Origin of the sequence: Nonomuraea sp. NPDC049750, from assembly GCF_040659625.1 — a bacterium.
Lineage (GTDB): Bacteria > Actinomycetota > Actinomycetes > Streptosporangiales > Streptosporangiaceae > Nonomuraea.
Map to the genome: position 1 here is coordinate 56,225 of NZ_JBFANB010000037.1, position 48,430 is coordinate 104,654.

General features: G+C 70.7%; 39 protein-coding genes (1 of these 39 only partly in view). 23 read left to right on the plus strand and 16 right to left on the minus strand.

Going from position 1 to position 48,430, the window contains the following annotated elements; all coding sequences use genetic code 11:
- From AB0J16_RS51035 to AB0J16_RS51060, 6 genes are all read left to right on the plus strand, one after another.
- Positions 1 to 630, plus strand: partial view of an ABC transporter ATP-binding protein gene (locus AB0J16_RS51035; protein WP_357943021.1) — the 3' portion only. It extends 438 nt beyond the left edge of the window; 630 of the gene's 1,068 nt are visible here — the last part of the coding sequence; the start codon falls outside the window, past its left edge; its stop codon occupies positions 628 to 630.
- 39 nt (positions 631 to 669) lie between these two features.
- Positions 670 to 1,863: a spermidine/putrescine ABC transporter substrate-binding protein gene (locus AB0J16_RS51040; protein ID WP_358553804.1), complete on the plus strand. Its 1,194-nt coding sequence runs from the start codon at positions 670 to 672 to the stop codon at positions 1,861 to 1,863.
- A 3-nt stretch (positions 1,864 to 1,866) separates the two neighbouring features.
- A complete protein-coding gene (locus AB0J16_RS51045) occupies positions 1,867 to 2,718 on the plus strand; it encodes an ABC transporter permease (RefSeq protein ID WP_358553806.1) in 852 nt (283 codons plus the stop codon).
- Positions 2,715 to 3,500, plus strand: a complete 786-nt coding sequence (locus tag AB0J16_RS51050; RefSeq protein WP_358553808.1) for an ABC transporter permease — start codon at positions 2,715 to 2,717, stop codon at positions 3,498 to 3,500. Before AB0J16_RS51045 ends, AB0J16_RS51050 begins: the two co-directional genes overlap by 4 nt.
- Positions 3,501 to 3,565: 65 nt before the next feature.
- A complete protein-coding gene (locus AB0J16_RS51055) occupies positions 3,566 to 4,960 on the plus strand; it encodes an FAD-dependent oxidoreductase (RefSeq protein ID WP_358553810.1) in 1,395 nt (464 codons plus the stop codon).
- A 28-nt stretch (positions 4,961 to 4,988) separates the two neighbouring features.
- Positions 4,989 to 5,861, plus strand: a complete 873-nt coding sequence (locus tag AB0J16_RS51060; protein WP_358553812.1) for an alpha/beta hydrolase — start codon at positions 4,989 to 4,991, stop codon at positions 5,859 to 5,861.
- Positions 5,862 to 5,864: 3 nt separating this feature from the next.
- Here AB0J16_RS51060 and AB0J16_RS51065 read toward each other — a convergent pair whose 3' ends face one another.
- The 8 genes from AB0J16_RS51065 to AB0J16_RS51100 form a co-directional block, all read right to left on the minus strand.
- Positions 5,865 to 7,385, minus strand: a complete 1,521-nt coding sequence (locus tag AB0J16_RS51065) for an MFS transporter (protein ID WP_358553814.1) — start codon at positions 7,383 to 7,385, stop codon at positions 5,865 to 5,867.
- A 35-nt stretch (positions 7,386 to 7,420) separates the two neighbouring features.
- On the minus strand, positions 7,421 to 10,228 hold the full coding sequence (locus AB0J16_RS51070; RefSeq protein ID WP_358553816.1) for a BTAD domain-containing putative transcriptional regulator: 2,808 nt from the start codon (positions 10,226 to 10,228) through the stop codon (positions 7,421 to 7,423).
- Positions 10,229 to 10,280: 52 nt separating this feature from the next.
- Positions 10,281 to 11,033: an isocitrate lyase/phosphoenolpyruvate mutase family protein gene (locus AB0J16_RS51075; RefSeq protein ID WP_358553818.1), complete on the minus strand. Its 753-nt coding sequence runs from the start codon at positions 11,031 to 11,033 to the stop codon at positions 10,281 to 10,283.
- Positions 11,030 to 11,815, minus strand: a complete 786-nt coding sequence (locus AB0J16_RS51080; RefSeq protein WP_358553820.1) for a cytochrome P450 — start codon at positions 11,813 to 11,815, stop codon at positions 11,030 to 11,032. The genes AB0J16_RS51075 and AB0J16_RS51080 overlap by 4 nt, the downstream gene beginning before the upstream one ends.
- A gap of 118 nt (positions 11,816 to 11,933) precedes the next feature.
- Positions 11,934 to 12,644: a DUF998 domain-containing protein gene (locus AB0J16_RS51085; RefSeq protein WP_358553822.1), complete on the minus strand. Its 711-nt coding sequence runs from the start codon at positions 12,642 to 12,644 to the stop codon at positions 11,934 to 11,936.
- Complete coding sequence (locus AB0J16_RS51090; RefSeq protein WP_358553905.1) at positions 12,641 to 13,849, minus strand: glycosyltransferase; 1,209 nt, start codon at positions 13,847 to 13,849, stop codon at positions 12,641 to 12,643. The genes AB0J16_RS51085 and AB0J16_RS51090 overlap by 4 nt, the downstream gene beginning before the upstream one ends.
- Before the next feature lie 99 nt (positions 13,850 to 13,948).
- Entirely contained in the window at positions 13,949 to 14,752 is an 804-nt protein-coding gene (locus AB0J16_RS51095) for a DMT family transporter (RefSeq protein ID WP_357943044.1), read from the minus strand.
- A gap of 36 nt (positions 14,753 to 14,788) precedes the next feature.
- Positions 14,789 to 15,406, minus strand: a complete 618-nt coding sequence (locus AB0J16_RS51100) for a DedA family protein (RefSeq protein ID WP_358553824.1) — start codon at positions 15,404 to 15,406, stop codon at positions 14,789 to 14,791.
- 435 nt (positions 15,407 to 15,841) lie between these two features.
- On the opposite strand from AB0J16_RS51100, the gene AB0J16_RS51105 reads away from it, so the two are divergent.
- A complete protein-coding gene (locus AB0J16_RS51105) occupies positions 15,842 to 16,819 on the plus strand; it encodes a hypothetical protein (protein ID WP_358553826.1) in 978 nt (325 codons plus the stop codon).
- Here AB0J16_RS51105 and AB0J16_RS51110 read toward each other — a convergent pair.
- The 4 genes from AB0J16_RS51110 to AB0J16_RS51125 all read right to left on the minus strand — a co-directional run bounded on the left by AB0J16_RS51110 (position 16,727) and on the right by AB0J16_RS51125 (position 19,849).
- Complete coding sequence (locus AB0J16_RS51110) at positions 16,727 to 17,356, minus strand: VC0807 family protein (protein ID WP_358553828.1); 630 nt, start codon at positions 17,354 to 17,356, stop codon at positions 16,727 to 16,729. The two genes, AB0J16_RS51105 and AB0J16_RS51110, sit on opposite strands and share 93 nt — an antisense overlap.
- A gap of 261 nt (positions 17,357 to 17,617) precedes the next feature.
- Positions 17,618 to 18,298, minus strand: coding sequence for a leucine efflux protein LeuE (gene leuE, locus AB0J16_RS51115; RefSeq protein ID WP_358553830.1), 681 nt, complete (start codon positions 18,296 to 18,298; stop codon positions 17,618 to 17,620).
- 47 nt (positions 18,299 to 18,345) lie between these two features.
- Positions 18,346 to 19,551, minus strand: a complete 1,206-nt coding sequence (locus AB0J16_RS51120) for a serine hydrolase domain-containing protein (RefSeq protein ID WP_358553832.1) — start codon at positions 19,549 to 19,551, stop codon at positions 18,346 to 18,348.
- A 70-nt stretch (positions 19,552 to 19,621) separates the two neighbouring features.
- Positions 19,622 to 19,849 carry a hypothetical protein gene (locus AB0J16_RS51125; protein WP_358553835.1) on the minus strand — a complete coding sequence of 76 codons (228 nt, stop codon included), beginning with the start codon at positions 19,847 to 19,849 and terminating at the stop codon, positions 19,622 to 19,624.
- 291 nt (positions 19,850 to 20,140) lie between these two features.
- Here AB0J16_RS51125 and AB0J16_RS51130 point away from each other — a divergent pair, with 291 nt between their 5' ends.
- Positions 20,141 to 23,545, plus strand: a complete 3,405-nt coding sequence (locus AB0J16_RS51130) for a BTAD domain-containing putative transcriptional regulator (protein WP_358553838.1) — start codon at positions 20,141 to 20,143, stop codon at positions 23,543 to 23,545.
- Here AB0J16_RS51130 and AB0J16_RS51135 read toward each other — a convergent pair.
- The gene (locus AB0J16_RS51135) at positions 23,518 to 25,101 is read right to left on the minus strand and encodes a CocE/NonD family hydrolase (protein ID WP_358553841.1); all 1,584 of its coding nucleotides are present in this window, start codon (positions 25,099 to 25,101) and stop codon (positions 23,518 to 23,520) included. The two genes, AB0J16_RS51130 and AB0J16_RS51135, sit on opposite strands and share 28 nt — an antisense overlap.
- A 231-nt stretch (positions 25,102 to 25,332) precedes the next feature.
- On the opposite strand from AB0J16_RS51135, the gene AB0J16_RS51140 reads away from it, so the two are divergent.
- The 3 genes from AB0J16_RS51140 to AB0J16_RS51150 all read left to right on the plus strand — a co-directional run bounded on the left by AB0J16_RS51140 (position 25,333) and on the right by AB0J16_RS51150 (position 31,264).
- Positions 25,333 to 27,165: a M14 family zinc carboxypeptidase gene (locus AB0J16_RS51140; protein ID WP_358553844.1), complete on the plus strand. Its 1,833-nt coding sequence runs from the start codon at positions 25,333 to 25,335 to the stop codon at positions 27,163 to 27,165.
- A gap of 404 nt (positions 27,166 to 27,569) precedes the next feature.
- The gene (locus AB0J16_RS51145) at positions 27,570 to 29,258 is read left to right on the plus strand and encodes a carbohydrate-binding protein (protein ID WP_358553847.1); all 1,689 of its coding nucleotides are present in this window, start codon (positions 27,570 to 27,572) and stop codon (positions 29,256 to 29,258) included.
- A gap of 350 nt (positions 29,259 to 29,608) precedes the next feature.
- Positions 29,609 to 31,264: a carbohydrate binding domain-containing protein gene (locus tag AB0J16_RS51150; protein WP_358553850.1), complete on the plus strand. Its 1,656-nt coding sequence runs from the start codon at positions 29,609 to 29,611 to the stop codon at positions 31,262 to 31,264.
- A 129-nt stretch (positions 31,265 to 31,393) separates the two neighbouring features.
- Here AB0J16_RS51150 and AB0J16_RS51155 read toward each other — a convergent pair whose 3' ends face one another.
- Positions 31,394 to 32,977 carry a molybdopterin-dependent oxidoreductase gene (locus tag AB0J16_RS51155; protein WP_358553853.1) on the minus strand — a complete coding sequence of 528 codons (1,584 nt, stop codon included), beginning with the start codon at positions 32,975 to 32,977 and terminating at the stop codon, positions 31,394 to 31,396.
- Positions 32,978 to 33,094: 117 nt separating this feature from the next.
- Here AB0J16_RS51155 and AB0J16_RS51160 point away from each other — a divergent pair, with 117 nt between their 5' ends.
- Positions 33,095 to 34,486, plus strand: coding sequence for a hypothetical protein (locus tag AB0J16_RS51160; RefSeq protein WP_358553856.1), 1,392 nt, complete (start codon positions 33,095 to 33,097; stop codon positions 34,484 to 34,486).
- On the opposite strand, the gene erm is transcribed toward AB0J16_RS51160, so the two are convergent.
- On the minus strand, positions 34,475 to 35,296 hold the full coding sequence (gene erm / locus AB0J16_RS51165; RefSeq protein WP_358553859.1) for an ErmE/ErmH/ErmO/ErmR family 23S rRNA (adenine(2058)-N(6))-methyltransferase: 822 nt from the start codon (positions 35,294 to 35,296) through the stop codon (positions 34,475 to 34,477). The genes AB0J16_RS51160 and erm overlap by 12 nt on opposite strands.
- A 226-nt stretch (positions 35,297 to 35,522) precedes the next feature.
- Between erm and AB0J16_RS51170 the strand changes: the two genes are divergently transcribed.
- The 11 genes from AB0J16_RS51170 (at position 35,523) to AB0J16_RS51220 (ending at position 47,171) form a co-directional block, all read left to right on the plus strand.
- The gene (locus AB0J16_RS51170) at positions 35,523 to 36,584 is read left to right on the plus strand and encodes a MoxR family ATPase (RefSeq protein ID WP_358553862.1); all 1,062 of its coding nucleotides are present in this window, start codon (positions 35,523 to 35,525) and stop codon (positions 36,582 to 36,584) included.
- Positions 36,581 to 38,359 carry a hypothetical protein gene (locus tag AB0J16_RS51175; RefSeq protein WP_358553865.1) on the plus strand — a complete coding sequence of 593 codons (1,779 nt, stop codon included), beginning with the start codon at positions 36,581 to 36,583 and terminating at the stop codon, positions 38,357 to 38,359. The genes AB0J16_RS51170 and AB0J16_RS51175 overlap by 4 nt, the downstream gene beginning before the upstream one ends.
- A 126-nt stretch (positions 38,360 to 38,485) precedes the next feature.
- Positions 38,486 to 39,715: a transposase gene (locus AB0J16_RS51180; protein ID WP_358553868.1), complete on the plus strand. Its 1,230-nt coding sequence runs from the start codon at positions 38,486 to 38,488 to the stop codon at positions 39,713 to 39,715.
- A gap of 50 nt (positions 39,716 to 39,765) precedes the next feature.
- Positions 39,766 to 40,446: a response regulator transcription factor gene (locus AB0J16_RS51185; RefSeq protein ID WP_358553871.1), complete on the plus strand. Its 681-nt coding sequence runs from the start codon at positions 39,766 to 39,768 to the stop codon at positions 40,444 to 40,446.
- A complete protein-coding gene (locus AB0J16_RS51190) occupies positions 40,443 to 41,831 on the plus strand; it encodes an ATP-binding protein (RefSeq protein ID WP_358553874.1) in 1,389 nt (462 codons plus the stop codon). The genes AB0J16_RS51185 and AB0J16_RS51190 overlap by 4 nt, the downstream gene beginning before the upstream one ends.
- A gap of 44 nt (positions 41,832 to 41,875) precedes the next feature.
- Positions 41,876 to 42,403 carry a hypothetical protein gene (locus AB0J16_RS51195; protein ID WP_358553877.1) on the plus strand — a complete coding sequence of 176 codons (528 nt, stop codon included), beginning with the start codon at positions 41,876 to 41,878 and terminating at the stop codon, positions 42,401 to 42,403.
- A gap of 34 nt (positions 42,404 to 42,437) precedes the next feature.
- Positions 42,438 to 43,532 carry a peptidoglycan-binding domain-containing protein gene (locus AB0J16_RS51200; protein ID WP_358553880.1) on the plus strand — a complete coding sequence of 365 codons (1,095 nt, stop codon included), beginning with the start codon at positions 42,438 to 42,440 and terminating at the stop codon, positions 43,530 to 43,532.
- Positions 43,532 to 44,251 (plus strand): ABC transporter ATP-binding protein, encoded by a 720-nt coding sequence (locus tag AB0J16_RS51205; RefSeq protein WP_358553908.1) that lies wholly within the window; start codon positions 43,532 to 43,534, stop codon positions 44,249 to 44,251. Before AB0J16_RS51200 ends, AB0J16_RS51205 begins: the two co-directional genes overlap by 1 nt.
- Positions 44,248 to 45,450 carry an ABC transporter permease gene (locus AB0J16_RS51210; RefSeq protein ID WP_358553883.1) on the plus strand — a complete coding sequence of 401 codons (1,203 nt, stop codon included), beginning with the start codon at positions 44,248 to 44,250 and terminating at the stop codon, positions 45,448 to 45,450. Before AB0J16_RS51205 ends, AB0J16_RS51210 begins: the two co-directional genes overlap by 4 nt.
- Before the next feature lie 99 nt (positions 45,451 to 45,549).
- On the plus strand, positions 45,550 to 46,410 hold the full coding sequence (locus AB0J16_RS51215; RefSeq protein WP_358553886.1) for a hypothetical protein: 861 nt from the start codon (positions 45,550 to 45,552) through the stop codon (positions 46,408 to 46,410).
- Between the two features lie 59 nt (positions 46,411 to 46,469).
- Positions 46,470 to 47,171, plus strand: coding sequence for a DUF6597 domain-containing transcriptional factor (locus AB0J16_RS51220; RefSeq protein WP_358553889.1), 702 nt, complete (start codon positions 46,470 to 46,472; stop codon positions 47,169 to 47,171).
- Here AB0J16_RS51220 and AB0J16_RS51225 read toward each other — a convergent pair.
- Positions 47,128 to 48,168 (minus strand): AI-2E family transporter, encoded by a 1,041-nt coding sequence (locus tag AB0J16_RS51225; RefSeq protein WP_358553892.1) that lies wholly within the window; start codon positions 48,166 to 48,168, stop codon positions 47,128 to 47,130. The two genes, AB0J16_RS51220 and AB0J16_RS51225, sit on opposite strands and share 44 nt — an antisense overlap.
- Positions 48,169 to 48,430 lie beyond the last annotated feature (262 nt).

Here is a 48,430-nt window from a genome sequence, read left to right on the forward strand (position 1 = left end):
CAGCGGGTGGCGCTGGCCCGCGCCCTGGTCAACAAGCCGCGGGCGCTCCTGCTCGACGAGCCGCTCGGCGCGCTCGACCTCAAGCTCCGCCAGGCCATGCAGATCGAGCTCAAGCGCATCCAGCGCGAGGTCGGCATCACGTTCGTGTACGTGACGCACGACCAGGGCGAGGCGCTCACCATGAGCGACCGGATCGCGGTCATGAACGACGGCCTGGTCGAGCAGCTGGCCGGGCCGCGCGAGATCTACGAGCGGCCCGCGACGGCGTTCGTGGCCGGATTCATCGGCACCTCCAACCTGCTGGCGGGCACCGCGGCCGGCGGCGTGCTGACCGTCGGCGGCGGCCGGGTGCTGGTGCCCGAGCGGAACGGCCAGGTCACCGTGACCGTCCGGCCGGAGAAGATCACCATCTCGACGGAGCAGCCCGACGGCGATGTCAGCGCCGTGCCCGGCACCGTGGCCGAGGTGGTCTACCTGGGGACCTACAACAGTTACGCCGTGAGCCTCGCGGACGGGGCCGAGATCACGGTGTTCCAGCAGAACGCGCTCGACTCGACGACCACTGCGGAGCGGGGCGATCCCGTCTGGCTGTCGTGGAGGGCGCAGCACTCTTATGCGATCGGAAGTTGATTCATGGACCCCTCGCTCAACCCAGCCCTCCTGAGGGGCATGACCCAAGCCCGTACCCGTCGAGACGCCTTCAGGATCGCCGGTCTGTCCGCCGCCGGGCTCGCCCTGGCCGCCTGCGGCGTGCAGGGCAAGAAGGCGGCGCCGCCCAAGGCCGACGCGGTCAAGGAGTTCTGGGCCAAGCAGACCAAGCACGGCCGCGTGGTCTTCGCCAACTGGCCCGAGTACATGCCTGAGAACCAGGCGCCGCTGAAGAAGTTCCAGCAGGCCACCGGCATCTCCTACGAGTACAAGGAGGTCATCCAGGAGAACGCCGAGTTCTTCGGCAAGGCCGACCCCGTACTCAGGGCGGGCCAGTCGCTCGGCTTCGACATCGTCGTGATGACCAACGGCGTCCAGCTCCAGCACATGATCGACCTGGGCTACGTGACGGCGCTCGACCACTCGCAGATGCCGAACTTCCTGGCCAACGTCGGCGACAAGTACAAGGATCGCGCCTACGACCCGGGCAACGTCTACACGATGCCGTACACCTCGGGCGTGACGGGGATCGCCTACAACACCAAGTACGTCAAGGACGAGCCCAAGAGCATCGAGGCGCTCTTCGATCCGAAGTACAAGGGCCGGGTCGGCATGATGAGCGACGCGCAGGAGATCGCCAACTTCGGCATGTTCGCCCTGGGCCTGGACCCGGAGAAGTCGACCGAGGCCGACTGGCAGAAGGCCGGGGCGAAGCTCAAGGCCCAACGCGACGCCGGAATTGTCCGGAAATATTACGACCAGAGCTATATCGATGCCGTGTCCAAGGGCGACGTCTGGATCAGCATGGCCTGGTCGGGCGACGTCTTCCAGCGGCAGCTGGCCGGTGAGCCGGTCAAGTTCGTCGTGCCCGAGGAGGGCGGCACGATCTGGACCGACAACATGCTCATCCCCAAGAACGCCGCCAACCCGCTCGACGCGCTCATCCTCATGGACTACCTCTACCAGCCGGCCGTCGCCGCCGAGCTGGATGAGTTCATCCAGTACGTCACGCCGGTGCCGGCCGTACAGGATCTGCTGCGCGAGAAGGCCGGGAAGGCGACGGGCGAGGCGAAGAAGTCGCTGGAGGAGATGGTCGACAGCCCGCTGATGTTCCCGTCGGAGGCCGACTACGCCAAGCTGCGCACCTACACCAAGTTGAGCACCAAGCAGGAACAGGTGTTCAACCCGATCTTCCAGTCGATCACGCAGGCGTAGCCGATGAGGCGGCTCACCCCCTACCTGCTGGCGCTGCCGAGCTGGATGTGGCTGGGAATCTTTCTGGTCGTGCCGATGGCCGCCATGGCGTCGGTGTCGTTGCAGACGGGCAACGCGATCGACGGCTTCGCCATGACGTTCAGCTTCTCCAACTACACCAACGCGCTCAGCCGCTACAGCCCGCAACTCCTGCGCTCCCTCTTGTACGGCGGGCTGGCCGCGGTGGCGATGCTGGTCATCGGCTACCCCGTGGCGTACTGGATCGCCTTCAAGGGCGGCGCGCGCAAGTCGATGTACCTGTTCCTGCTGCTGCTGCCGTTCTTCGTGTCGTTCGTGCTGCGGACGATCTCGTGGGGCTTCCTGCTGGCCGACGACGGCGTCCTGTTCGGCCCGCTGAAGAGCTGGGGCGTGCTGCCCGCCGGTTTCCACGTGCTGGCCACGACGTTCGCGGTGGTGGGCGGGCTGACCTACAACTTCCTGCCGTTCATGATCCTGCCGATCTACGTGGCGCTGGAGCGGGTCGATCCGCGGGTCATCGAGGCGGCCTACGACCTGTACGCCTCGCGCACGGCGGCCTTCCGCCGGGTGGTGCTGCCGCTGTCGCTGCCGGGGGTGTTCGCCGGGGTGCTGATGACCTTCGTGCCCGCCACGGCGGACCCGGTCAACGCGCAGATCCTCGGCGGCACGTCCAACACGATGATCGGCAACATCATCCAGACCCAGTATCTGACGAACCTCGATTACCCGACGGCCTCGGCGCTGTCGTTCACGCTGATGGCCGTGCTGCTCGTGGGCATCTTCATCTACGCCAAGGCGCTCGGCACCGAGAACGTCCTCGAGGCGGCGGCTCGATGAGGGGCCGCGGGCTCGGGGACCGGCTGCTGCACGCCTACACCTGGCTGATCATCGTCTGGCTGTCGTCGCCGATCGCCGTGATGATCCTGTTCGGGTTCAACGACAAGAAGAGCAAGTCGAACACCACCTGGCAGGGCTTCACCCTCAAGTGGTACCACCAGCTCTTCGACATCTCCGATCTGACCGTCGCACTGCGCAACTCGCTGGTGATCGCGCTGGTCAGCACGCTCATCACGGTCGTGATCGGCACGATGCTGGGACTGGCCATCGGCCGCTACCGCTTCCGGGGCCAGGGGGTGACGAACTTCCTGGTGTTCGCCGCGATCTCGACGCCCGAGCTGGTCATGGGGGCGTCGCTGCTGTCGCTGTTCGTCTCGGGCAACGTGCCGCGCGACGCGAACACGATCATCGTCTCGCACGTGCTGTTCTCACTGTCCTTCGTCGTCGTCACCGTACGCGCCAGGGTGATCGTGCTGGATCCGGCGCTGGAGGAGGCGGCCAAGGATCTCGGGGCGACCAGCTGGGGGACCTTCCGGCAGGTGACGCTGCCGTCGATCCTGCCGGGCGTGCTGGCCGGGGCGATGCTGTCGTTCGCGCTGTCGATCGACGACTACGTGGTGACCAGCTTCGTCAACGGCTCCACCGTCACCTTCCCGCTGTGGATCGTCGGGTCCGTCAAGACCGGCATCCCGCCGCAGGTCAACGTCATGGGTACGCTGATCTTCGGAGTCGGGGTACTGATCGCCATCGCCACCTCGGTCACGGCTCGCCGTCGTGCCTGAAAGTCCTCGACTCTGAAGTCCTCGACTCTGAATCCTCGAACCGAATCTGTGGGGAAGTGGAATGTGTGGATCCGCTGAAGGCGCTTGCTGACGCGGAGCGCAAGCCGTACTGGCTGGACAGTCCGGCCAGACCGGAGCCGCGACCGCGGCTCCTCGGAGACACCAGCGCCGACCTCGTCGTGGTCGGCGGCGGCTTCACCGGGCTGTGGACCGCCCTGCTGGCCAAGGAACGCGACCCTGACCAGGACGTCGTCCTGCTCGAAGGCCGCAGGATCGGCTGGGCGGCCTCCGGCCGCAACGGCGGCTTCTGCATGGCGACCCTCACCCACGGCCTGCCCAACGGCCTCGAACGCTGGCCCGACGAGATCGACCGGCTCGAACGCCTCGGCGTGGCCAACCTCGACGAGATCGAGCGGACGCTGGAGCGCTACGGCATCGACTGCTCCTTCGAGCGCACCGGCGAGCTGAACGTCGCCACCGAGCCATGGCAGCTCGACGCGTTCGGCGAGCACCTCGATCTCGTCTCCGAGCTCGGCCTCGACTACGTGCCACTCGACCAGGACCAGGTGCGGGCCGAGGTGAACTCGCCCACCTACCTGGGCGGGTTCTGGGACCGCAGCGGCTGCGCCATGCTCGATCCCGCCCGGCTGGCCTGGGGGCTGCGCGAGGCCTGCGTGTCGCTCGGCGTCCGGGTCTATGAGCGCAGCCCGGTCCGCTCGCTGGTCGACGACGGCGTCACGATCAGCCTGCGCACCCCGCACGGTGTCGCCACCGGCCGCCGCGTCGCGCTCGGCACCGGCGTGTTCCCGCCGCTGCTGCGGCGGCTCAAGCACTTCGTGGTGCCGGTGTACGACTACGCGCTCATGACCGAGCCGCTGACCGAGGCGCAGCTCGCCGAGGTGGGCTGGCGCAACCGGCAGGGCGTCGGCGACGGGGCCAACCAGTTCCACTATTACCGGCTGACCGACGACAACCGCGTCCTGTGGGGCGGCTACGACGCCGTCTACTACAACGGCGGCCTGGTCAAGCCGGAGTACGACCAGCGCGACGAGACGTTCGTCAAACTCGCCGGGCACTTCGTCACCACGTTCCCACAGCTCGCCGACGTGCGCTTCACACATCGCTGGGGCGGTGTGATCGACACCTGCAGCCGGTTCAGCGCCTTCTACGGCCAGGCGCACGCCGGTCGGCTGGCCTACGCGGTCGGCTACACCGGCATGGGCGTCGGCGCCACCCGCTTTGGCGCGAACGTCATGCTCGACCTGCTCTCGGGCGAGCGCACCGAGCGGACAGACCTGCGGATGGTACGCGAGAAGCCGATCCCGTTCCCGCCGGAGCCGGTGCGGTCCGGGGTGATTCAGTTCACCCGGTGGTCGATCGCCCAGGCCGACCAGCACGAGGGCAGGCGCAACCTCTGGCTGCGCGCCCTCGACCGGATGGGCTTGGGCTTCGACTCATAACCCGGGCAAAAGGCGGGATCATCGACATATGAGGGTTGAGTTCACCGCTGACGGGATCGTGCTGGCCGGGGACCTGCGGATGCCCGAGGGAGTGGGTCCGTGGCCCGGTCTGGTGTTCACCGGGCCGTTCACCGGGGTGCGTGACCAGGTCACCGGGCTCTACGCGGAACGGCTGACCGCGCGGGGCTACGCGACGCTGGCCTTTGACCACCGCAACTGGGGCGAGTCCGGCGGCGAGCCGCGCCGCCATGAGGACCCGCAGGGCAAGCTGGGCGACCTGCGGGCCGCGGTGTCGCTGCTGCGGTCGCGACCCGAGGTGGACGCGGCGCGGATCGGCGCGGTCGGTATCTGCCTGGGCGGGGGATACGCGCTGCGGTTCGCCGCCTTCGATCCCCGGGTGAAGGTCTTCGCCGGGATCGCCGGGGCGTACAACAATCCCTACGCGATGCGCTCGGGCATGGACTACCAGGCGGCCCTGGCCTCCTTCACCGAGGTGCTGGAGCGTCAGGACCTCGGTGGGCCGGTGGAATACCTGCCCGCCGTGGCGCAGGAGGGCGAGGCGGCCATGCCCGGCGACGAGCCGTACGCCTACTACGGTGGCGCGCGTGCCGCGTCGGCGACCTGGGTGAACGAGGTCACCCGGGCCAGTGTGCGCGAGCTGATCACCATGGACAACGTGATGGGCGCCGACTTCCTGTCGCCCAAACCGGCGCTGATCGTGCACGGCGTGGTGGACCGGTTCTGCTCGCCGGAGGGCGCGGAGGAGGCGTTCCGGCGGCTCGACCAGCCCAAGAAGCTCGTCTGGGTCGATGCCAAGCAGCACATCGACCTCTACGACCAGGAGCCGTACGTCACACTGGCCGTCGACGCGACAGCGGACTTCCTGCGCGAGCACCTGTGAACGTCAGACCCTGGCCGCCTCGGACACGGTCTCGGGAATGACCTTGGGCACGCCGCGCAGCCCCACCAGCGCGAGCACCGCCACCACGGCCAGCATCGCCGCGGTGGCCAGCGCCGTGACCTGGACGGCCTCGACGTAGGCGACCCGGGCCGCCTCGATGAGCTGCCCGGCCTGTGCCGCGGGCAGGGTCTGGGCCGTGTGCAGCGCGCCCGCGATCGACTCCCTGGCGGCCTCGTCCGGCACTCCGGCGGGCACGCGCAGGCCGGCGCTGTAGGAGCTGTTCAGCAGGGTGCCCAGGATGGCGATGCCCAGCGCCCCGCCCAGCTCGAACGCCGTCTCCGACACCGCGGCCGCCGCCCCGGCCCGCTCCTTGGGCGCGGTGGCCAGCACGTTGTCGTGGTTGACGGTGAAGGCGAACCCGATCCCGATCCCGCTGAGGAACTGCGGAGCGAGGATGACGAGCAGGCTCGTGTCGAGCCCGAACGTGCTGTAGCAGAGGAACGCGCCCGCGGCCAGCGCCAGGCCGAGCGCCACGACGCCGTTCCTGCCCAGGCGCCCGATGGCCCGGCCCGCGAGCATGCCGCTGATCGCGCCACTGAGCCCGCCCGGCAGGCTCGCCAGCCCGGCCTGAAGCGGCGTCCAGCCGAGCACGAGCTGGAAGTACCAGGCGGACATCAGCGACATGGCGGTCATCGTGAAGATCGCCAGCAGGTTGGTGCCGATCGACGCGCTGAAGGCCCGGTTCCTGAACAGCCGCACGTCGATCAGCGGCTCCGCCAGCCTGGTCTGCCGCCACCCGAACAGCCCCAGGCACGCCACACCCAGCACGGCCGCCACCGGCACGCCGACGTTCCCGAACCCCTGGTGAGCCGCCTCCTTGATCGCGTAGATGGTCGTCACGATGCCGATGAAGGAGAGCGCCACGCTCGGCAGGTCGACGCGGCCGGCGTCGGGGTTGCGTGACTCCGGCAGTACGAGAACGCCCCCGACCAGCACCAGCGCCATGATCGGGACGTTGATCAGGAAGACCGAGCCCCACCAGAAATGGTCGAGCAGCAGCCCGCCGATGACCGGCCCCACGGCGAACCCGGCGGCGCTCATCCCGCTCCAGAGGCCGACGGCGGCGGTTCGCTCCCCGGGATCGGTGAAGACGTTGCGGAGGATCGACAGCGTCGACGGCATGATCGTCGCCCCGGCCACGCCGAGCAGCGCCCTGGCCGCGATGAGCAGCTCCGGATTGGGGGCGTAGGCGGTCACCGCCGAGGCCGCCCCGAACGCGGCGGCGCCGATGAGCAGCAGGCGCTTGCGGCCGATGCGGTCGCCGAGATTGCCCATGGTGACGAGCAGGCCCGCGAGCGCGAAGCCGTATATGTCGCCGATCCACAGGAGCTGCGTGGCGTTCGCGCCGAGGTCGCCGACCAGTCTGGGCAGGGCCAGGTGCAGGACCGTCATGTCGAGCGAGAGGAGGAGGCTGGCCAGGCACGCGACGGCCAGACAGGACCATTTGCTATTGATGGTGCGCATGCGGACCACCATGTTCGGAGGCGCTGACCGATCGCCTACCGCTCGCTGACGATCTCCCCGAGCTTGGTCAACCCGGCCTGGATGCGGGCGCGGACCTCTCCCGCGCTGTACCAGTCGCCGGGGCACTCGGCCAGGGCCTGCTCCATGAGCGCGCGGGCCTCGTCGTGGTCGCCGCGGAGCATCGCCAGCTCGCCCAGCCCCACGTGCGCCCTGGCCATCGTGTCACCCGAGCCGATCCGGCGGGCCATCTCGGCGGCCCGCAGATAGTCGGCCCGCGCCCCGTCGAGGTCGCCCAGACGGGCCACGGAGTCCGCGCGCAGGCACTGGCACTCGGCCATGTCCGCCTTCGCGCCCAGCTCCCTGGACGTCCGCAGTCCCTGGTCGGCCAGGTCGCGCGAGGCCGCGTAGTCACCCTGCTCATAAGCCAGCTCGCCGAGCCCGCTGAGCGCCAGCGTGGCCCCCCATCGCTCGCCGAGTGCCCGGAACGCGGCCAGCGCCCGCTCGAACTCGGCCCTGGCCTCGTCACCACGGCCGATGATCTGCAGCATGAACGCGAAGCCGCAGTGCATCAAGGCCCGCGACCAGGGCGACAGGCTGCCGGAATAGTGGGCCACCAGCTTCTGGACGCCCTCGTAGTCGTCGGGCGGACCGGTGAACATCGGCAGCATCATCGTCAGGGACTCCAGCCGCGTCGGCAGATAGGCGACCGGCATCAGGTGGCGGAGCTTGCCCAGGCGGGCACGCAGCTCGTCACCCGGCTGCCTGCCCCAGGCCGCGACCAGCACGCACATGGCGTACTCCTCTTCGAGGCCCTCGGGCGGGGTGCTGCCCATATCGGCGATCAGCCCGTCGGCCAGGCTCGCGCTGGTGCCCCGGTGGCCGCGCATCCACCAGTAGTAGGCGGAGTAGGCGAGGATCCGCAGGCCCAGCTCCTGCCGACCGGTCTCGGCCGCCCAGCGTACGGCGGCGGCCACGTTGTCGCTCTCCTCGTCCAGGCGCGCCAGCCACTCCAGCTGCTCGGCCTTGCGCATGTGGCCGTCCGCCTCGACGGCCAGCGCCAGGTAGCAGTCGGCGTGCGCCTCGCGCACCACCTCGGTCTCGCCCGACTCCGCGAGCTTCTCGGCGCAGAACGCCCGGATCGTCTCCATCATCCAGTAGCGGCCGTCCACGGCCTCGACCAGCGACTTCTCCGCCAGCGAGAACAGCACCTCCTCCGGCAGCCCGCACACCCGCTCCGCCGACTCGGGCGTGGCACCGCCCACGAAGACCGTCAGCCGCCTGGCCATCCGCTGCTCCCGCTCGTCGAGCAGGTCCCAGCTCCACGCCACGACCGCGCGGAGCGTCTGGTGCCTGGGCAGGGCCGTACGGCTGCCGCGGGCCAGCAACCGGAAGCGGTCGTCGAGCCGCGCCGCCACGTCGCCGACCGACATCGTGCGCAGCCGCGCGGCCGCCAGCTCGATCGCGAGCGGCAGCCCGTCGAGCGCCCGGCAGATGCCGGCCACCTGGGCCAGGTTCGTCTCGTCGACCGGCTGCCGGACCGCGGCCGCCCGGTCGGCGAACAGCCGGACGGCGGGGTAGTCGAGGGGGTTCGCGGCGTCGGGCGGCGGCAGCCGCAGCGGCGCCACGGGCAGCAGGGACTCGCCGGTGATGCCCAGGGCCTCGCGGCTGGTCGCCAGCACCCGCAGCGCGGGGCAGGAGGCCAGCAGCAGGTCGGTCAGCTCGGCCGCGGCCGCGACGAGGTGCTCGCAGTTGTCGAGCACCAGCAGCAGCGCGCGGTCGGCGAGCGCGGCGAGCAGGCGGGCCGTGGGATCGACTGCGGGCCGGTCGTGGCCGGACAGCCGGGTGTCGCGGATGTCGAGCGCCGCCAGCACCGCCTTCGGCACGTCGGCGGGGTCGGTGACGGGCGCGAGCTGCACGACGCAGACGTCACCGGTGGCCCGCTCGGCGGCCTCCATCGCGAGCCGGGTCTTGCCCGCCCCACCGGGCCCGATGAGCGTGACGAGCCTGGCCGCCTCCAGCTGGACGCCCACCTGGCGCAGCTCCTCGGCTCTTCCGACGAAGCTGGTGAGCTGGGCACGCAGGCCCTGCCTGCTCACGGCCGCCACCGTGGCCGCCAGCGACGGGTCGGCCCTGAGCACGGCTAAGTGCGCCGCGGCCAGCTCGGCTCCCGGCTCGACACCCAGCTCCTCGTCGAGAATCCGCCGGGCGTCGGCGTAGGCGGTCAACGCCTCGGCCTGCCTGCCACTGCCGTACAGGGCCCGCATGAGCTGGGCCCGCATCCGCTCGCGCAGCGGGTGGGCGGCCGTCAGCCGCCGCAGCTCGGCGACCAGCTCGCGATGGGCGCCCAGCTCCAGGTCGGCCTGGACGCGGTCCTCGACGGCGGCCAGGCGCAACTCCTCCAGCCCGGCGGCGGCCGCCTCCGCGTGCGGGGTGTCCGAGAGCGGCGCACCCCGCCACAGGGCCAGCGCCTCGCGCAGCAGCGACGCCGCGCGGCGCGGGTCGCCGGCGCCGAGGGCGAGCCTGCCGTCGCCGGCCAGCCGTTCGAACCGGTGCGCGTCGACGTCCTGCGGGTCGGCCGCCAGCCGGTAGCCCGCCGGATGGAACTCCACCCGGTCCTTGCCCAGCGCCCGGCGCAGCCTTGACACCTGCGCCTGCAGCGCGTTGGCCACGCCCTCGGGCGGCTGCGGGCCGTACAGGGCGGCGGTCAGCCGCTCGGCGCCGACGACCCGGCCCGCGTCGAGCGCCAGCAGCGTGAGCAGCCCCCGCACCCGGGGGCCGCCGAGCGCGACCGGCTCGCCGTCCTCACCCAGCGCCCGGGCCGGACCGAGGATTTCGAAGCGCATACCTCGATTATCGCGGCCCCGCGAAGATCGCGGCGATCTCCGCGTACGTCCGCTATCGCGGTTCCGGCAGCAGCGCGACGATCTCCGCGTACGTGGGCGCCGGTGGTGCCGTCTTCCCCTGTACGGCCAGCAGGCTAGTCAACGCCCCGTGCAGCGAGGCCCGATACAGCAGCGACCCGGTGCTCACCCTGGCGACGCCCACCGAGGCGAGCTGGGCCAGCGTGGGCCCGTCAGGCAGGAAGAGCACGTTGACCGGTAGCGGCGTGCTCGCCACCACCTCGGCGATCTCCCCAAGGTCGCGCAGGCCGGGGACGAAGACGCCGTCGGCGTGCCCGTAGGCGCTCACCCGCTCCCGCGTGTCGCCCGTCTTCAGCCAGTGGGTGTCGGTCCGGGCGTTGACGAACACGCCGTGGCCCTTGGCCGCCTCGATGATCCGCTGGTGCAGCCCGATCGGCCGCAGTGTGCCGTCGGGCCGGCCGTCCTCCAGGTTGACGCCCGCGACGCCCAGGGCCGCGAGCGCCGCGACCAGGTCGGACACCTGTGCCGGATCGTCGCTGAAGCCGCCCTCGATGTCGACGGTGATCAGGACGCCGAGGTCTTTGAGCAGCTCGGCCAGCTCGATCGTCTCCGCCTTGGTGGCGCCTGCGGCGTCCGGCTTGCCGTGTACGGCGGCCACGCCGAGGCTGGTGGTGCCGATCGCCGGGAAGCCCTGCGCGGCCAGCATGGCGGCGGACCCGTAGTCCCAGGCGTTGGGCAGCAACAGCGGGTCGCCCGGCCGGTGCAGGTCGCTGAAAGGGGTGCTCATCGGTTGTCCTCCGGTCGCAGGATCGCCGCCAGCACGCCGGCCGCGAGGGCGAGCGCGTGGGCGGAGGCGGGGCAGGGGCGCACGCCCGAGCCGAACGTCAGGTGGGGCGTCGGGCCGCGTGAGACGTCGAACCGCTCGGGCCGGTCGAAGACGTCCGGGTCGCGGTTGGCGGCCACCAGGTCAATCGTGATCTCCTCGCCCGTCTGCCGGTCGAGCCTGCGGCTGGCCTTGAGTGGCGGATCATGGCGGAGCGTCTCGTGCAGCAGGTCGTCGGTGTCGTCGCCGGGTTCGGCGTGGGTGAGCGCGTTCGCGATGAGGCCCGTTGTGGCGGCGTGGGCCTGCAGGAGGATGGTGATCGCGGGGATCGGGTCGCCCGCGCCGGACAGGAGCTCGACCAGTTCGGCCACCGCGGCGTCGGCCTCGGGCCCGGCCTCGCCCGACAGGTAGCCCGCGGCGGCGGCCGTCACCGCTCCCGTCAGCCGCTTCTCGTCGGTGATCCCGAGCGCGGCGCCGAGCACCGCCGTCGGGACGCCCGGCCAGTCGCCGCCCCGCTCCAGCGTCTTCGCCGTGGCGGCCTGTCTCAGCGCGGCCGGGTCGAGCGCGGCGAGTCGTTCGGTGACCAGGTGGCGTCGCTCGGCGTGGATCTCGCCGGTGCTGAACCGAGACACCTGGGAGCGGAGCCAGGCCAGCGTCCCGTAGGGCGCGTCCTGGCGCACCGGCGGCGGTACGTAACGGGTGTCGGCCAGCACCGAGACGGCTTCGGCATGGCGGGTGATGAGCATGGGACCCACGTTAGGCCGGAATCCCTTCGACGCCGGGCGAAGTGTCGGCGCGTCAGGCGCCAGGCGCCACCAGGGCGTTCAGGCCACCAGGCGTCCAGATGTTCAGGCCACCAGGCGTTCAGGCCGCTAGGCGTTCGGGATGTTCGGGCTGTTCGCTCGAACCGGGCTGTGCCGCCGGCCGGACCGTGGGGCGCCGATCCACGGTGCTCACGGCCATGCACATGACCAGCGCGATGTCGGCCAGCACCACGCCGCGCTCCAGCAGCCCGTAGTAGGAGCCGCCGCCGATCAGCGGCGAGGTGAAGGCGGCCGGGTGTGCGGCCAGGTAGGCGACCAGCGCCACCACCGAGGTCACGCTGAGCGCCCTGACCCGGTTCCACTTCGGCAGGGGCGCGCGGGCCCTGGCCAGGGTCCAGCCGGCCACGGGCAGGGTGGTGAAGATGACGGCCGAGGACCAGCGGTGGATCTCACCCGCCAGCGAGCCGACCGCCGCGTTGCCGGGGTCGGTGGGGAAGACCGCGCTCAGCATCAATCCGGCCGTGGCGGCCAGCAGCAGTACCCGGGCGGCCGCGCTGCGGGCGGGCTCGCGGGTCGCCAGCGCGTACGCGAGGGACAGGCAGGCCCCGGCCAGCGCGAGCATGCCGATCAGCACGGGCGCCATCCCGCCGGGGATCAGCGCGTAGTCGCTCAGCAGCGGCTGGCCGGGCAGCGCGAACTGCGCGTAGCCGAGCGCGGCGACGGCGGCCAGCGCGCCGGCCACGGCGCTCACCACGGGCACCGTCACCGAAACCGGCTCCACGCCGCGACCTGGGAGGTCCGTCCGGGTCATCGGGTCACCTCGTCATAGATCTTCTCGAAGCGGGCCAGGGAGTTCTGGTGGTCGTGCGTGAGGGCCAGGTCGCGGCTCGCCTTGCCGAGGCGGGCACGCAGGTCGTCGTCGGTGAGGATGGTGGTCATGTGGCGGGCCAGCGACATGACGTCCCGCGGCTCGAACAGGTAGCCGTTGTCCGCCACCAGGTGCGGCAGGGCCATGGCGTTCGCCGCGACCACGGGCAGCCCGCTGGCCATGGCCTCCAGGGTCGCGATGCTCTGCAGCTCGGCGACGCTCGGCATGGCGAACAGGTCGGCGGCGGCGAAGGCCTGCGGCATGTTCTCGTCGGGTACGTAGCCGAGGAAGAACACCCGCTCGCGGACCCCGATGCGCTCGGCCAGCCGCTCCAGCTCCGGCCGCTGGTTGCCCTGCCCGACGAGCGCGATCTGCGCGTCGGTCCCGTTGAGCACGTACGGCAGCGCGCGGACGAGCTCGTCAAGGCGCTTCTCCTCGTCCAGACGGCCGACGAACAGGGCGGTGGGACGGTCGGGCAGGTCGAACAGCTTGCGGGCCCACGCCTTCGGCTCGGCGTGCGGGTAGAAGCGGGCCAGGTCGATGCCGCAGGACACCGATTCCACCTCGCGGGCGAAGCCCTGGTCGGCCAGCAGCTTGGCGGCCAGCGGCGTGGGCGTGGTGATGTGGTCGGCGCGGTCGAAGATCCGGGCGAAGTCGCGCCAGGCCAGTTGACCGGCCTTCCGCCGGAGCCGGTCGGGGATGTGGCCGAACTGGAAGAGGTTGTCCGGCATGAAGTGGTTGGTGGCCACGATGGGCACCTGGCTGCGCCGGGCGGCGGCGATGGCGGCCCGGCCGACGACGAAGTGGCCCTGGGAGTGCAGGACATCGGGCTGGACGGCGTTCATCAGCCGGTCCAGCCGAGTGGGGACGGTGACCCGCATGGTGGGGTGGACCAGGAGGGGCGCGGAGCGCAGCCGGTGCACCACCACGCCGTCGACTACGTCGGCCGTGGCTGGGCCCTGGTCCGACTGGCAGACGACGTGCACCTCGTTGCCGCGCGCGGCCAGGCCACTGGCCAGGCGGTAGGTGAAGACGGCGGTGCCGTTGACATCGGGTGGATAGGTGTCGGTGGAGATCAGGATGCGCCGCGGGTGCGCGGGGGCGGGCGCGAGCTCTGGGCGCTGGGCGGTGGTGGTGCGCAGGGGCATGACCATGACAGGGGACTCCAGTCGAAAGGATGATCGCCGACCGGCTGGGGAAGGCCGGTGCGGGAGTAGGTGGTGGGGGGTAGGTGGTTCGGGGGCAGGTCAGTGGCGCGCCTCCAGCGGGGTGGTGCGAGCCAGCGCGAAGGTCCCCGCCGCGGTCAGCGCCGCCGCCGCGATCGGGGCCAGTCCGGAGGGCAGCGGCTCGCCCAGCAGCAGCGCGCCGAAGGCGACCGCCGTGAGCGGGTCGGCGATCTGCAGCGAGGCGAAGGAGACGCCGAAGTGGCCAACGGCGTAGGCCCGCTGGAGCATCATCAGCGCCAGCAGCGCGGGCACCGGCATCGCCAGCAGGTACCACCAGTTCCAGGAGCCGTCGACCAGCGCCCGCATGAGCGTGGCCGTGGCGCCGTACAGCACGCCCGAACTGGTGGCCAGCAGCGCCGCCCGGCCCGCCGGTGAGGCGATCTTCGAGCCCGCCCAGAGCAGCACCGACGCGATGCCGGCGACCGCCAGCAACGTCAGTACGCCGTTCGGGCTCAGGTACGTCGGGCCTTCGGCCGCGGGCACGAGCAGGACCAGGCCGATCAGCCCGGCCGCCACCACACCCGCGGCGCTCAGTTCCTTGCGGGAGGGCCGGCGGCCGTGCAGCGCGGCGGCGATCGGCAGCGCGAACAGCAGGCTCGCCACCCCCATCGGCTGCACGACGGTCAGCGGGCCCAGGCCCAGGGCGACGATGTGCAGGCCGCCGCCGGACAGGATCGACAGGCCGCCGAGCAGCCAGCGCGGCCTCCGCAACAGCATGAGCAGGGTGGGCTTGGTCGTACCGGCCGCTTCGAACTGCTGAAGCGCGGCGCCGAGCGCGAAGAACAGGGAACCGACCAGGGCGATAACGGCGGCCAGGACAGTCATGCCCACTCCTCTCAAACAGATGGTTACCGGGCGAGGTCAAACAGACGTGTCCACCGGAAGGCGCTCCGGGGAAGCCTGGGTGGCGCGTCGCTTCCGCGACCACCGGATGACCTCGACCAGGCCGGTGACGGACAGGGCGATGCCCAGGCCGAGCAGCAGTCCCTTGATCGGGTCGTTCTCGAAGGCCATCCCGCCGAAGAAGCCGATCAGGCCGGAGTACAGGCCCCACGAGGCGGCCGCGATCGCGTCGAAGAAGGTGAAGGAACGCAGCGGATGGCGTACGGCGCCCATGGTCAGCGTGGTCGCGGTGCGCCCGCCGGGGATGTAGCGAGCCGCCACGAGGATCATCCCGCCGCGCTCGGCCAGTGCGTTCCCGGCCCACACGAACGCCTTGCGGTGCCGCAGCCGCCCGCCCGACTTCTTGCCGATCAGGTAGGAGACATGGTCGCCCGCGAAGGCGCCCAGCGCGGACACCACGATCACCAACGCCAGGTTCGTCTGCCCGGAGGCGGCGAAGACGGCCGCGGTGATCACCGCGGTCTCCGCCGGCACGACCGGGAAGAACCCGTCGAGCAGCGCCAGCGCGAACAGCGCCACGTACAGCCAAGGTGACGACATCACCTGCTGGACCAGTTCCAGAATGGCGTGCGACATTGCGTGTACTCCGATCGTTGAGGCGCCCTCACAGCGTGTCTGCGTGAGGTGCCGTGGGACATCGGGGATCACCCCGGTCGAACGCGTGCCCCACCCCGATAGGGGTCAGGGCACGCACCTTTTGAAGCTAGAAACTCCGCAGGTCACGGCACATCAGTCGATCGGCACACATGACCCCCGACTTTCGTCAGGGGCGGTCATACGACCTCCGGGCGACACTCTTCGATCAAAGCGGGTCGCCGCTACCAGCACAGGAGTGTGGGTGGGCGGCTTTTGGGTGGGGTTAACACCACCGGGGATGGTTTATCCAGCACCACCCTGACTTTCGTCAGGGTAGTCCCCTACTCCGTCCGGACGCCGGTTCCCCCTCATGGGTGAGGCGGATCCCTCCGCTGCGGGAGGGATGGCCGGGGCGAGGAGGCGCACTGTTGGGACATGACTCCCCAGAAGGCCGGAATCGGCCGCATCACGGCGGCGGTCGTGGCAATGGCCGCCATGCTCCCGTACCTGACTTTGAAGATCTTCTGGCTGACCGGCCATCCGGTGGGCGTCTCCGACCCGGCGCTCATGAACGATCCGGCGATGGTCGGGCTGAACGTGATGACGTTCGGCATGGACGCGGTCGCGCTGCTCCTGGCGCTGGCGTTCACCACGCGGCAGGGCATGCGGCTGCCCGCCTGGCTGGTGCTGCTGCCCCTCTGGGTCGGCACCGGCCTGCTGTCGGTGGTGATCGTCACCGTGCCGGTCGGCGTCCTGGTCTCCGGCCCGTCGATCTTCGTGACGGACGGGCCCATCGCGCCCTGGGTGTACATGATGGTCTACGGCGGGTTCATCGGGCAGGGCGTGGGGCTGATCGTGGCGTTCGTCCTGTACGCCAGGGATCGGTGGCCCGTCGTCTTCTCCACAGCTCTCGGGTACGGCTACGCGAGCCCGACCAGGCCGTTCCAGACCGTCGTCGCCAGAGGGGCGCTACCGGTGTTGGCGGTGCTCGGCGCGACTCGCCTGTATTGGGCCGCCGGTGATCCCGCGCCGGAGCAGGTGCTGCAGGACGGCTTCAAGGGGCTGCTCACGCTCGGGGCGGGGATCGCGCTGGTCCTCCTAGTCGGAGGCCGGGGCCCCAGGGCGTTCTGGCCGCCGCTGGTGGTGGGCTGGCTCGGCACGGGCGTCATGTTCGCCTGGGGGCTGTACGCGATGATCCTCACGGTCACCGCCGGGCCGCTCGGGGCGAAGATGATCGGCGCGGAGGGTCTGGTGGAGCTGTTCGGCACGCTGACCGGGCTGGTGATGGCGATGTGCGGGGCGTTCCTGCTGGCCGAACGGTCAGGCGTGGGCCACGTGCAACCGGCGCAGGAGGCGCTTGAAGGCGAAGATCGAGAAGGCGATCGCGAGACCGCTGATCACGGCCACCGCTGAGGTGCGCAGCAGCATGAACGTGCTGAGCGACTCGTGCAGCGCGAGCCAGATGCTCACCGTCGAGTTGGCCATCAGCACGAACGCCCACAGCAGCGTGATCCTGGCGAAGAACCTGCGGACCCGCTCATGCTTGAGCACCGCCGACGGCAGGTGGATGTAGTCGAGCGTGAGCTTCTGCACGAGCGGCCTGTTGAGCCGCACCGAGGCCAGGAAGGCCATGCTGATGCAGAGCGTGCCCAGCTCCGGCTGGATGAAGTAGACCACCCAGCTGCCGGTCCAGAAGCCCACGGCGGCGCGCGCGGTGATCGCGATCGCGGCCAGGATCATCGTGGCGGGCACCCGGATGCCCCTGATCAACCGCCAGGCGACGCCGAGGTAGACCCAGGACACGGCCGCGACCAGCGCCCCGTTGAGTCCCAGCACGGCCAGGGCGGCGTAGAACACGGCGAGCGGCGCGACCACGCCTTCGAGCAGCCGAGGCACCGCCTGTCGCACAAGAGCGGTCAGACGCGGCAGGGTTACGGGAGGGTGATTCACGACTGCTCCGCAAATTGGCCGACGATCAGCGAACTACCCGAGCTTCGGGAGACCAGGCTTCCCGGACGGACCGGTGGAGATTACGAATTGGTTACTCCGGGTCTGCCGGTGGCTTACCGTACCCGACGAATCGGTATGCCACTGCCTCTTTTGCCACGTTCCATGAGTTTGTGGCTGTCCGACTCGGTGCGGCGCGGGTGGCGCGCCGCCGCCGATCGTCACTCAACCAGAGCTCGCTTGCGCCCCGCCGTAGAAGCGGTTTCAGCTCAGTGACGTGGTCGCCAACTTGGCCCCGAAACCGAGGAAAAGGGCGCCGACACCCGAGGTCAAGCCCGCGCTAAGTTTTCTGCGGGCGCGGAACTGGGTGGCCAGGAAGGTGCCCCCGAGGATGAGCGCGGTGAGGTAGAGCAGGCTGAAGACCTGGATGATCGCGCCCAGGATGAGGAACGACAGCACGGGGGCGGTGTAGCCCGGGTCCACGAACTGGATGAAGAAGGAGACGAAGAAGAGGATCGCCTTGGGGTTGAGCAGGCTGATCGTCAGCGCCTTGCGGAACGGGCGGAGACGGTTGCCCGGGATTTCCGCGTCAACGGTCTCGGCCGGGGCGGCGTCAGCGGTCTCGGCGATGCCGGGCCGGGAGCGCCAGGCGCGCCAGGCACTCCGCAGCATCTGGAAGCCGATCCACGCAAGATAGCCGGCGCCCGCGTACTTGACGATGCTGAACAGCACCGGGCTGGAGCGCAGCAGGGACGCCGCGCCCGCGGCCGTGAAGGCCATGAGAACCGTGTCACCGACGAAGACGCCCGCCGCGGCCCGGTAGCCGTGCCGCACCCCGTGCTGGGCGGCCGCGCTCAGGACGTACAGGGAGTTGGGGCCCGGCAGCAGGATGATGAGGAAGGCACCGAGGACGTAGGTCGAGAGATCCGTGATACCGAAGAACATGCCGCTCGCTCCTGGAATGCGTAATGACAAGCCAGGGTATCGCGCGATTAATCCCTCGGCGCGTACCAAATACCTCCGTGCGCTTGCTGGTAGCCGAGCGCCCGATAAGTGGCGTCCGCCAGAGCCTGGCCGCGCGGGTTGACGCCGAGTCCGATGCCCTGCTTGTTCATCGTGTAGCCGAAGGCCAGCCGGGCCGCCGGGTCGCAGAAGCCGAGCGAGCCGCCCATGCCCGCGTGCCCGAACGCGGTCGCCGACAGCAGCGCGCCCTCGCTGTCGGCGGGCGGCAGGTACCTGTTGTCGACCGCCTTCATGAACCCCGTCGAGAACCGGGTCGGCACGGCCAGCACCGCGTCGGTCCCGGCCGAGGCGGTCAGCCCCATGACGGCCAGCTGCTCCTCGGTCACGAGTTCGCCGCCTCTGAGGGACAGCGGCCGGTACATGCCCGCCAGACCCCTGGCATTCGTCACCGCGCCGACGGCGCCGTATTCGGCCGCGTGCGCCTCGCGGCTGTCCGACTCGCCGGGCGTGGTCATGTAGCCGCCCTCGTTGGCCAGCAGCAGCCCCGGAATCGAGGCGGGATCGGTGAACGCCTTGACGTAGAACTTGGGCGGGTCCGACGGCGGGTCGGCGGGGATCGTGGGCGCCACCCGGCCTTCCTGCTCCTCGGGCAGGCCCAGCCAGAAGTCCAGGCCGAGCGGCTCGGCCACCTCCTCGCGGAAGAACGTGCCGAGCGAGCGCCCGCTCACCCTCCGAACGACCTCGCCGACCAGGAACCCGAACGTCAGCGCGTGATAGCCGTGCCTGCTGCCCGGCTCCCAGAACGGCCGCTCGCCGGCCAGCCGGTCGACCATCAGCTTCCAGTCGTAGAACGCGCCGGGCACCAGCGGCTCGCGCAACACCGGAACCCCCGCCTGGTGCGAGAGCAGATGCCTGACCAGCGTCGCCTCTTTGCCGTGGGCGCCGTACTCGGGCCAGTAGCGGACGACAGGGGCGTCGAGATCCAGCTCACCGCGCGCGGCCAGCATGTGCGCGCAGAGCGCCGTGGCGCCCTTCGTACATGACCAGACATGGCCGATGGTGTCGTGCAGCCAGGGGACGCCGGGCGCGGCCTGGCCGCCCCAGAGATCGACGACCATCTCGCCGTCGAGCACTACGCACACCGACGCGCCGACCTCGCCGCGAAGCGCGAGGTTACGATCGAACTCCTCCGCGACCTGGGAGAACCTGGGGTCGCACGTCCCTTGTACGGTCATTGCCCGAATCCATCACGAAAGCCGACCGGTGTAAACCGACTGCCCCGATGGCCGCGGGTCTGAGGTTCTGTCAGGCGAAGAGCTCATCGGCGGTGGTGACGGTGAAGGCCCGGTCGGCCCATGATTCGAGGACGGCTATGTCGGTGCAGGTGCGGATGCGCTCGCGGGCCTCCTCGGAGAGGGTGATGCCTCGGCGGTCGAGGATCAGTAGCAGCATCTTGGCCTCGCCCTCTATATGGCCTTCTGCGCGGAGCTGCTGGGCGAATTCGGACTGGTATCGGTACGTCTTGGCCGACATCAGTGCTCTCCAGAGTTGTCGGGCGTCCGTGTCGCGGGCGTTCGGGCAGGCCGATCGTCTTCGGGCGCCGGGCCCAGCGGGCGGTGGTCCCGTCCAGGCACACCACCACCAGGATGACCGGGCAGTGGTGTTTGGCATGCAGGTAGCTCACGTAGTAAGCCCAGCGGCTGGCCGCGCTGCTGTTCGGCGGGTTCGCCGTTTGAGAGTGGGTACGCCTCGCGTGGCTAGGGGTGGTCGCGCGAGCCGTACCACTTGAGCGCCTATCCGGGGGAAAGCGGCAGGATGGGTGTCGTGCGGATATCCATCCTGGGGACACTGGAAGTGACCGGCGCGGAGCCGATCGCCGTCGGTGGGTTCCGGTTACGGGCGCTCCTGGCCATCCTCGCCCTCGAAGCCGGGCGGACCGTCACCTCGGAGCGGCTCATCGACATGCTGTGGCCGCAGGAGCCGCCGGGCAACGCCGCCAACGCGCTGCAGACGCTGGTCAGGCGGCTGCGCGTGGCGCTCAGGCCGTACGAGATCGTGGAGAGCCGGGCGGGTGGCTACGCGCTGGCCGTCGACGCCGACCAGGTCGACGCGCTGCGCTTTCGCCGCCTGACCGGTCTCGCCAAGCTCGATCTGAACGGCCTCGCCAAGCCCGATCTGAACGGCCTCGCGAAGCTCGATCTGACCGGTCTGGCGCAGCTCGACGAGGCGCTCGCGCTCTGGCGTGGGCCCGCGCTCGCCGGTCTCGGCGCCGTGCCGTACCTGGCCAACGTGGCCGCCGGGCTGGAGGAGGATCGGCTGGCCGCCGTCGAGACCCGTGCCGAGGCGCGGCTGGCGGCCGGGCTGTCGGCCGATCTGGCCGCGGAGGTGGCCGCGCACCCCCTCCGTGAGCGGCTGTGCGCGCTGGAGATGCGCGGGCTGGCCGCCGCCGGGCGGCAGGCCGACGCGCTGGCCCTGTTCGAGCGCACCCGCCGGACGCTCGCCGACGAGCTCGGCGTCGACCCGGGGCCCGAGCTGCGCGCCGCTCACCTGGCGGTCGTGTCGGGCGAGGTTCCCGTACGGCAGGACCCTCCCAAGGGCCTGCCCAAGGGCAACGTCCGGGTCCCCCTGACCACGTTCATCGGCCGCGAGGACGAGCTGGACCTGCTGACCACCGTCCTCGGTCACGCCCGGATGGTCACGATCGTCGGACCGGGCGGCGCGGGCAAGACCAGGCTGGCCGCCGAGGCGGCCCTGCGCATGGGCACGCGGTTCGACGGCGCCTGGATGGTCGAGCTGGCCTCCGTCACCGACCCCGCGGCTCTGCCCGGCGCGGTGCTCGACGCTCTCGGCCTGCGCGATGACCGGCCCGGCTACTCGCATCACTCGCCGGAGGCGACCGGCTATCCGCGCCAAGGGCCGGACACGCCGGACACGCCGGACACGCCGGGCGCGTGGGCGGACGGGCGACCGGGAGGGGACGGGCGACCGGGAGGGAAGGGGGGACTGGGAGGGGGCGGCCGGTTTGGCGGGGGCGGGCCGCTCCAGCAGGTGGTCGAGGCCCTGGGCGAGCGCCGGGTGCTGATCGTGCTGGACAACTGCGAGCACCTCGTCGACGCCGCCGCGCGCCTGGCCGATGACCTGCTGGCCGGCTGCCCCGGCCTGCACGTGCTGGCCACCAGCCGGGAGCCGCTCGGTGTGCCGGGGGAGCGGCTGGTGCCCATCCCGCCGCTGGAGCCGCCCCCGCCCGGCGTGGACGCGACCCGGGCGGCCGAATACCCGTCGGTACGCCTGCTGCTCGACCGCGCCACCGCGGCCCGGCCCGCGTTCGCCCTCGACGAGGGCAACGTCGCGGCCGTGGTGGCCCTGTGCCGCCGGCTGGACGGCATGCCGCTGGCCATCGAGCTGGCCGCGGCCCGGCTGCGGACGATGACGCCGCGGCAGCTCGCCGACCGCATCGACGATCGCTTCCGGCTGCTGACGGGCGGCAGCCGTACGGCGCTGCCCCGCCAGCAGACGCTCAGGGCGGTGGTGGAGTGGAGCTGGGACCTGCTCGACGAGCCCGAACGCGAGCTGGCCCGCGGGTTCGCGGTCTTCGCGGGCGGCGCCACGCTCGAATCCGTCGAGGCGGTGTGTGGTGGCACCGCCCACGTGCTGGGCGCGCTCGCCGACAAGTCGCTGGTGCAGGTGTCGCCGGAGGGCCGCTATTCGATGCTGGAGACGATCCGCGCGTACGCCGCCGACCGGCTGGCCGAGACCGGGGAGATGGCGGCCTACCGGCGGCGCCATGCCGTACACCTGCTCGATCTCGCCGAACGGGCGGTTCCCCAGCTGCGGACCGGCGCGCAGATCGAGTGGATCGAGCGGCTCTCGGCCGAGCGGGACGACTGCTCGGTGGCGCTGCGCTGGGCGCTCGACGAGCGCGACGTGGAGATCGCGCTGCGGCTCTGCGCGGCACTCAACTGGTATTGGTGGATGTGCGGCTACCGGCACGAGAGCGCGAACTGGGCGGCGCAGGTGCTCGACCTGGCAGGCGACACCCCGCCTCCGGGCCTGGTGAGGGCGTACGTGGGCTGTCTGTTCGCGGATGGGGTGGGTAAGTTCGCGTCGATCGTCAGTGATCGGGGGGCCATGCGGGTCCTGTCCGTGCGGATGAACGAGCTGATCACGGCGGCGGAGCGGGAAGGGCCCGTCCACCCGCTGCTGCTGATCAGCCGGGCCGTCATGGCGAGCGCGGCCGGGCAGGACGAGAAGGCCGCCGCGCTGCTCGATCACCTCGCCGAGAGCGACGACCTCTGGCTGGCCAGCTCGGCCAGGATGCTCGGCGGGCCGCACGCGTCCGAGGAGCGGCTTGAGCAGGCGGTGGCCGGGTTCAGGAAGCTGGGCGAACGGTGGGGGCTGAGCGAGGCGCTGCTGAATCTGGCCGCGCTGCGCGCCGCGCGCGGGGCGCCCACGGAAGATCTGATCGCCGAGACCCAGTCGCTCACCAGCGAATGGGTGAGCTCGGAGGAGACGATCTCGACGCTGACCCGGTTGGCGACGCTCCGCGCGCAGAGCGGCGACCTTGACGGCGCCGCCGCCGACCTGGCCAAGGCCCGACGCGGAGTGACGGCGGACCGGATCACCAGCCGGGCCGCCGACGCAACCACCGATCGGGCCTCTGACGCAATCGCCGATCGGGCCGGTGCCCGGGTCGCCGACCGGAGCGGTGCCCGGCTCGGCGTGGATGCGGAGATCTCGGCGTTCACCCTCATCCAGCTCGGCCTGGGGGAGGCCGCGCTGGCCTACCGGCTCGGCGATGTCGAGGACAGCCTGGCCACCTACCGCGACCTGTTCCCGCTGCTGGCCGAGGCGCCGCCGATTCCGCAGCTCGCGGTGGCGGTGCACGCCGGCTACGGCAGGGCACTGACGGCCGGTGGTGACCCCGCGGCCGGGCTCGAACAGCACCGTCTGGCGCTCGGCCTGCTGGGTGCCACGCCTGATCTGCCGTACCTGTCGATCGTGCTGGCCGGGTGCGCGCTGGCCGAGCTGACGGGCGGTGACCCGGTACGCGCGGCCGTCCTGTTCGGCGCGTCGGCCGCCGTCGAGCCGCCCGACGCGTCGGCCGACACCGTCGCGGGGACGGCGTCGGCCAGGGCCGCGCTCGGTGACGCGCGCTACGACGACCTGTACGGCAAGGGCACCGCCATGACCAGGCAGGAGGTCTACGAGATGATCGGCAGCATCGCGTAGGAGGGATCGTGGATCGTGGTCGTGCCCTTCTGGGGGTTCCTGGCGAACCTGGGGAAGTTCGATCCCGCCACGTCGATCCTGATCCGGTGTCCGGGGCGGAAGAGGTTCGAGATCGCGCCCAGCTTCACCCTGACCTCGCGCACCTCGCCGGGAGTCAGGTCCGTCACCCGGGTGATGGCGTCGGTCAGCAGCTCGGCCCGGCCGCCGGGGTGCACGTCGATCAGTTTGACGGCGACGTCCGCGCTGGTCGCGGTGGACGACACGAGCACGATCAGCTCGACGTCCCCGGTCACCTCCAGCGCGGCGTCGAGCGGTTCGCTCTGGTGACGCAGCACGTCACCGCGCTCGTCGAGCGGGCGCTGGTCGAGCGGCCCGAAGGCGTCGAACGTCATCACCGCCCCGCCCACCGTGGGGACCGGATTGTCAGGGTCGCTGACGAACTCGCCGCCCCCGCCGCCCGCCGGGATGGTGCTGAGCGTGCCGTCCGGGCCCAGATGGTACGCCACGCGCCGGGCGGCGGGTGGCGGCCAGTCGGACGCGGTGCGCCACTCGTCGGCGCCCATCAGGAAGTACGTCACCGTGGCCCGGTCGGCCGGCGCCTCCCCGCGCAACCACTGGCCGAACCAGTCCAGGTGCAGGCCGGTCCAGTCGATCGCGTCCTGGCTCGCCTCTGCCCCGTAGTCCCGCCCGCAGACGTCGCCGTCCTGCGTGAAGTGCGCCCACGGGCCCACGACGAGCCGGGATCCGCCGCGCAGGTGCTGGTAGTGGCCGACGGAGGCGTCACGGAAGTAGTCGTACCAGCCGGTGCCCACCAGAGCCGGCACCTCGATCTCGGCGTAGCGGACGGCGCCGTCCCGCCACGGCTCCGCCGCCGGGTCGGGATGGTCCATCCAGTCGGCGTAGAAGGGCACGAGGTCGGTCAGGAGCGGCTGGTCGCTCAGCGGCAGGCGCTCGGCCAGCCGCAGCATGGTTTCGGAGAAGCGATCGGGGAAGCCCAGCGCCGCCAGATAGGCGTCCCTGTCGGCGGCGAGCGCCGTACCCCGGTTGATCCGGCGCTGCAGCTCGTCGAGCGCGAGCACGGCCGCGCTGACGGTCAGGGCCACGTTGAGGTTGGGCACGCCCGAGTGGTAGACCACCTCGTGCAGTGACGCGGGCGCCACGTGCGGCGCGATGGCCCGCAGGCCCGCCGGGCGTTCCTGGGCGGCCAGGAGTTGGGTGATGCCCAGGTAGGAGTCGCCGAACATGCCGACGTTCCCGTCCGACCAGGGCTGCGTGGCCGCCCACCGCACCGCGTCGTAGCCGTCGGCGGCCTCGCCGGTGATGAAGGTGAGCTCGCCGTCCGAGTCGCCGGTCCCGCGCACGTCCTGGACGGCGACCGCGTATCCGGCGGCCACCAGCCGGGCCAGGTCCAGGTGCATTCCGGGCCCCGGATCCGTCCTGCCGTACGGCGTGCGGGACAGCAGCACCGGGAAGGGGCCGGGCCCGGCGGGCCGCCAGAGCGTGGCGACGAGGGTGACGCCGTCGCGGGTGGTCATGGTCTCCGTGGTCTTGATCATGGGATCTTCCTGTCGCAGGCCCTCAGCACTGATACTCATGTCGCTCAGCGTGTCTGAACGCCCTGGTAGCGGGCTGGCATTAACCTGTCGCTTAGCTGTCAGGCCCTGGAGCCGGCAGGAAACGGGCCCACCGGACGGGCCGGAAAGTTGGGCCTTTCCCAACCACCGCAACGTCCTCACCCTCGGTTCAGGCGCGTGTAAACGACATCCCACGCGCCTGAGGAGGACTAGGTGAAACGCCGTTTTGTCATCCTGCTCGCCGTCCTCGGCCTGGTCTGCCTGACCGGCATGACCGGAGCCGGGGCCGCCGCCGAGCCGCCGCCGAACCGGCAGTATCGCGTGGAGGGGCCGGCGAACGCCCAGCAACGCAGCGCCGTCGCCGCGACCGGCGCCGCGATCGACGAGGTGGCCACGGAGTCGGTCCTGATCACCGCCACGACGGCCGAGGTGGACGCGATCAGGCGCCTCGGTTACCGGGTCTCGGAGGTGTCGCGCCCGTTATCGCCGTCCGGCGGCGTCGGGACCTTTGACTTCCCGCCGGCGGACTCCGGCTACCACAACTACGCCGAGGCGAACGCCGACATCAACGCGCTCGTCGCCGCTCATCCCAACCTCGCGACGGTCTCCACGTACGGCACGTCGTACGAGGGCAGAGCCATGCGCGTCATCAAGATCAGCGACAACGTCGCGACCGACGAGGCCGAGCCGGAGGTGCTCTTCACCGCGCACCAGCACGCCCGCGAGCACCTCACGGTGGAGATGGCGCTCTACCTGGCGCACCTGCTGGTGGACAACTACGGCACCGATCCCCGGATCACGAACCTGGTGAACTCCCGGGAGATCTGGATCATGCCGGACCTGAACCCGGACGGCGGCGAGTACGACATCGCCAGCGGCTCCTACCGCTCCTGGCGCAAGAACCGCCAGCCGAACAGCGGCTCGTCGGCCGTCGGGACCGACCTGAACCGTAACTGGGCCTACAACTTCGGCTGCTGCGGCGGCTCCTCCGGCAGCACCTCCAGCGAGACCTACCGCGGCGCGTCGGCCGAGTCGGCGCCCGAGGTCAAGGCCGTGGCCAACTTCGTACGTGGCCGCGTCGTCGGCGGCGTCCAGCAGATCAAGTCGAACATCGACTTCCACACCTACGCCGAACTCGTCCTGTGGCCCTACGGCTTCACCTTCAACGACACCGCCCCGGGCCTGACCCAGGACGACCACGACGCGTTCGCGGCGCTCGGCCGGAACATGGCCTCCACCAACAACTACACCCCGGAGCAGGCCAGCGACCTCTACATCACCGACGGGACGATCGACGACTGGCTGTGGGGCGCGTACAAGATCTTCAGCTTCACCTTCGAGATGTACCCCGTCAGCTCCAGCCCGGGCTTCTACCCGCCGGACGAGCAGATCGTCCCGCAGACCACCCGGAACAGGGAGGCGGTGCTCCGCTTCCTCGAGTACTCCGACTGCGTCTACCGGATCATCGGCAAGGAGTCCCAGTACTGCGGCACCGGCACCCCGCCCGTGACCGTCTACTCCGACACCTTCGAGACGGGCACCGGCTGGACCGTCAACGCGAGCGCCACGGACACGGCCACCCTCGGCGCGTGGGAGCGCGGCGTCCCAGAGGCGACCACCTCCTCCGGCGCCAAGCAGCTCGCCACCACGGTCAGCGGCACCAACGACCTGGTGACGGGCCGCCTCGCGGGCACCTCCGCGGGTGACTTCGACGTCGACGGCGGCATCACCTCGATCCAGTCGCCGCCCATCACGCTGCCCGCCACCGGCACGCTCAGCCTCTCGCTGTCGTGGTACCTGGCGCACGGCTCGAACGCCTCCAGCGCCGACTACTTCCGGGTCAGGGTGGTCGGCGACACCACGACGACCGTCTTCCAGCAGGCCGGCGCGGCGGCCAACCGCAACGGGGCCTGGGCCATGGCCACGGCCAGTCTGAGCGCGTACGCGGGGCAGACGGTCCGCATCCTCATCGACGCCGCCGACGCCTCCGGCGCTTCCCTGGTCGAGGCGGGCGTCGACGACGTCCGCATCACTCAGCAGAACTGATCGTCCAACGGTCGGTCATCACGGCGGAGCACCGAGTCCAGGTGCTCCGCCGTTGCTGTGCTTTCGGACCTCATCTTTGGGTCTTGTAAGACCCCGGTGTCAAGGCTACGATCGCGGCAACTCTTAGGAAACTTTCCTAAAAGAAATCATGAATCAGGAAGCCATGTCCCGGTCTCCGCCGCCCTCCTCCACTCTGGCCCAGAGTGTTGCGGGCCGTCGAAGTGACCCTCCGGCGTAGGCCGCTGACTGGCCGAGCAAAGCGAACCCTCCTGCTGCCACCTCCCCAGTGGCCCGCTCCACCTCGCGGGCCCATGCCGTACGGCTCGCGCTCTCACCCCCCGGCGCGAGCCGTACGGCACGCCACAAGGACATGACCCGTCACAGCCGCACCACCAGGGAATGCCATGAGATTTCGCCGCATGTTCCTCGCCTTACTCGCCGCCCTGGCCATGATGGGGGCCGGGCTCACCACCGTCTCGACCAGCGCCTATGGCGCCGTGGCCCTCGCCTACCCCGCGTGGACGGCATGGACCGCCTACAGCGTGGGCACCCGCGTCACCTACAACGGCGTCGACTACGAGTGCATCCAGGCTCACACCTCCCAGCCCGACTGGACGCCGGACGCCGTGCCCGCCCTGTGGAAGACCGTCTCCGGTGGCGGCGGCGACACCACCGCCCCCTCGGTGCCGGGCAACCTCCGCTCGACCGGCACGACCTCCAGCAGCGTCTCCCTGGCCTGGAACGCCTCCACCGACAACGTCGGCGTCACCGGCTACAACGTCTACCGGGGCTCGACGCTGGTGACGACGGCCACCGGCACCACCTACACCGACGGTGGGCTCGCGGCCGCCACCAGCTACACCTACACGGTCCGCGCCCGTGACGCCGCCGGGAACCTCTCCGCGGCCGGCAACTCCGTGACCGCCACCACCTCGGCCGGCACCGGCGCGCCCGGCCAGCCGGGCTCGCCGAGCGTCAGCGGGTCCACGAACAGCTCCCTCTCCCTGTCGTGGGGCGCGTCGTCGGGCACGGTCACCGGCTATCGCGTGTACGAGGGCAGCACGGTCAAGGCCACCGTCACCGGGACATCGGCCACCATCGGCTCCCTGGGCACCTGCACCTCGCACACCTTCACCGTCAGGGCGTACAACTCGGTAGGCGAGTCGGCCTCCAGCGCCGCGGTCACCGGGACGACCACCGGCTGCACCGGCGGCGGCAGCAAGCTGCCCGGCGCCCCCTACCTCTACATGGGCTGGGGCGACCCGCCCGCGCCCGCCACGGTGATGAGCGCGACCGGCGTCAAGTCGTTCACGATGGCGTTCATCCTGTCCAGCGGTGGCTGCAACGCGGCCTGGGACGGCAGCCGTCCGCTGACCGGCGGCGCCGACGCGCAGGCGATCTCGGCCATCAAGTCGGCCGGCGGCAGCGTGCAGGTCTCCTTCGGCGGCTGGTCGGGCAACAAGCTCGGCCCGAACTGCTCCTCGCCCTCGGCGTTCGCCGGCGCGGTGCAGACGGTCATCAACGCCGTCGGTCCCGCGGCCGTCGACTTCGACATCGAGAACACCGACGAGTTCGAGAGCGAGGCGGTCCAGGACCGCATCCTGAACGGCCTCAAGATCGTCAAGCAGAACAACCCCAACGTCAAGGTCGTCGTCACCTTCGGCACCTCGACCACCGGCCCCACCTACTGGGGCACCCGCCTGATCAACCGCTCGAAGGAGCTCGCGGTCCCGATCGACAACTACACGATCATGCCGTTCGACTTCGGCGGCGGCTCGAACATGTACCAGAGCACGGTCAACGCCTCCGAAGGGCTGAAGAACACCCTCAAGACGGCCTTCGGCTGGTCGGACGCCCAGGCGTACGCGCACATGGGCATCTCGGGCATGAACGGCCTGTCGGACCAGCAGGAGCTCACCTCCACGGCCACCTGGACGCAGATCCGTGACTACGCCAGGAACAACGGCCTGACCAGGCTCGCGTACTGGGCCGTCAACCGCGACCGGCCGTGCCCGGGCGGCGGGGTCGTCTCCAACTGCAGCGGGATCGCCCAGTCGAACTGGGACTTCACCAGGATCACCGCCGGCTTCTGAACCGGCACCGGCATTTGCACCGAGACCGGCATTTGTACCGAGACCGGCATTTGATCCGAAACCGGCCTGACCGTCGGCTTCTGAACCAGGACCGGCCGACCGCCGGTCTCTGAACCGAACCGACCCACTGCCGGCTCCTGAACCGGGACCGGCCCACCGCACCCGTCGCACCGGCGTCCCGCCGCCGGTGCGACGGGTGGCCCACGGGGGCGCGGCGGCACTTCCGCGAAGACCCGAGTTCCGCGAAGACCCGAATTTCACGAAGACCCGAGCTTCACGAAGACCCGAATTTCACGAAGCCGAGTTTCACAAGACGAGAACGTGAAGACCCGAGAACGTGAGGGACCTCCATGAACCTGCGAGGACTCGCGGCGACGGCCGCCATCGCCCTGGGCCTCATAGCCCTCCAAGCCACACCCGCCTCAGCCGCCAACATCCTGACGAACCCCGGCTTCGAGTCCGCCCTGACCGGCTGGACCTGCCAGGCTTCCGCCGCCGCCCAGGCGGTGTCACAACCCGTTCACGGCGGTACGAAGGCCTTGCAGGCCACCCCGGCGGGCAATGACTACGCCAGATGCCAGCAGATCGTGACGGTCCAGCCCAACACGACCTACCAGCTGTCAGCGTGGGTCCAGGGCAACTACATCTTCCTGGGGGCGACGGGCACCGGGATCGACGTCAGTACCTGGGGTGCCCCGGGCGGTCAATGGCAGCAGCTGAAAACGTCGTTCACCACCGGCGCCGGTGTGACGAGCGTGATCGTCTACGTCAACGGTTGGTACGGCCAGAGCGCCTACTACGCCGATGACGTCGTGCTCGACGGACCGGGCGGCGCCCCGGACACCCAGGCGCCGACCGTGCCGGGAAGCCCGGCGGTCGGTGGCGCCACCAACTCCAGCCTGAGCGTGACGTGGTCCGCCTCCACCGACAACTCCGGCAGCGTCGCCCGCTACGAGGTGTCCAGGGACAACGCGGCGCCCACGGCCGTCACCGGCACCACCTACACGGCCACCGGGCTCAGCGCCGCCACGACTTACGGCTTCCGCGTCCGGGCGTGTGACGCCGCCGGCAACTGCTCGGCGTACACGGCCTCCGTCAGTGGGAAGACCACCAACGACACCACGCCACCGCCGACCGGTGACATCCGCCACGCGCCCTACATCGACATCACCATGAACACCCCGTCCCTGGCCGGCGCCGCCGCCGCGACCGGGGTGAAGAACTACACGCTGGCCTTCGTGCTCGGCGACAGCACGGGCTGCAACCCGGCCTGGGGCGGGGTCATCCCGCTCACCGACGCAAGGATCATCAACGACGTCAAGGCGCTCCAGGCCCAGGGCGGCCAGGTGGTCGTCGCCAGCGGCGGCGCCCAGGGCCCGTACCTGGAGCACAACTGCGGCACCACCGCCACCCTGCTCGCCGCCTACAAGAAGGTGCTCGACGCGGTCGGCACGAACCAGCTGGACGTCGACGTCGAGGCGTCGATCGATGTGAACAAGGTCAACAGCGCGCTGAAGCAGTTGCAGTCCGAACGCGGCACCGTCGTGAGGTACACGCTGCGCGTGCAGGCACAGGACTACGGGCTCGACCCGTTCTCGGTGCAGATCCTCCAGGACGCCGCCGCCAAGGGCCTGAACGTGATCGTCAACCCCATGGTCATGGACTTCGGCTACACCGGCAATTGGGGCGACGCCATGGTCTCAGCCGCCCAGGCGACGCTCGGCCAGATGAAGGGCGTGTGGCCGTCGAAGACCGATGCCCAGATCAAGCGGATGCTCGGCGTCACACCGATGATCGGCAAGAACGACACGGGCCAGACCACCACTCAGGCCGACGCCCGCAAGCTGCGCGACTGGGCCAACACCAACCACATCGGCTTCGTCGGCTTCTGGTCGGTGGGCCGCGACAACGGCGGCTGCCCCAACGGCAGCGTCTCGCCGACGTGCAGCGGGATCTCCCAGTCGGCGTACGAGTTCACCGGCATCTTCAAGGGCTTCACCGGATGAGCGTCTTCACAGGGATCGCCGGACGAGTGCCTTCACGGGGCGCCGGACGAGTGCCTTTACAGGGCGCCGGATGAGCGCCGGCTAACGCACCAGCCGGCTAACGCACCAGCCGGTTGACGCACCAGTCGGTTAACGTACCAACTGGGTCGGTTTCACGGGCAGGCCCTGCCCCGGTGGACGGTACGTCGGCAGGGCCTCCCCGTACTCGTGCATCCACGCGTGATCGACCAGCAACCGCATCCGCCCTCCGGCGGCGACCGCCGCCGGATCCGGCGCGGCGGGCTCCATGTGATCGACGGTCAGCTTGGCCACCGCGTCCGCCACCAGATAGGCGTCGGGCGGCGCGAGGTCGCACCGGTCGTCGGGCCCGATGAGCAACTCCACCTCGGGCGGAAGCGGATAGATCGGGCGCGGAATGGCCAGCACACGCGGCGACGGCGCCATCGGCAACCCGTCACGCACCGCTTCGAGCAGCATCGACCGCGACGACCGCCGATCGAACAGCCCCTCGGCCAGCGGCCAGCTCAGCGCGCCCACGTCCGTGCCGTCCTCGCCGCACGCGTGCAGGCACAGGTACGGCACGAGCGGGATGGCCGACCCCGCCCCGGCCTGCGCCCAGCCTCCACCACAGCCGGTCAGTATGAGTAGCGCCAGCATCGCCCGGTAGGCGGTGTCGGCGTGGTTCGTCTCCAGCCGCCCGGGCACGATCATGCACCGCCCGCCGGTCCGCTCCGCCGTCGCCCCCAGCTCCCGCGCGATCTTCAGCGTGCGCGCGGCGGCCACCCCGGTGTACGCCTCCTGCCAGGCGGGCGTGTACGGCTCACCGCGATCGCCATAGCCGTCCGGCCAGCAACCCGGCAACCCGTCCCGCGCCACCCCGTACACCGCCAGCAGCAGGTCGAACACCGTCGTCACAGGCTCGTCGCCGTCCCTGACCACCGGCACCCCGCGGCGCAGCAGCCCCGGCCCGTCGTCGAAACGCGGCAGCAGCACCTCCACCGAGTCGCCGCCGTACACGCTCAGTCCTTCGGCGGGCCGCCCGGTCAGCCCGCCGGCCACGAAGGCGCCGCCGTGTTCGCGCAGCCGTACCAGGAACGGCAGGTCCGTGCGCTCCATCGCGTGCCCGGCGAACGCCGCCCGCTCCAGGAAGAACTCCTTGAGCAGCACATGCCCCATGGCCATGGCCAGCGCCCCGTCGGTGCCCGGCCGGACGACCAGGGTCTCGTCCGACAGGCGCGTCGGATGCGGACCGATCGCCACGACCTTCTGGCCCTTGTAGCGCCCGGCGATCACCAGGGGCATGTCAGGTGTGCGGGCGAGCCTGTTGTTCTCTCCCCACAGCAGTACGTACGCCGCCCGCGGCCAGTCCTCCGGCGACGTGCCGGGGAACCCCTGGCCGAGCAGCTGGTCCGGCACGCTGGACTGCTCGGTCAGCACCGCGCCGCCCAGGCCGCCGATCAACCCGGCGAGCGGCGAGGTGGACAGCGCGGCCACCCGGTCCGCGCCGTGCTCGGTGGCCGTGTGCACGATCGCGGCGGCGGTCAGCTCGGCCGCCGTCCCGTCGTCCAGCGGAACCCGCCTCCCACCCCTGGCCTGCTGGTAGACCTGCGAATTTCCTGTGAGTTTCGCCCACGCCGCGACCGGGTCACGCAGCCCGTCTTTTACCTCGAAGTAGAGCCTGACCAGAGCCTGGTTGACCTGCGATCCCCCCATGAGAAAAGTTCAGCACAGAGGGTCATGTTCTATCGCGTTACGACCCGCCATGTCAGAGTTAAGAATCGGAACCCTCGGTGGAAGTACTCAGAGGAGTACGGCAGGCTAGAAGCCGCCATGGAATACGCAGTTCTCACGGGGACGATCCTCGTCGTAGGTGTCTTGCTCGCTCTCATCGCCCAATGGCGTGACTGGCGACCCCCTCTCCTTGTCTCCGTGCTGGTCGGCGTGGCCGTACGCGTGGTGCTGATGTTCACCGCAGCCCACGACTCCTGGCAGCCCGTCGACTTCATGGAGAGCTTCCAGCCGGCGGGTCAGGCGGTGCTGAACGGTCAGGACCCGGTCCTGGCCAGCGAGGGCGGCTGGCACTTCCTGCCGACCATCCCCTACGTCTACGGGATCCTGCTGTGGCTGGGCATCCCGTGGGTCTACGCCGGGCGCCTGGTCACCGTGGTCGCCGACATCGTGCTGATCCCGCTGGTCGCCAAGCTGGCCGGCGGCCCCAAGGCGTCGCTGCGCGCCCTGCAGTACGCGCTCAACCCGCTCGCCCTGCTCGTCGCCTGCATCCATGGCCAGGTCGAGCCGGTGGCGCTGGCCTTCGGCGTGGCCGCCTTCGTGGTGGCCCGCGGCCCCGGCTCGCCCGACCGGGCCGGCGTCACGACCCAGGTGGTCGCCAAGGTACGCCGAGGCGTCGCGGCCTACGGCTGGCGGGCTTCGCTGCCCCGCGTCATCGGCCGCGGCGGCATGCTCCACCGCGCCCTCATGCCCGGCCCGATGGACCGGGCCGATCTGAAGCGCGGCGCGCTGGCCGGTCTGCTGATGGGTCTGGCCCTGTGCGCGAAGAGCTGGCCGATCTGGCTGATCCCCGGCATGCTGCTGCTCCTGCCCAACCTGCGGGCCAGGATCGCGGCGCTGTTCATGACCGGCGCGCTACCGGTGTTCTTCCTGGTCACGCTGCCGATCTTCGCCGGCACGTCGCTCAAGCAGATCCCCGCGGTCATCGACACCATTCAGGACATCCGGCCGATCATCGGAGAGTGGGGCTGGACGCCGCACTTCACCGGCGGCGACTGGGCGCTGATCCCCAGCCTGGCCAAGATCGGCACCTACCTGATCTACATCTGCGTCATCCTCGCGGTGCTGCTCTGGCGGCGGGCCGACCCGATCGACATGACCACGGCCATCCTGCTGATCTTCATGGTCGTCACGCCGCGGTTGGGCGCCCAATACCTCCTGTGGTTCATGCCGTTCCTGATCGCCAGGCCCACGAGGTTCGCCTGGCCGGCGATCATCGGTGTCTCGTTGTGGTCGGCGTACGGCTATCTGTACATGACCCAGTTCGGCGACAACGCCTGGTGGCTGCTGCACCGCGACTGGTCGAGAGCATCGATCGTGCTGCTGCCGATCCTGCTCATGGCGATGCCCTGGGGCCGCCGGTCCCCGGCGCCCCAGGTGCTCGCCCCGCCCGTCGGCCCGGCGGAGAAGGCCACGGTCACGTCAGCGGCATAGCCGCTCCCACAACGTGATCCACTGGTCGGGGTGGACGTGGCCCACCACCGTGTCGCGGGCGATGCCCGCGGCGGCGATGGCGGCGTCGACTCCCTCATAGCGGCGTCTGAGCGAGGCGCGCACCGAGCCGCCGACCCCGCCGAACCCCACCTCCACCAGCTCCTGGTAGCCACGCCGCGCCTCGACCAGCGGCGTGGGCCGCCGCTCGATCCGCAGGATCGCCGAGTCGACCGACGGGATCGGCCGGAAGCTCTCCCTGCCGATCCGGTCGCCCAGCCGCCAGTGGAACCACGGCCACGACTCCACCGTCACCAGGCTCCAGCGGCCATAGTCGCCCGAGCGCTTGCGGGCGTACTCCCGCTGGGTGAGCAGCGTCGCCGAGGTGAGCCCCGGCGCCCGCAGGCACCAGCCGACGATCCGCGAGGTGACCGAGTAGGGGATGTTGCCGACGACCGCGAACGGCTCGCGCGGCGCCCGCGCGGTCGTGAAGTCGGCTCTGACCACGTCGATCCGGGGATCGTCGCGGGTGCGCGCGGCGAGCCGGCCGGCCAGCCGCGGGTCGATCTCGTAGCCGATCACCTGGGCCCCGGCCTCGGCCAGCGCCCAGGTCAGTACGCCCTCGCCCGAGCCGGGTTCGAGCACCAGCCCATCGGGGGCGGCCGCCTTGACCACCAGCTCGACGGCATGCCGGTCGACCAGGAAGTTCTGCGACAAGGCGCGCCTGGCCCGGTCCCTGGGCGTGCGACCGCCGCTGTTCCTGGCGTTCTTCTGGGTATGTGAATAGTTTCCGTGCGCGAAGTTCTGCGCCACAGCCGCCCTCTCGGGTCTTCGAGATGTATGGGTCTCTCGAAGGGCCCGGGGCGCGCCGGCGGACGCCTAGGTCGTAACCGCGTCAGCTAGCGGGCCCGAGCCCGGTCGCTGCGCAGACGCATGAAGCAGAGATACATGCCGACGATGCTAGGAACGCGGCAGCCGGCGCGGCAACCCAATAAAAAACCTGATGCGCGCGACAGCCACGATTCGCCACTCTGAAGACGTGCAGGCGACGGTCACGGTCACTCCGATGCAGCTCCCCGAGCTGCTGCTGCACGTCGCCGTCGTCCGGCCGGTGTTCCTGTGGGGCGCGCCCGGCATCGGCAAGAGCTCGCTGGTCCGCGAGTTCGCCGACTCACTCGGCCTCGACTGCGTGACGCTGCTCGGCACCCAGCTCGCGCCCGAGGACCTCATCGGGGTGCCCGAGCTGGTCGACGGCCGCAGCCGGTTCGCGCCGCCCGAGTCGATCGCCCGCGCCGAGCCCTACTGCCTGTTCCTCGACGAGCTCAACGCCTCGGCGCCCGAGGTGCAGAAGGCGTTCTACTCGCTGATCCTCGACCGCAGGATCGGCGCGTACGAGCTGCCCGCCGGGTCCGTCGTGATCGGCGCGGGCAACCGGGCCACCGACAACGCGCTCGCCCGCCCGATGGCCTCCGCACTGATCAACCGGCTGGTCCACGTACACCTGCGAGCCTCGCCCGACGACTGGCTCAAGTGGGCCACCGCCAACGGCATCCACCCGTGGATCGTCGACTACCTGGTGCAGCGGCCCGACCACCTGTGGAGCGCGCCGCCCAAGACCGAGGAGCCGTTCTCCTCGCCGCGCGCCTGGCACATGCTCTCCGACGTGCTGACCTCCTACGGTGACGACGTCGCCGACGAGACGCTCGCCATGCTCGCGTTCGGCACGCTCACCGCCAACCACGCCTCCGCCTTCCGCGCCTACGTCAAGACCGTCCGGCACGCCTACGACCTCAACGCGGTGATCAAGGGCGAGGCGCCATGGCCGCGCCGGCCCGAGGAGCGCGACCTGCTCTACTTCCTGGCCGAGGCGTTCCGGGCCCGGCTGGTCAAGGAGCTGCCCGCGGACAAGCGCGGCGCCTCCTCCAGAGGGCGTGACCTGGGCTTCCGCGCCAAGACGCTGCTGGTCGAGCTGGCCGAGATCTCGCTGGAGTGCGCCCAGCTCGTCATCGCCTCCGACGCGAACGGCGCGCCCGCGCTGCCCACCTGGTTCCTCGTCGAGGTCGGCAGGGACGTGCCCAGGCTGATGGCGGCCCGATCATGAGCCCCCGCAACAAGGCCAAGACCGACCCGTGGCGCGCCGAGGTGCGCAAGGGCTGGCAGCTCGTCGACCGGCACCCGCTGTTCTCCGTCTACCACAGCTGGCTCTACGCGGCGGATGAGGGGGAGCTGTCGGCCGACACCTGGGCGGTGGTGACGGAGGACGGGGACATCCGCCACCACCCCCGCCGCCGCGCCGAGGCGGCCGAGTGGGCGTGGATCTTCGCCCACCTGCTGCTCCACCTCGGCTTCGGCCACGCCGACCCGCGCACCTGCGCGCCGAAGGACATCGAAGGCGACCGCCCCGAGCCCGCCTACCGGGCCGCGTGCTGCCTGGCCGTCGACCGGTTCCTGCGGACGCTCAAGATCGGCCGCTGCCCCGCGCCGCTGCCCGCCGAACTGCCCGAGCAGGACGAGGTCACGCTGTCGGAGCGCTGGCGCAGGCTCGGCATCCCCGAGGCGTACAAACCGCTCGGCGAGGAGGACTTCCGCGTCTGCTCGGCGGAGATGGCCAAGCACTTCGACTTCCCGTCCATGTTCGCGGTGGGCGTCGCCGAGGCGGCCACCGCCGCGCTCGACCAGGCGGGCACCCCGCGCGTCACGGCCGACAAGCACGTCGAGGGGCCGTGGGACGCGGCGCTGCGCTGGTTCGTCTCCTCCTACCCGCTGCTGGGCGCGCTCGCCGCCGGCATGAAGATCGTCGCCGAGGTGGAGCTGGCCAGGAGCTGGGGGATCTCCATCGCCGCGGTCAGCGCGGAAGCCGGCGAGATCTACATCAACCCGCTCGCCCGGCACTCCGAGGAGGAGTGGCGGTTCGTGCTGGCCCACGAGATGCTGCACGCCGCGCTCCGCCATGGCGAGCGGGTCGGCCCGCGCGAGCCGTACATCTGGAACGTCGCCTGCGACTACGTGATCAACGGCTGGCTCACCGAGATGGGCGTCGGCGAGATGCCCGAAGGGCTGCTGTTCGACCAGACCCTGTCCGGCATGTCGGCCGAGGCGGTCTACGACACGATCGTCACCGACCTGCGGCGGATGCGGAAGCTCGCCACGCTGCGCGGGCGCGGCCTCGGCGACGTCCTCGACCGGCCACCACGCCCGGCCGGCGGCTGCGTCGACCTCGACGAGTACTATCGCAGCGCGCTCTGCACGGGCCTGGCCTTCCACCAGGGCAACAGCCGCGGCTACGTGCCGGCCGGGCTGGAGCAGGAGATCCGAGCGCTCGACCAGCCGCCGCTGCCGTGGGACGCGCAGCTGGCCCGCTGGTTCGACGAGCACTTCCAGCCGGAGGAGACGCGGCGCTCCTACGCCCGCGCCTCCCGCCGCCAGGCCGCCACGCCGCACATCCCGCGCCCCGGCCGGGTGCGGCCGGAGGAGGTGGTCAGGAAGGCCACGTTCGGCGTGGTGCTGGACACCTCGGGCTCGATGGACGTCAAGCTGCTCGGCAAGGCGCTCGGCGCGATCGCCTCCTACGCCTCGGTCCGCGACGTGCCGCGGGCGCGCGTGGTGTTCTGCGACGCGATCGCGTACGACGCCGGCTACCTGCCGGTCGAGGACATCGCGAACCGGGTCAAGGTACGCGGCCGGGGCGGCACGATCCTGCAGCCCGGCGTCAGCCTGCTGGAACGGGCCGACGACTTCCCGACGGACGGGCCGATCCTGCTCATCACCGACGGCCAGTGCGACGTGATCCGCATCCGCCGCGACCACGCCTTCCTCGTGCCACAGGGCGCTTCGCTGCCGTTCCGGCCGCGCGGGCCGATCTTCTTCATGCGGTAGGGCGGAGACCGCGTCCTTCAGGGCCGGAAGGAAACGCCACTCCTCCTTTCGAAAACAGTATGGAAAGACTTGATTACGTTCGGTATTGTGTGCGGTGGGTGAGGGTGCTGTGACAGGAGGTGCGCGATGGCGATCCGCCGCTCCGCCACCAAACGCCACGGCCTGCCCACGGTCGTGCAACTGCGGCTCGCGCCCGCACCGGCCCAGGCTGAGGCGCTGGCCGCGGCGGTGCTGTTGTGCAATCAGGCGGCCACCGTCGTGTCCCGGCTGGCCTTCCAGCATCGCGTCTTCAGCGTGGTGGAGTTGCATCGGCTGGCCTACTACGAGGTGCGCGGGCAGGTGGCCGGGTTGGGTGCGCAGGCGGCCGTGCGGGCGATCGCCCGGGTCGCGGGCGCGTATGCCAACCGGCGCGCCAGCAAGAAACGCGCTCATATCTTCCGCCCGCACGGCGCGGTTCCCTATGACGCCCGGCTGATGAGTTTCAACCGGGACGCCCGGACGGTGTCGCTGTGGACTCCCACCGGCCGCGTCACCGTGCCCTACACGGGTCGGCCGGAAGACCTCAAAGCCATCGAGGCGCTGCCGATGGGGGAGGCCGACCTGATCTACCGGCGCGGGGTGTGGCTGCTGCACGTAGCGCTCACTCTGCCCAAGCCAGCGGTGCGTGAGCCCGTCCACGGCTTCATTGGGGTGGATCAAGGCGTGGCGAACCTGGCTGTCACCAGCGATGGTGTAGTGCTGCCCGGCACCGCCCTGTCGGGGCCGGCCGGCGGCAATGGCCACGTCCGTACGTTGCGGGAGCGGCGCCATCGGCAGCGCCGTCGGTTGCAGAAGAAGGGGACGTCTGCGGCGCGGCGGGTGCTGCGCCGCCTTGCCGGGCGTGAGCACCGGATGATGACCGACCTCAACCACCAGATCAGCAAGTTCGTGGTGCGTGAAGCCGAACGCACCGGCCGTGGGGTGGCCCTGGAGGATTTGCAGGGTATCCGCGGGCGGGTAAGGGCTCATCGGTTCCAGCGGCGCACCCTGCACGGCTGGGCGTTCGCCCAGCAGATCGCCTTCACCCGCTACAAGGCCGCCCGAGCCGGGATCGCCTTCCTCCTGGTCGACCCTGCGTATACGTCGCAGGCGTGTCCGGAGTGCGGGTGCGTGGCCAGGGCGAATCGGCTGGCGCGGGGCCGGTTCGTCTGCACCAGGTGTGGCCTCGCTGGGCACGCCGACCACATCGCGGCCCGCAACATCGCCACACGCGGCATAGCGGGCTGGGCTGCCATCAACCAGCCACACGCTACCGGCCTCCCCTCACCCAGACGGGACCGAGAGAGCAAACCACCGGCTTCAACCGGTGGTAGCTGATGAAATGAACTTTGAGCTGGCTTTGAACTGGCTTGGGTAGACCTTTGACCATGGATCGACCGGCCAGGGTGCTCGTCGTGGACGACGAGCCGAACATCCGTGCCCTGCTCTCGCAGACGTTGCGCCTGGTCTCGTTCGAGGTCAGGACCGCCGAGTCCGGCGTCGAGGCGGTGCGGGCCGCCAGGGAGTTCGAGCCCGACATCGTGGTGCTCGACGTGATGATGGCGGACATCGACGGGTTCGAGGTGGCCAGGCGGCTTGGGGAGAGTGTCCCGGTGCTGTTCCTGACCGCGCGGGACACGGTCGAGGACCGCGTCAAGGGGCTCACACTGGGCGCTGACGACTACGTGGCCAAGCCGTTCAGCCTGGAGGAGGTGGTGCTGCGGATCCGGGCCATCCTGCGGCGCAGCCGTACCGAGACCGGGCGCGAGGACGTGCTGCGCTACGCCGACCTGGAGCTCGACGTGGCCGCGCACGAGGTGCGCCGCGGCGGCGTGCTCGTCGATCTGTCGCCCACCGAGTTCAACCTGCTCGAATACCTGCTGACGAACGCCGGCCGGGTGGTGAGCAAGGCGCAGATCCTCGACAGCGTGTGGCGCTACGACTTCGACGGCGACTCCAGCATCGTCGAGTCATACGTCTACTACCTGCGCAAGAAGATCGACAAGTTCGAGCCGCAGCTCATCCACACCGTGCGCGGCGTCGGCTACACGCTCAGGACCCCGCGGTGAGGCCGGGCAGGTGGACGCTGCGCGCCCGGCTCGTCATGGCGATACTCGGGCTCACCACGGTCGCGCTCGTGCTGGCCAACGTGATCGGCATCGCGCTGCTCGGCGACAATCTCCTGCACCGCGTGGACTCCCAGCTCAACACGATGGGCGGCGCGGTCGGCAAGCTGCCGATGATGGCCGGCCTGATCTCCGGCGGTCAGACCATGGACTGGGAGAAGGTGCTGACCAAGCGGGTCGCCTCCGTGGCCAGGATCTACGTCTACTCCGCCGACGGCAGACTGGTCAGCGAGCTGCCGGGCGACTCGGACCCCGGCCCGGTGCTCGGCGACGTCCACGTGGGTGATCCCTACACCGTGAGCGGCACCACGGGGCCGTCCTGGCGGCTGAAGGCGATCACGACCTACGACGGCGGCACCGTGGTGGTCGCGCAGTCCCTCGGCGAACTGGAGGCGACCCGCGCCTCGCTCGTCGCCATCGCCTTCGCCGTCAGCGCGCTCATCCTGCTCCTGCTCGGCCTGGCCGCCGACGCCGTCGTACGCCTCGGCCTGCGCCCGCTGACCAGGATGGAGCGTACGGCCGGCCAGATCGCCATGGGCGACTTCGCCAGCCGGGTCCCCGCCCCCGACCCGCACACCGAGGCGGGCCGTCTGGGCGCGGCCATGAACGTCATGCTCGACCGCGTCGAGAACGAGATCGCCGCCAGGACCGACTCCGAGTCCCGCATGCGCCGCTTCCTGGCCGACGCCTCGCACGAACTGCGCACCCCGCTCACCTCGGTCCGTGGCTTCGCCGAGCTCTACCGCCGGGGCGGCGGCGACGAGCAGGAGATGATGCGCAGGATCGAGGAGGAGGCCGCCAGGATGGGCATGCTGGTCAACGACCTGCTCACTCTGGCCCAGCTCGACCAGGAACGCCCCATCGACCGCCACCCCGTCGACCTGCTGGAGGTGGCGGCCGACACCATCCGGGACGCCCGCGTCCGGGTGCCCGGCAGGCAGGTCAGGCTGCGCGGCCTGGGCGGGACGCTGGCCCCCGTCTCGGTGGTGGGCGACGAGGCCCGGCTGCGCCAGGTCGCCGCCAACCTCGTCGGCAACGCCCTCACCCACACCCCGGAGGACGCGTCGGTGACGGTGAGCGTCGGCACGGCAGGCGGCATGGCGGTGTTCGAGGTGGCCGACACCGGGCCCGGCGTGCCGGAGCAGCACATCCCCCACGTCTTCGACCGCCTCTATCGCGTCGGCCAGGGCAGATCCAGGACCGACGGCGGCGCGGGACTGGGCCTGGCCATCGTGGCCGCGATCGTGCACGCCCACGGCGGCACGATCGAACTGGACTCCGCGCCGGGCCGGGGCGCCACCTTCCGCGTGCTCCTACCCGGCTCCTAGGCGGCTCCCAGGCTCCTTTGATCGGCGCTCGGCACATTCGGGGCATGAAGCGAAGAATCCTGATCGCCACCGGCGTGCTGGCCCTGGCCGCCGCCGGATGCGGCTCGGCGCCCAGCTCCGCCGGAGTCGCCTCCGTCAAGACCGCATCGCCCGCCGCCACGGCCAGCCCGTCGCCCTCGGCGACCGTGGACAAGGCCGAGCAGGGCAGGAAGTTCGCCGCGTGTTTGCGTGAGCACGGCCTCGATGTTCCCGACCCCGACCCGAACGGCGAAGCGATGTTCCAGGCGCTGCCCAAGTCGGAGCTGAACTCGGACAAGGTCCAGAAGGCGTTGGAGGCCTGCCGCTCCGTCGCCCCCGTCAGGGACGCCAAAGGGCTGAGCCCGGCGGACCAGGACAAGATGCGCCAGTTCGCCGCCTGTATGCGCGAGAACGGCATCGACCTGCCCGACCCGGACTTCAGCGGGAAGACCAACCAGAACCTCGCCAAGAGCTTCAGGCTGGACGACCCCGACTTCAAGCAGGCCTATGAGGTCTGCCGGGCCAAGTTCCCGCAGCTGGGCAAGACGCAATGACGCGGGTCCAGTTCACGCAGTTGGGACGGACGCGATGACGCAGGTCGGGTCCCAGCCTGAGGTCGTTCCCGACCGGCCGCTCCGGCCCAGGCGGCGCTCGCTCCGCACCGTCGCCTGGGCCGGAGGTACCGCCCTGCTCGCCGCCGCCGTCGCGGCCGCCGCCATCGGCTTCGGCGGCAACGGCTCGGGCACGGCCGTCGCCGACCGTACGCCCCCGGCCACCGCGAAGGTGGCTCGCACGACGCTCACCGAGACCAAGACCGTCGACGGCACGCTCGGCTACGGCGACACCATCACGGTCACCGCCAAGTCGCCGGGCACGATCACCTGGTTACCCGAGGAAGGCGCCACCATCACCCGGGGCAAGGCCGTCTACAGCGTCGACGCCGACCGCCGCCCCCTGCTCTACGGCGGCATGCCCCTCTACCGCGTGCTCAAGGACGGCGTCGAGGGCAAGGACGTCGAGTTGCTGGAGCGGAACCTGGCCAAGCTCGGCTACACCGGCTTCGACGTCGACAAGGAGTTCACCTGGGCCACCCGCGAGGCCGTCGAGGACTGGCAGGACGACCTCGGCCTGGACGTCACCGGCGAGGTCCAGCCCGCCGACGTGGTCGTGGAGCGCGGACCCCTCCGCGTCGCCGGCCTCAAGACCACGCTCGGCGCCGGCGGCACGGGGCCCGTGCTCACCGCGACGGGCACCACCCGCCAGGTGCTCGTCAACCTCGACGTGGCCGACGCGCATCTGGTCAAGAAGGGCCTCGGCGCTACGGTCGAGCTGCCCGACGGCTCCACCGTGAAGGGCAAGGTCACCAGCGTGGGCAAGGTCGCGACCGAGACGGGCACGGGCGGCGACGCCACCACCACGATCGAGGTCAAGGTGTCGGTGAGCGGCCTGAAGAAGCCATTCGACTCCGCCCCCGTCGACGTCACGATCGTGTCGGCCCAGCGCGAGAACGTGCTGGCCGTACCCGTCGGAGCGTTGCTGGCCCTCGCGGAGGGCGGCTACGGCGTTCAGGTCGTGACGGGCGGCACCACCCAGTACGCGGCCGTCCACATCGGCATGTTCGCCGACGGCAAGGTGGAGGTCGGCGGCGTCCAGGAGGGCGCGACCGTGGCGGTGCCCAAGTGATCGTCCAACTGCGCGCGGTGAGCAAGAAGTACGGCGAGGTGGCCGCGCTGCGCGGCGTCTCCATGGGCATCGAGTACGGCGAACTCGTCGGCATCGTCGGCCCGTCGGGTTCCGGCAAATCGACCATGCTCAACATGATCGGCACCCTGGACCACCCGTCGAGCGGCACCGTGCGCATCGCCGGGCACGACGTGCTCACCCTCAACGACAGGCAGCTGTCGGCGCTGCGGGCGAACGTCATCGGCTTCGTCTTCCAGCAGTTCCACCTCGCCGCGGGCGTCCCCGCACTGGACAACGTCGCCGACGGCCTCCTGTACGCGGGACCCTCCCTGCGCGAACGCCGCCTGCGCGCCCACGAGGCACTCGAACGGGTCGGACTCGGACACCGGCTCGGCCACCGCCCGCACGAGCTGTCCGGCGGCGAGCGGCAGCGGGTGGCCATCGCCCGTGCCGTGGTCGGCGGACCGCGACTGCTGCTGGCCGACGAGCCGACGGGCAACCTGGACTCCCGCTCCGGCGCGGGCGTCATGGACCTGCTGCGCGAGCTGAACGCCGGCGGCACCACCGTGGTCGTCATCACCCACGACCGCGACATCGCGGCCTCGCTCCCGAGGCAGGTCGAGATGCTCGACGGCCGCATGGTGGACGGCGCTGCGGACGGCCTTGCGGTGGACGGTGCTGTGGCGGGCGGTTTTGTGGTGGACGGAGCCGGGCTATGACCGCCGCCATCCTCACCTCCGCCCGGCTGCGCCCGCGCGACGTCCTCAGGGTCGGCGGCGCGGGCCTGCGGGCCAGGCCGCTGCGGGTGTTCCTGTCGGCCCTCGGCATCGCCATCGGCATCGCGGCCATGCTCGGCGTCGTCGGCATCTCCGCCTCCAGCCAGGAGGACCTGAACCGCCAGCTCGAAGCGCTCGGCACGAACCTGCTCACCGTCTCACCCGGCCAGACGCTCTTCGGCGAGAGCTCCCACCTGCCCGCCGAGGCGGAGGGCATGATCGAACGGATCGCACCCGTCACCTCGGTCACCGCCACGGGCACCACGCCCGCCAAGGTCTACCGCAACGACCACATCCCGGCGGCCCAGTCGGGCAGCATCTCGGTCACGGCCGCCCGCCTCGACCTGCCGCACGACGTGGGCGCCCAGGTCGTCAGCGGCACCTGGCTGAACCAGGCCACCCAGCGGTACCCGGCCACCGTGCTCGGCGCCAAGGCGGCCGACCGGCTCGGCGTCGTACGCGCGGGCCCCGACCAGCGGGTCTGGCTGGGCGGGCAGTGGTTCACCGTCGTCGGCGTGCTCGGTCCCGCGCCGCTCGCCCCCGAACTCGACACCGCGGCGCTGATCGGCTGGCCCGTCGCCGAGGAACGGCTGGACTTCGACGGCTACCCGACCACGATCTATGCCAGGGCCGAGGAGGCGTCCGTCGTCGCCGTACGCGATGTGCTGGGCACCACCGCCAACCCGGAGAAGCCCAACGAGGTCGAGGTCTCCAGACCGTCGGACGCGCTGGCCGCCAAACAGGCCACCGACGCCACCCTGAACGCCCTCCTGCTCGGCCTCGGCGGCGTCGCCCTGCTGGTCGGCGGGGTCGGCGTGGCCAACACGATGGTGATCTCGGTACTCGAACGGCGCGCCGAGATCGGGCTACGCCGCTCGCTGGGCGCCACCCGCGGGCAGATCCGGCTGCAGTTCCTGGCCGAATCGCTGCTCTTGGCCGCCATCGGTGGCGTGGGCGGCGTCGTGCTGGGCATCGGCGTCACCGCCGCGTACGCGAGCTTCCAGGGCTGGCCGGCGATCGTGCCGGTCTGGGCCATGCTCGGCGGCGTGCTCGCCACCCTGCTCATCGGCGGGATCGCCGGGTTCTATCCGGCCGTACGAGCCGCCCGCATGTCGCCCACGGAGGCCCTGGCCACGCCGTGACGAACAGGCGGGCGGAGATGCCCGTGCGGCGCACCCCGGCGCCCCACGTGTCCGTTTCTTACAAGAAGAACCTGGCCAGGCGGGGATAGCTTCACCGCTATGGAGCTGAATTCGCGGGCGGTCTCCCGCGCTGAGAGATACCTGCTGCTGCACGGGCGGCTGATCGACAGGCTCAGGTTCGCGGCCCTGTTCAGGGGTGCCTCCCGTACGCGTGTGCTCGACGCGCTGCGCTGCTACCGGAACGATGACGGCGGCTTCGGCAACGCGCTCGAACCGGACCTGCGCGGGGCGGGCAGCCAGCCGGAGCCCGTGGAGGTGGCGTTCTGGATCCTCGACGAGCTGGACACCTTCGACGATCCGATGGTGGCCGCCGCCTGCGACTACCTCTTGGGGATCACGGCCAAGGACGGCGGCGTGCCGTTCGTGCTGCCGAGCGTCCGCGACACGCCGCGGGCGCCCTGGTGGGAGACCGGCGAGGAGCCCCCGGGCAATCTCATCCCCACCGCGTCGATCGCCGGGCTCCTGCACAAGCACGGCGTCGCTCATCCATGGCTCGGGCCGGCCACCGACTTCTGCTGGTCGGCGATCGCCGGCATCTCGGCCACGACCCCGTACGAGGCGCGGGCCGTCGTCCAGTTCCTGGACCTCGTCCCCGACCGGGCGCGGGCCGAGGCGGAGTTCGCCCGGCTGCGCGAGGCTCTGCTGGCCACGGTCACCTTCGACCCCGACGCGTCCGGCGAGGCGCATTTTCCCCTCGATTTCGCTCCTTCGCCGCTGCGGTTGCCGCTGTTCACGCAGGACGTCCTGGACCGGCACCTCAACGCGCTCGCCGCCGCCCAGTCGGACGAGGGCGGGTGGCAGGGGAACTGGCTGATCTGGACGCCCGTGGTGGAGCACGAGTGGGGCGGCTTCATCACCGTGCACCGGCTGCGGACGCTCCAGGCGTACGGGCGGCTGTGATTCCTCGGGCGTACGGGCGGGTGTGACTTCTTGTCGGTGGGGGTGCGTAGCTTGGAGGCATGTACGAAGAGCGGCCTCCCGGGGACGGCTTCGACGGACGGGTCACCTGCGTGTGGCGGCAGGTGAGCGACGCCGACGGCACGCGACTCGTGGTGCCCGATGGGTGCGTGGACCTCATCTGGGGGCCTTCGGGGGCGTTCGTGGCCGGGCCGGACACCGGGCCGATGCCGGTGCGGGTGCGTGCGGGGGACGCCTTCACCGGGATCAGGTTCAAGCCGGGCGGCGTCGGGGACGTGTTCGGCGTGCCGGCGCACGCCCTGCGCGACCAGCGGGTGCCGGTGGCGGACCTGGGGTTCTCCGTGTCCGGGGAGGAGTTCTCCGTATGCGGGCATGGGGCGATGTCGGGCGGGCGGCTCGCGAGCATGCGGGCCGCGGTCGTGGCCCGGCTTCGGGCCACCGCGCCCGCCGACGCCGCGGCGCCAGCGATAGCCGAGGCGCTCCGGACGGGGCGGACCGTGGGGGAGGTGGCCTGGACGCTGGGGTTCAGCGAGCGGCAGCTGCTGCGGCGCAGTTTGGCCTCGTTCGGATACGGGCCGAAGGTCCTGCAGCGGGTCGTCCGGTTCCAGCGGGCGCTGAAACTGGCCCGTGCGGGGGTGGTGCCCGCGGAGGTGGCGGTGGTCGCGGGCTACGCGGATCAGGCGCATCTGGCCAACGAGGTCAAGCGCCTGAGCGGCGTGACTCTGGCGGAGCTCCGGAGATGAGAGCGGCCGCCCAGCCCGCGCTGGGGTCGCTGTCGACGAGTATCGCCCGCGTGAGCAGGCTCAGGGGGATCGCCAGGAGCGCGCCCAGGGGCCCCAGGACGAAGGTCCAGACGATCAGTGACAGGAACGTCATCGTGGTCGACAGCCCCACCGCGTCACCTAGGAACTTGGGTTGGATGAACGATTGGATCACCACGTTGATGGCGATATAGGCGGCGACGACGAGGAGCATCTGCTTGATGCCGCCGTCGAGGAGCGCCAGCATCGCGGGCGGGATCAGGCCGAGGACGAAGCCGATGTTCGGGATGTAGTTGGTGATCAACGCCAGGACACCCCAGAGAAGGGGCAACGGCACACTCAGGATGGACAGGGCCAGGACGTCCAGCGCCGAGCAGATGAGACCGAAGATCGTGGAGACGATGAGATAGCGCCTGGTTTTGTGGGCGAACGTGCCGAACGCCTGCACCAGGTGCGGCTTGACCTCCTTGCCCGACGCGATGATCCTGGCGATGGCCGGGGTGTCCAGGCACATCGCGAGCAGCAGCACCACGATGAGGAACAAGCTGGACAGGATCCCCAGCAGGCTCGACAGCAGGCTCTGTGCCAGCCCGAGCACCTTGGCCGGATCGAGGGCTTGGATCGCCTTGTCGAGCTGGGCGTTGCTGACGCCGTGGGTGGTGGCGAAGTTCTGGGCGTCGTTGAGCAACTGCTGAAACTGCGGGGCGTACGCGGGGAGCAGTGAGGCGAGCTGGGTGACGGAGACGGTCAGCACCGCGACCATGCCGAGCAGCACGAACAGCACGATGAGGAAGGGCACGGCGACCTGCACCCACCCGGGAGCGCCCACGCGGGCGAGCCGGCTCCGCACCGGGGCGACGGCGATGACCAGCACGAGCGCGAGCACGACCGGGCCCAGGATCGACGCGACCTCGCGCATGCCGAACAGGACGATCACCGCGCAGGCGATACCCAGCAGGATGGTGAGGGCTCGGGGCACAGTGGCTTCCTACCCGTGGGCGGGGGATGACACCGGCGGGCGGTTGATTTGACGGTTCCGGGAGCCGTACATAGAGTTCACCAGTCCCGCGAGGACGGCGATGATCGCCGGTCTCACTCGGGGGCAACCTCCACGCAGATCCTTTCGGATGGTGTTCGCACCACTCAGGATGGTCTGGTAAGTTAGAGGGGTTGTCCCGGAAACGGGGCGGTCTTTATTCCAGCAGGTCGGAGCGGGTCGGGTCAATTTGACACCGGGCCGG

Excerpts from the sequence above, each read along its gene's own strand:
- AB0J16_RS51040 (WP_358553804.1), top strand. The coding sequence starts at position 670 with ATGACCCAAGCCCGTACCCGTCGAGACGCCTTCAGGATCGCCGGTCTG.
- AB0J16_RS51045 (WP_358553806.1), top strand. The coding sequence starts at position 1,867 with ATGAGGCGGCTCACCCCCTACCTGCTGGCGCTGCCGAGCTGGATGTGG.
- AB0J16_RS51050 (WP_358553808.1), top strand. The coding sequence starts at position 2,715 with ATGAGGGGCCGCGGGCTCGGGGACCGGCTGCTGCACGCCTACACCTGG.
- AB0J16_RS51060 (WP_358553812.1), top strand. The coding sequence starts at position 4,989 with ATGAGGGTTGAGTTCACCGCTGACGGGATCGTGCTGGCCGGGGACCTG.
- AB0J16_RS51065 (WP_358553814.1), bottom strand. The coding sequence starts at position 7,385 with ATGCGCACCATCAATAGCAAATGGTCCTGTCTGGCCGTCGCGTGCCTG.
- AB0J16_RS51070 (WP_358553816.1), bottom strand. The coding sequence starts at position 10,228 with ATGCGCTTCGAAATCCTCGGTCCGGCCCGGGCGCTGGGTGAGGACGGC.
- AB0J16_RS51075 (WP_358553818.1), bottom strand. The coding sequence starts at position 11,033 with ATGAGCACCCCTTTCAGCGACCTGCACCGGCCGGGCGACCCGCTGTTG.
- AB0J16_RS51080 (WP_358553820.1), bottom strand. The coding sequence starts at position 11,815 with ATGCTCATCACCCGCCATGCCGAAGCCGTCTCGGTGCTGGCCGACACC.
- AB0J16_RS51085 (WP_358553822.1), bottom strand. The coding sequence starts at position 12,644 with ATGACCCGGACGGACCTCCCAGGTCGCGGCGTGGAGCCGGTTTCGGTG.
- AB0J16_RS51090 (WP_358553905.1), bottom strand. The coding sequence starts at position 13,849 with ATGCCCCTGCGCACCACCACCGCCCAGCGCCCAGAGCTCGCGCCCGCC.
- AB0J16_RS51095 (WP_357943044.1), bottom strand. The coding sequence starts at position 14,752 with ATGACTGTCCTGGCCGCCGTTATCGCCCTGGTCGGTTCCCTGTTCTTC.
- AB0J16_RS51100 (WP_358553824.1), bottom strand. The coding sequence starts at position 15,406 with ATGTCGCACGCCATTCTGGAACTGGTCCAGCAGGTGATGTCGTCACCT.
- AB0J16_RS51105 (WP_358553826.1), top strand. The coding sequence starts at position 15,842 with ATGACTCCCCAGAAGGCCGGAATCGGCCGCATCACGGCGGCGGTCGTG.
- leuE (WP_358553830.1), bottom strand. The coding sequence starts at position 18,298 with ATGTTCTTCGGTATCACGGATCTCTCGACCTACGTCCTCGGTGCCTTC.
- AB0J16_RS51120 (WP_358553832.1), bottom strand. The coding sequence starts at position 19,551 with ATGACCGTACAAGGGACGTGCGACCCCAGGTTCTCCCAGGTCGCGGAG.
- AB0J16_RS51125 (WP_358553835.1), bottom strand. The coding sequence starts at position 19,849 with ATGTCGGCCAAGACGTACCGATACCAGTCCGAATTCGCCCAGCAGCTC.
- AB0J16_RS51135 (WP_358553841.1), bottom strand. The coding sequence starts at position 25,101 with ATGATCAAGACCACGGAGACCATGACCACCCGCGACGGCGTCACCCTC.
- AB0J16_RS51145 (WP_358553847.1), top strand. The coding sequence starts at position 27,570 with ATGAGATTTCGCCGCATGTTCCTCGCCTTACTCGCCGCCCTGGCCATG.
- AB0J16_RS51150 (WP_358553850.1), top strand. The coding sequence starts at position 29,609 with ATGAACCTGCGAGGACTCGCGGCGACGGCCGCCATCGCCCTGGGCCTC.
- AB0J16_RS51155 (WP_358553853.1), bottom strand. The coding sequence starts at position 32,977 with ATGGGGGGATCGCAGGTCAACCAGGCTCTGGTCAGGCTCTACTTCGAG.
- AB0J16_RS51160 (WP_358553856.1), top strand. The coding sequence starts at position 33,095 with ATGGAATACGCAGTTCTCACGGGGACGATCCTCGTCGTAGGTGTCTTG.
- AB0J16_RS51175 (WP_358553865.1), top strand. The coding sequence starts at position 36,581 with ATGAGCCCCCGCAACAAGGCCAAGACCGACCCGTGGCGCGCCGAGGTG.
- AB0J16_RS51180 (WP_358553868.1), top strand. The coding sequence starts at position 38,486 with ATGGCGATCCGCCGCTCCGCCACCAAACGCCACGGCCTGCCCACGGTC.
- AB0J16_RS51185 (WP_358553871.1), top strand. The coding sequence starts at position 39,766 with ATGGATCGACCGGCCAGGGTGCTCGTCGTGGACGACGAGCCGAACATC.
- AB0J16_RS51195 (WP_358553877.1), top strand. The coding sequence starts at position 41,876 with ATGAAGCGAAGAATCCTGATCGCCACCGGCGTGCTGGCCCTGGCCGCC.
- AB0J16_RS51200 (WP_358553880.1), top strand. The coding sequence starts at position 42,438 with ATGACGCAGGTCGGGTCCCAGCCTGAGGTCGTTCCCGACCGGCCGCTC.
- AB0J16_RS51210 (WP_358553883.1), top strand. The coding sequence starts at position 44,248 with ATGACCGCCGCCATCCTCACCTCCGCCCGGCTGCGCCCGCGCGACGTC.
- AB0J16_RS51215 (WP_358553886.1), top strand. The coding sequence starts at position 45,550 with ATGGAGCTGAATTCGCGGGCGGTCTCCCGCGCTGAGAGATACCTGCTG.
- AB0J16_RS51220 (WP_358553889.1), top strand. The coding sequence starts at position 46,470 with ATGTACGAAGAGCGGCCTCCCGGGGACGGCTTCGACGGACGGGTCACC.